54 protein-coding genes (2 of these 54 only partly in view) are annotated in these 55,389 nt (G+C 65.9%); 28 read left to right on the forward strand and 26 right to left on the reverse strand.

Annotated elements, in window-relative coordinates; all coding sequences use genetic code 11:
• A protein-coding gene (locus tag Q9R47_RS04215; protein ID WP_311231957.1) for a gamma-glutamylcyclotransferase crosses the window boundary here: on the reverse strand, positions 1-443 show its 5' portion. The gene continues 205 nt to the left of window position 1, outside the view; only the first 443 of its 648 coding nucleotides appear in the window; the start codon lies at positions 441-443; the stop codon falls past the left edge of the window.
• A gap of 33 nt (positions 444-476) precedes the next feature.
• Here Q9R47_RS04215 and Q9R47_RS04220 point away from each other — a divergent pair, with 33 nt between their 5' ends.
• Positions 477-1,016, forward strand: a complete 540-nt coding sequence (locus tag Q9R47_RS04220) for an OmpA family protein (protein WP_311231958.1) — start codon at positions 477-479, stop codon at positions 1,014-1,016.
• A gap of 52 nt (positions 1,017-1,068) precedes the next feature.
• Here Q9R47_RS04220 and Q9R47_RS04225 read toward each other — a convergent pair whose 3' ends face one another.
• Entirely contained in the window at positions 1,069-2,109 is a 1,041-nt protein-coding gene (locus Q9R47_RS04225; protein WP_311231959.1) for a LacI family DNA-binding transcriptional regulator, read from the reverse strand.
• Between the two features lie 177 nt (positions 2,110-2,286).
• Between Q9R47_RS04225 and Q9R47_RS04230 the strand changes: the two genes are divergently transcribed.
• The 8 genes from Q9R47_RS04230 (at position 2,287) to Q9R47_RS04265 (ending at position 9,423) form a co-directional block, all read left to right on the forward strand.
• A complete protein-coding gene (locus Q9R47_RS04230) occupies positions 2,287-2,916 on the forward strand; it encodes a gluconokinase (protein ID WP_311231960.1) in 630 nt (209 codons plus the stop codon).
• Positions 2,913-3,434 carry a TRAP transporter small permease gene (locus Q9R47_RS04235; protein WP_311231961.1) on the forward strand — a complete coding sequence of 174 codons (522 nt, stop codon included), beginning with the start codon at positions 2,913-2,915 and terminating at the stop codon, positions 3,432-3,434. Before Q9R47_RS04230 ends, Q9R47_RS04235 begins: the two co-directional genes overlap by 4 nt.
• Positions 3,435-3,443: 9 nt before the next feature.
• Positions 3,444-4,724, forward strand: a complete 1,281-nt coding sequence (locus Q9R47_RS04240; protein WP_311231962.1) for a TRAP transporter large permease subunit — start codon at positions 3,444-3,446, stop codon at positions 4,722-4,724.
• Positions 4,725-4,810: 86 nt separating this feature from the next.
• A complete protein-coding gene (locus Q9R47_RS04245) occupies positions 4,811-5,827 on the forward strand; it encodes a TRAP transporter substrate-binding protein (protein ID WP_311231963.1) in 1,017 nt (338 codons plus the stop codon).
• Positions 5,828-6,101: 274 nt separating this feature from the next.
• Complete coding sequence (edd, locus tag Q9R47_RS04250; RefSeq protein WP_311231964.1) at positions 6,102-7,955, forward strand: phosphogluconate dehydratase; 1,854 nt, start codon at positions 6,102-6,104, stop codon at positions 7,953-7,955.
• Positions 7,946-8,599, forward strand: coding sequence for a bifunctional 4-hydroxy-2-oxoglutarate aldolase/2-dehydro-3-deoxy-phosphogluconate aldolase (gene eda, locus Q9R47_RS04255; RefSeq protein WP_311231965.1), 654 nt, complete (start codon positions 7,946-7,948; stop codon positions 8,597-8,599). Before edd ends, eda begins: the two co-directional genes overlap by 10 nt.
• A gap of 51 nt (positions 8,600-8,650) precedes the next feature.
• The gene (locus Q9R47_RS04260) at positions 8,651-8,863 is read left to right on the forward strand and encodes a hypothetical protein (RefSeq protein ID WP_311231966.1); all 213 of its coding nucleotides are present in this window, start codon (positions 8,651-8,653) and stop codon (positions 8,861-8,863) included.
• 50 nt (positions 8,864-8,913) lie between these two features.
• Positions 8,914-9,423, forward strand: a complete 510-nt coding sequence (locus tag Q9R47_RS04265) for a GNAT family N-acetyltransferase (RefSeq protein WP_311231967.1) — start codon at positions 8,914-8,916, stop codon at positions 9,421-9,423.
• 22 nt (positions 9,424-9,445) lie between these two features.
• Here Q9R47_RS04265 and Q9R47_RS04270 read toward each other — a convergent pair whose 3' ends face one another.
• From Q9R47_RS04270 to Q9R47_RS04285, 4 genes are all read right to left on the reverse strand, one after another.
• Positions 9,446-10,993, reverse strand: coding sequence for a Fic family protein (locus Q9R47_RS04270; RefSeq protein WP_311231968.1), 1,548 nt, complete (start codon positions 10,991-10,993; stop codon positions 9,446-9,448).
• Between the two features lie 139 nt (positions 10,994-11,132).
• Positions 11,133-11,549, reverse strand: a complete 417-nt coding sequence (gloA, locus tag Q9R47_RS04275; protein ID WP_311231969.1) for a lactoylglutathione lyase — start codon at positions 11,547-11,549, stop codon at positions 11,133-11,135.
• Positions 11,550-11,619: 70 nt separating this feature from the next.
• Complete coding sequence (locus Q9R47_RS04280) at positions 11,620-12,432, reverse strand: SDR family oxidoreductase (RefSeq protein ID WP_311231970.1); 813 nt, start codon at positions 12,430-12,432, stop codon at positions 11,620-11,622.
• 87 nt (positions 12,433-12,519) lie between these two features.
• The gene (locus Q9R47_RS04285) at positions 12,520-13,425 is read right to left on the reverse strand and encodes a LysR family transcriptional regulator (protein ID WP_311231971.1); all 906 of its coding nucleotides are present in this window, start codon (positions 13,423-13,425) and stop codon (positions 12,520-12,522) included.
• A gap of 112 nt (positions 13,426-13,537) precedes the next feature.
• Between Q9R47_RS04285 and Q9R47_RS04290 the strand changes: the two genes are divergently transcribed.
• Positions 13,538-14,521, forward strand: coding sequence for a DUF1852 domain-containing protein (locus Q9R47_RS04290; protein WP_311231972.1), 984 nt, complete (start codon positions 13,538-13,540; stop codon positions 14,519-14,521).
• A 29-nt stretch (positions 14,522-14,550) separates the two neighbouring features.
• Positions 14,551-15,576: a methionine synthase gene (locus Q9R47_RS04295; RefSeq protein ID WP_311231973.1), complete on the forward strand. Its 1,026-nt coding sequence runs from the start codon at positions 14,551-14,553 to the stop codon at positions 15,574-15,576.
• 147 nt (positions 15,577-15,723) lie between these two features.
• Here the strand turns inward: Q9R47_RS04295 and Q9R47_RS04300 are convergent, their stop codons facing one another.
• Complete coding sequence (locus tag Q9R47_RS04300; RefSeq protein ID WP_311231974.1) at positions 15,724-16,377, reverse strand: phosphohydrolase; 654 nt, start codon at positions 16,375-16,377, stop codon at positions 15,724-15,726.
• Positions 16,378-16,454: 77 nt separating this feature from the next.
• Entirely contained in the window at positions 16,455-17,537 is a 1,083-nt protein-coding gene (locus Q9R47_RS04305; protein WP_311232218.1) for a tyrosine-type recombinase/integrase, read from the reverse strand.
• A gap of 126 nt (positions 17,538-17,663) precedes the next feature.
• Here Q9R47_RS04305 and Q9R47_RS04310 point away from each other — a divergent pair, with 126 nt between their 5' ends.
• A complete protein-coding gene (locus Q9R47_RS04310) occupies positions 17,664-18,662 on the forward strand; it encodes a DNA-binding protein (RefSeq protein ID WP_311231975.1) in 999 nt (332 codons plus the stop codon).
• 247 nt (positions 18,663-18,909) lie between these two features.
• Here Q9R47_RS04310 and Q9R47_RS04315 read toward each other — a convergent pair whose 3' ends face one another.
• On the reverse strand, positions 18,910-19,179 hold the full coding sequence (locus tag Q9R47_RS04315; protein ID WP_171445619.1) for a hypothetical protein: 270 nt from the start codon (positions 19,177-19,179) through the stop codon (positions 18,910-18,912).
• Positions 19,180-19,447: 268 nt separating this feature from the next.
• Positions 19,448-20,368 carry a pseudouridine synthase gene (locus tag Q9R47_RS04320; RefSeq protein ID WP_311231976.1) on the reverse strand — a complete coding sequence of 307 codons (921 nt, stop codon included), beginning with the start codon at positions 20,366-20,368 and terminating at the stop codon, positions 19,448-19,450.
• A 266-nt stretch (positions 20,369-20,634) separates the two neighbouring features.
• Here Q9R47_RS04320 and Q9R47_RS04325 point away from each other — a divergent pair, with 266 nt between their 5' ends.
• A complete protein-coding gene (locus Q9R47_RS04325; protein WP_311231977.1) occupies positions 20,635-22,971 on the forward strand; it encodes an AsmA family protein in 2,337 nt (778 codons plus the stop codon).
• A 92-nt stretch (positions 22,972-23,063) separates the two neighbouring features.
• Here the strand turns inward: Q9R47_RS04325 and Q9R47_RS04330 are convergent, their stop codons facing one another.
• From Q9R47_RS04330 to Q9R47_RS04340, 3 genes are read right to left on the reverse strand one after another with little or no spacing between them, the layout of a single operon-like run.
• Entirely contained in the window at positions 23,064-26,330 is a 3,267-nt protein-coding gene (locus tag Q9R47_RS04330; RefSeq protein WP_404977091.1) for an error-prone DNA polymerase, read from the reverse strand.
• A complete protein-coding gene (locus Q9R47_RS04335) occupies positions 26,327-27,754 on the reverse strand; it encodes a DNA polymerase Y family protein (RefSeq protein WP_311231979.1) in 1,428 nt (475 codons plus the stop codon). The genes Q9R47_RS04330 and Q9R47_RS04335 overlap by 4 nt, the downstream gene beginning before the upstream one ends.
• Positions 27,720-28,139 (reverse strand): hypothetical protein, encoded by a 420-nt coding sequence (locus tag Q9R47_RS04340; protein WP_311231980.1) that lies wholly within the window; start codon positions 28,137-28,139, stop codon positions 27,720-27,722. Before Q9R47_RS04340 ends, Q9R47_RS04335 begins: the two co-directional genes overlap by 35 nt.
• A gap of 111 nt (positions 28,140-28,250) precedes the next feature.
• Between Q9R47_RS04340 and Q9R47_RS04345 the strand changes: the two genes are divergently transcribed.
• Positions 28,251-31,199, forward strand: coding sequence for a Tn3 family transposase (locus Q9R47_RS04345; protein ID WP_311231981.1), 2,949 nt, complete (start codon positions 28,251-28,253; stop codon positions 31,197-31,199).
• Between the two features lie 152 nt (positions 31,200-31,351).
• Here the strand turns inward: Q9R47_RS04345 and Q9R47_RS04350 are convergent, their stop codons facing one another.
• Complete coding sequence (locus Q9R47_RS04350) at positions 31,352-31,804, reverse strand: HAD domain-containing protein (protein WP_311231982.1); 453 nt, start codon at positions 31,802-31,804, stop codon at positions 31,352-31,354.
• 112 nt (positions 31,805-31,916) lie between these two features.
• Here Q9R47_RS04350 and Q9R47_RS04355 point away from each other — a divergent pair, with 112 nt between their 5' ends.
• Positions 31,917-32,219, forward strand: a complete 303-nt coding sequence (locus Q9R47_RS04355) for a helix-turn-helix transcriptional regulator (RefSeq protein ID WP_311231983.1) — start codon at positions 31,917-31,919, stop codon at positions 32,217-32,219.
• On the opposite strand, the gene Q9R47_RS04360 is transcribed toward Q9R47_RS04355, so the two are convergent.
• Positions 32,216-32,653: a hypothetical protein gene (locus tag Q9R47_RS04360; protein ID WP_311231984.1), complete on the reverse strand. Its 438-nt coding sequence runs from the start codon at positions 32,651-32,653 to the stop codon at positions 32,216-32,218. The genes Q9R47_RS04355 and Q9R47_RS04360 overlap by 4 nt on opposite strands.
• 184 nt (positions 32,654-32,837) lie before the next feature.
• On the opposite strand from Q9R47_RS04360, the gene Q9R47_RS04365 reads away from it, so the two are divergent.
• Positions 32,838-33,275, forward strand: coding sequence for a helix-turn-helix domain-containing protein (locus Q9R47_RS04365; RefSeq protein WP_311231985.1), 438 nt, complete (start codon positions 32,838-32,840; stop codon positions 33,273-33,275).
• A gap of 293 nt (positions 33,276-33,568) precedes the next feature.
• On the opposite strand, the gene Q9R47_RS04370 is transcribed toward Q9R47_RS04365, so the two are convergent.
• From Q9R47_RS04370 to Q9R47_RS04395, 6 genes are all read right to left on the reverse strand, one after another.
• A complete protein-coding gene (locus Q9R47_RS04370; RefSeq protein WP_311231986.1) occupies positions 33,569-34,786 on the reverse strand; it encodes an MFS transporter in 1,218 nt (405 codons plus the stop codon).
• Positions 34,787-35,211: 425 nt separating this feature from the next.
• Positions 35,212-36,093, reverse strand: coding sequence for a sterol desaturase family protein (locus tag Q9R47_RS04375; protein ID WP_311231987.1), 882 nt, complete (start codon positions 36,091-36,093; stop codon positions 35,212-35,214).
• 36 nt (positions 36,094-36,129) lie between these two features.
• A complete protein-coding gene (gene arsH / locus Q9R47_RS04380) occupies positions 36,130-36,843 on the reverse strand; it encodes an arsenical resistance protein ArsH (protein ID WP_311231988.1) in 714 nt (237 codons plus the stop codon).
• Positions 36,818-37,849, reverse strand: coding sequence for an ACR3 family arsenite efflux transporter (arsB, locus tag Q9R47_RS04385; protein WP_311231989.1), 1,032 nt, complete (start codon positions 37,847-37,849; stop codon positions 36,818-36,820). Before arsB ends, arsH begins: the two co-directional genes overlap by 26 nt.
• Positions 37,850-37,872: 23 nt before the next feature.
• The gene (locus Q9R47_RS04390; RefSeq protein ID WP_311231990.1) at positions 37,873-38,379 is read right to left on the reverse strand and encodes an arsenate reductase ArsC; all 507 of its coding nucleotides are present in this window, start codon (positions 38,377-38,379) and stop codon (positions 37,873-37,875) included.
• Between the two features lie 91 nt (positions 38,380-38,470).
• A complete protein-coding gene (locus Q9R47_RS04395; protein WP_311231991.1) occupies positions 38,471-38,794 on the reverse strand; it encodes a metalloregulator ArsR/SmtB family transcription factor in 324 nt (107 codons plus the stop codon).
• A 223-nt stretch (positions 38,795-39,017) separates the two neighbouring features.
• Here Q9R47_RS04395 and Q9R47_RS04400 point away from each other — a divergent pair, with 223 nt between their 5' ends.
• The 10 genes from Q9R47_RS04400 to Q9R47_RS04440 all read left to right on the forward strand — a co-directional run bounded on the left by Q9R47_RS04400 (position 39,018) and on the right by Q9R47_RS04440 (position 49,706).
• Positions 39,018-39,383: a hypothetical protein gene (locus tag Q9R47_RS04400; protein ID WP_311231992.1), complete on the forward strand. Its 366-nt coding sequence runs from the start codon at positions 39,018-39,020 to the stop codon at positions 39,381-39,383.
• Positions 39,384-39,476: 93 nt separating this feature from the next.
• The gene (locus Q9R47_RS04405; protein ID WP_311231993.1) at positions 39,477-39,992 is read left to right on the forward strand and encodes a DUF4148 domain-containing protein; all 516 of its coding nucleotides are present in this window, start codon (positions 39,477-39,479) and stop codon (positions 39,990-39,992) included.
• Between the two features lie 128 nt (positions 39,993-40,120).
• Positions 40,121-40,456 carry a hypothetical protein gene (locus Q9R47_RS24280; protein ID WP_404977099.1) on the forward strand — a complete coding sequence of 112 codons (336 nt, stop codon included), beginning with the start codon at positions 40,121-40,123 and terminating at the stop codon, positions 40,454-40,456.
• A 152-nt stretch (positions 40,457-40,608) separates the two neighbouring features.
• Positions 40,609-41,967, forward strand: a complete 1,359-nt coding sequence (locus Q9R47_RS04410; protein ID WP_311231994.1) for a TolC family protein — start codon at positions 40,609-40,611, stop codon at positions 41,965-41,967.
• Positions 41,968-41,974: 7 nt separating this feature from the next.
• Entirely contained in the window at positions 41,975-43,570 is a 1,596-nt protein-coding gene (locus tag Q9R47_RS04415; RefSeq protein ID WP_311231995.1) for an efflux RND transporter periplasmic adaptor subunit, read from the forward strand.
• A gap of 14 nt (positions 43,571-43,584) precedes the next feature.
• Positions 43,585-46,770 carry a CusA/CzcA family heavy metal efflux RND transporter gene (locus Q9R47_RS04420; RefSeq protein ID WP_311231996.1) on the forward strand — a complete coding sequence of 1,062 codons (3,186 nt, stop codon included), beginning with the start codon at positions 43,585-43,587 and terminating at the stop codon, positions 46,768-46,770.
• Positions 46,771-46,843: 73 nt separating this feature from the next.
• Positions 46,844-47,230, forward strand: coding sequence for a hypothetical protein (locus tag Q9R47_RS04425; protein WP_311231997.1), 387 nt, complete (start codon positions 46,844-46,846; stop codon positions 47,228-47,230).
• Positions 47,231-47,334: 104 nt separating this feature from the next.
• On the forward strand, positions 47,335-47,562 hold the full coding sequence (locus Q9R47_RS04430; protein WP_311231998.1) for a hypothetical protein: 228 nt from the start codon (positions 47,335-47,337) through the stop codon (positions 47,560-47,562).
• Positions 47,563-47,670: 108 nt separating this feature from the next.
• Entirely contained in the window at positions 47,671-48,354 is a 684-nt protein-coding gene (locus tag Q9R47_RS04435; RefSeq protein WP_311231999.1) for a heavy metal response regulator transcription factor, read from the forward strand.
• Positions 48,354-49,706 (forward strand): heavy metal sensor histidine kinase, encoded by a 1,353-nt coding sequence (locus tag Q9R47_RS04440; protein WP_311232000.1) that lies wholly within the window; start codon positions 48,354-48,356, stop codon positions 49,704-49,706. The genes Q9R47_RS04435 and Q9R47_RS04440 overlap by 1 nt, the downstream gene beginning before the upstream one ends.
• A 71-nt stretch (positions 49,707-49,777) precedes the next feature.
• Here the strand turns inward: Q9R47_RS04440 and Q9R47_RS04445 are convergent, their stop codons facing one another.
• Both Q9R47_RS04445 and Q9R47_RS04450 read right to left on the reverse strand, forming a co-directional pair.
• Complete coding sequence (locus Q9R47_RS04445) at positions 49,778-50,116, reverse strand: DUF4148 domain-containing protein (protein ID WP_311232001.1); 339 nt, start codon at positions 50,114-50,116, stop codon at positions 49,778-49,780.
• A gap of 124 nt (positions 50,117-50,240) precedes the next feature.
• Complete coding sequence (locus Q9R47_RS04450; RefSeq protein ID WP_311232002.1) at positions 50,241-50,699, reverse strand: Cd(II)/Pb(II)-responsive transcriptional regulator; 459 nt, start codon at positions 50,697-50,699, stop codon at positions 50,241-50,243.
• A gap of 115 nt (positions 50,700-50,814) precedes the next feature.
• Here Q9R47_RS04450 and Q9R47_RS04455 point away from each other — a divergent pair, with 115 nt between their 5' ends.
• Positions 50,815-51,195, forward strand: coding sequence for a DUF3703 domain-containing protein (locus tag Q9R47_RS04455; RefSeq protein WP_311232003.1), 381 nt, complete (start codon positions 50,815-50,817; stop codon positions 51,193-51,195).
• Between the two features lie 131 nt (positions 51,196-51,326).
• On the forward strand, positions 51,327-53,609 hold the full coding sequence (locus Q9R47_RS04460) for a heavy metal translocating P-type ATPase (RefSeq protein ID WP_404977092.1): 2,283 nt from the start codon (positions 51,327-51,329) through the stop codon (positions 53,607-53,609).
• Positions 53,610-53,654: 45 nt separating this feature from the next.
• On the opposite strand, the gene Q9R47_RS04465 is transcribed toward Q9R47_RS04460, so the two are convergent.
• The 3 genes from Q9R47_RS04465 to Q9R47_RS04475 all read right to left on the reverse strand — a co-directional run.
• Positions 53,655-54,320 (reverse strand): hypothetical protein, encoded by a 666-nt coding sequence (locus Q9R47_RS04465; protein WP_311232004.1) that lies wholly within the window; start codon positions 54,318-54,320, stop codon positions 53,655-53,657.
• Positions 54,317-55,180, reverse strand: coding sequence for an MBL fold metallo-hydrolase (locus Q9R47_RS04470; RefSeq protein WP_311232005.1), 864 nt, complete (start codon positions 55,178-55,180; stop codon positions 54,317-54,319). The genes Q9R47_RS04465 and Q9R47_RS04470 overlap by 4 nt, the downstream gene beginning before the upstream one ends.
• A gap of 88 nt (positions 55,181-55,268) precedes the next feature.
• Positions 55,269-55,389 carry the 3' portion of a site-specific integrase gene (locus tag Q9R47_RS04475; RefSeq protein WP_311232006.1) on the reverse strand. The gene runs 1,079 nt beyond the window's last position, so the window shows 121 of its 1,200 coding nt (coding positions 1,080-1,200); its start codon lies off the right edge, out of view; the stop codon is at positions 55,269-55,271.

Consider the following 55,389-nt stretch of genomic DNA (forward strand, 5'->3'; position numbering starts at 1 on the left):
AACGCGAGGGCCCGCACGGTGCCCAGCGGCGTCAGGCACGGCAGCCAGCGCGGGTCGTATACGCCCGTGGGCATCTCGCGCTGCCACAGGTTCACCATCACCTGCCGGGCATGCGCCTGCTCCACGCGGAAGACCATCCCGCGGCAGCTGCCGCCCGGGAACATGCCGAGCACCAGGCCCGGGCAGTCCGGCGTGCCGCGGTTCACCCGGCTCCACATCTTCAGCGCGCGGTGCCAGCCGTGCACGCGCGCCAGCCGCTGTTCGGCGAACGCGAAATCCGGCCGCCAGATCAGCGAGCCGTAGCCGAAGATCCACAGGTCGCTATCGCCCCCCCATTCGGCCAGCGCGCGCTCCAGCATCGGGGCCGGATCGCGCAGCGGAGCGGGCAGGGCCGCCGCGGCTGCCTGCACGGCAGCGCCACTACAATTCGCGGTTTCGTCCATCTTTCCATTATTCATCTACGGAGTTTCCCCATCATGGCCTTCAGCACTTCCGACGACGACAGCCAGCAGCGCTTCGCCCTCGGCTTCCTGTTCGCGATCATCGCGCTCGTGGTGTCCGCCGTGGTGGGTACCGTCGTGGTGCAGCGCGGCATCGCACGCCCGGCGGCCACTCCTGCCTCCGCGCCCGCCGCGGAAGTGGTGGCCCCGGCCGGCACGCTGGACATCGCCGGCAACGAGGTCGCGCGCGTGGTGGTGGACGGCAGCGTGGTGAAGTTCTACTTCACCTCCGGCCGCGCCGACCTGACGGCCGATGCCGCGCCCGCCCTGACCGACGTGGTGCGCGCAATGAAGGACGGCGACCGCCGCGTGGTGGTCTCCGGCTTCCACGACGCCACGGGCGATGCCGCCGTGAACGCGGAACTCGCCAAGCAGCGCGCCCAGGCCGTGCGCGACGCCCTGGTGGCCGCCGGTGCTCCGGAAGACCGCATTGAACTGCGCAAGCCCGAACTCACCCAGGGCGACGGCAATTCCGCCGAAGCGCGCCGCGTGGAAGTGACGCTGGCGGCGCAGTAGCCTTCCTGCCCCGTCCCGCAGCAGAGCCCGGTCCGCCGGGCTTTTTTCATGGTCAGGTGCTGCCGCGCACGACCAGCTCGTAGTCGAGCGCCACGCAGTGGCGCGCCGGCGGCGTGCCGTGCATCAGGCCCAGCAGCATGGCGGCGCCGGCGCGGCCCACCTCGCCGCGCGGGGTGCGCACGGTGGTGAGGGGCGGCACCATCTGGTCGCTGCCGGCCAGGTCGTTGAAGCCGGCCACCGCCACCCGGCCCGGCACCGGCACGCCGCAGCGGCTCGCGGCCAGCAGGCCGCCCTGGGCGATGTCGTCGTTGCAGAAGAAGATCGCATCCACGTCCGGCGCGCGCCGCAGCGTTTCCTCGAAAAGCCGCGCGCCCAGCGCGATCGAGGAGCCTTCCGGGCTCAGGATTTCCAGCTGCGCGTCGTAGAGCCCGGCCTCGCGCAGCGTGCGGCGGTAACCCTCGGCGCGCTGCAGCGTGCGCGGGTCGAGCTGGGCGGCGCAGAAGGCGATGCGCCGCCGGCCGCGCTCCAGGAGATGCCGCGTGATGGCGGCGCCCGCCTCCAGCTGGGAGAAGCCCACGCAATGCACGCCCGGCGCGTCGCTGGTTTCCATGAGGTGCACGCACGGCACGCCGCTGCGTGCGATCAGCTGGCGGGCGGCCTCGCTGCGGTCGAATCCCGTCACGAGCAAGCCCGCGGGCCGGTGGGGCAGGTAGGTGCGCAGCAACAGCTCCTCCTCGGCCGCGTCGTAATGGGTCACGCCGATCAGCGGCAAAAAGCCTTGCGGGAACAGGGTGCGGTGCACGGCTTCGAGCAGGTCCACGAACAGCGTGTTCGACAGCATGGGTACGAGCACCAGCACCTGGGTGCTGCGTTGCGAGGCGAGGGCGCGGGCCGCCGGGTCGGGCACGTAGCCGAGCTCCTGCGCGGCAGCCTGCACGCGCTCGGCCAGGGACGGGTCCACACTGCGCTCGCGGCGCAGCGCGCGCGAGACGGTGATGGGGCTCACGCCCGCGAGCCGCGCCACGTCGTCCAGCGTGACGCGGCCGCTGGCGCGGCGGGTCCGTCGGGGGCGGGGCGGGGCGGAATCGTTCAAGGGTTAATCCGGATCGGTGGGGCCCTCATTGTGGTCTAGGATAGCGCTATCTTGCTCAGGGTTAACGACAGGGCCCGCTCCACGGGCGCGCTGCTGCCGGGGCAGGGAACGACGATCCACCTCATCCATTTGACGGAGACGACGCGGCCGGCTGGGCGAAAAGCCTCCGCGATTTTTATGATTTCAACGGATAGCGCTATCCAAGGCAAACCGCTGCCCGCGTTGGTGGTGATGGGTGTGTCCGGCTGCGGCAAATCGAGCGTCGCGGCCGAGGCCGCTGCGCTGCTCGGCTGGACCCTGCACGAAGGCGATGCCTACCATTCCCCCGAGAGCGTCGCCAAGATGCGCGCGGGCCAGCCGCTCACCGACGGGGACCGGGCCGGCTGGCTGGACCGGCTCGCCGGGCTGCTGGCCCATGCCGTCCACCCCGGCGATGCAGCGGGGCAGGGCGGCATCGTGCTGACCTGCTCGGCCCTGCGCCGCCGCTACCGCGATCACCTGCGCGCCGCCGCGCCCGGGCTGCGCTTCGCCTTCCTGGAGCTGGACTACGACGAGGCGCTCGCGCGCGTCAGCCACCGGCCGGGCCACTTCTTCTCGCCCTCCCTGGTCGCCAACCAGTTCGCCACGCTGGAATCGCCCCGCGGCGAGGACGGCGTGCTGGCGCTGGACGCCACCCGGCCCATCCATGACCTCGGCCGTGCCATCGAGCAGTGGATGCACGGCGGCGCCGTGGCAGAGGCTGCCGCGCCGCGCCCCCACGCTTCCGGCGCCCCGTCCGCGCCGGCCCCTTCCGGAGACACCGCATGAACGACCACCCCGGCGCGGGCACCCCCGCGCGCCGCAAACCCGCGCTCCAGCGCATCGCCGAGCATTTCATGGTGCTGGCCCTGGCCGGCATGGTCGTGGCCGTGTTCGTGAACGTGGTGCTGCGCTATGCCTTCGGCACCAGCATCGTCTCGTACGAGGAAATCTCGCGGCTGCTGTTCGTCTGGCTCGTCGCCGTGGGCACCATCGTGGCCGCGTTCGAGGGCAAGCACCTGGGCTTCGACATGCTCACCGCCCGCCTCTCCGGCGCGCCGCGCAAGGCGCTCTTCTGGGTGAGCCAGGCGCTGGTGGCGCTCTGCATGGTGCTGCTGCTCAAGGGATCGTGGGCGCAGGTGGTGGCCGGCATGGAGAGCTACAGCACCGTGCTGGGCTATCCGCTCGCCCTGGGCGCCGCCGCCACGCTGGTGCTGGCGGTGGGCCTGCTGGTGGCGCTGGTGCTGGACCTGGTGCGTGGCCGGCCTGCGGGCGACGACGCGGCCGGCGACGCCACCATCGAATAAGGAGCCGCCATGGTCGTGACCCTCATCTTCCTCGGCGTGCTCATCGGCGGCATGGCGATCGGCATGCCGATCGCGCAGTCGCTGATACTCACCGGTGTCGCCCTGATGTGGCACCTGGACTTCTTCGATTCGCAATTGCTGGCGCAGAACCTGCAGGCGGGTTTCGACAACTTCCCGCTGCTGGCCGTGCCGTTCTTCATCCTGGCCGGCGAGCTGATGAACGCCGGCGGGCTGTCGCGCCGCATCATCGACCTGGCGCGCGCCTTCGTCGGCCACATCCGTGGCGGCCTCGGCTTCGTGGCCATCGGCGCGGCGGTGCTGCTCGCGTCGATGAGCGGCTCGGCCATCGCCGACACGGCGGCGCTCGCCACCATCCTGCTGCCGATGATGCGCCAGCAGAACTACCCCGCCAGCTACAGCGCCGGCCTGCTGGCCTCGGGCGGCATCATCGCGCCGATCATTCCGCCGTCGATGCCGTTCGTGATCTACGGCGTGACCACCAACACCTCCATCAGCAAGCTGTTCCTGGCGGGCGTGTTCCCGGGCCTGATGATGGGCATCTTCCTCATCTTCGCCTGGTGGTGGATCGCCCGCAAGCACCAGCTCGCGGCGATGGAGCGCGTGGCCTGGAGGGCTCGGATGCGCGCGCTGCTGCACAGCTTCTGGGCCATGATGATGCCGGTCATCATCCTGGGCGGGCTCAAGGGCGGCATCTTCACGCCCACCGAGGCCGCCGTGGTCGCCGCCGTGTACGCGCTCATCGTCTCGATGTTCGTGTACCGCGAGATGACCTGGGGCCGGCTCTACGAAGTGTTCCTGGCGGCGGGCAAGACCACCGCGGTGGTCATGTTCCTCTGCGGGGCCGCCACCGTCACCGCCTACATGATCACCCTGGCCGACCTGCCCAACCTGCTGGCCGACAGCTTCGCCGGCGTGATGGGCAACCCCATGCTGTTCATGGCGCTGATGATGGTGTTCCTGCTGGTGGTGGGCACGGCGATGGACCTCACGCCCACCATCCTGATCTTCGGCCCCGTGTGCGTGCCGCTCGCCATCAAGGCCGGCATCGATCCGGTGTACTTCGGCTTCATGTTCATCTACGTGGGCTGCGTCGGCCTCATCACGCCGCCCGTGGGCACGGTGCAGAACGTGGTGGCCGGCGTGGGCCGGCTGCGGATGGAGACCGTGATCCGCGGCACCACGCCGTTCCTGCTGATGTACGTGCTGCTGCTGGTGCTGTTCGTGGTCTTCCCGCAGTTGATCACCGCGCCGCTGGGCTGGATGCATTGAGCCGGGCCGGGCCTTCCATCCACCGATCGCCACCCGTATTTCCACGCTTTCGCTGCTTTCCCGCTTTTTTCCAGGAGACAAACACCATGCGCATCCGTTTCGCCCTCGCCACCCTCGTGGCCGCCATCGCCGCCAGCGGCGCGTCCGTCGCCCAGGCCCAGGACTTCAAGCCGCGCATCGTGCGCTTCGGCTACGGTCTCGTGGACAACTCCAACCAGGGCCGCGCCGTGCGCTTCTTCGCGCAGGAGGTCGAGAAGGCCACCGGCGGCAAGATGAAGGTGCGCGGCATCGGCAACGCCTCGCTCGGCTCCGACACGCAGATGCAGCAGGCGCTCATCGGCGGCGCGCAGGAGATGATGGTCGGCTCCACCGCCACCCTGGTCGGCATCGTGCCCGAGATGGCGGTGTGGGACACCCCCTTCCTCTTCGCCAACGTGAAGGAAGCCGACACCGTGCTCGACGGCCCCGTCGGCGAGAAGGTGAAGGCGAAGCTCGAACCCAAGGGCATGGTCGGCCTGGTCTACTGGGAGAACGGCTTCCGCAACCTCACCAACAGCAAGCGTCCCGTCACGAAGCTGGAAGACATGGGCGACATCAAGCTGCGCGTGATGCAGAACAACGTGTTCCTCGACAGCTTCAAGGCCCTGGGCGCCAACGCCGTGCCGCTGCCGTTCTCCGAGCTGTTCACCGCGCTCGAAACGCGCGCCGTCGATGGCCAGGAGAACCCGTTCAACACCGTGGTGTCCAGCAAGTTCTACGAAGTGCAGAAGTACCTCACCGTCACCAACCACGTCTACAGCCCGTGGATCGTCACGGTGAGCAAGAAGTGGTGGGACACCCTCAGCCCGGCCGAGAAGAAGGTGCTGCAGGACGCCGCCGTGAAGAGCCGCGACTTCGAGCGCAAGGACACGCGCGAGGAAGCCGCCAAGGCGCTGGCCGACCTGAAGACCAAGGGCATGCAGGTCAACGAACTGCCCGCGGCCGAAGCCAACCGCATGCGCGAGAAGCTCACCTCGGTGAACGCCGGCATCGCCAAGTCCGTGGGCCAGGAGACCTGGGACGCGGTGCAGGCCGCCGTCAAGCAGGCCCGCGGCGGCCAGTAAGGCGCGACAGCACGGGTGCATGCGCCGGCTCGCAGGCAGCGCACGCACCGGCCGCAGGGCACGGCAGGGCCCTGAGGCCGAACCCGACCGTACGCACCGGCGGCCCTCGCCTCGGCCTACACTTGCAGGTCATGAGGAAGGCGTACGATTCCCCCGACAGGCGCGGCGCCGCCGGCCCGCACTGCGGCCGGACCGGGCGGCCATCCCGGGCCCTTCGCGCGCCTTCTCCGTTCCTCCCCACGTCGATCCTGCAAGGCACCGCCCACACACCGCCATGCCACTCCACGATACCGTCCATTCCGTCACCGAACGCATCCGCGAGCGCAGCGCGCCCACGCGCGCGGCCTACCTCGCCCAGCTCGATTTCCACGCGCAGCGCGACCGCGGCGCCGATCGCCTGGGCTGCGCCAACGTCGCCCATGCCTTCGCGGGCATGCCGGGCAACGACAAATTCCGCGTCGTCGCCGAGCGCGCGCGCAACATCGGCATCGTCAATGCCTACAACGACATGCTCTCGGCCCACGCGCCGCTGCGCCACTATCCCGAGCTGATCAAGGAGGTCGCTCGCCAGCACGGCGCCACGGCCCAGGTGGCGGGCGGCGTGCCGGCCATGTGCGACGGCGTCACCCAGGGAACGCCGGGCATGGAGCTGTCGCTCTTCAGCCGCGACGTGATCGCGATGGCCACCGCCGTCTCGCTCTCGCACGACGTGTACGACGCCGCGCTGATGCTCGGCGTGTGCGACAAGATCGTGCCCGGCCTGCTGATCGGCGCGCTGCACTTCGGCCACCTGCCGACGGTGTTCGTGCCGGCCGGGCCGATGACCTCGGGCCTCTCGAACAGCGCCAAGGCCAAGGTGCGCGAACAGGCCGCGCAGGGCCTGGTCGGCCGCGACGAACTGCTGGCCGCCGAATCCGCCGCCTACCACGGCGAAGGCACCTGCACCTTCTACGGCACCGCCAACAGCAACCAGATGCTCATGGAAGCCATGGGCCTGCACGTGCCCGGCACCGCCTTCGTGAACCCCGGTGAAGCGCTGCGCACCGAACTCACGCGCGAGGCCGCCCGCACCGTGCTCGGCCAGCCCGGCGCGCCGTGCCCGCCCATCGGCCGCATCGTGGACGAGCGCTGCATCGTCAACGCGATGGCCGCGCTGCTCGCCACCGGCGGCTCCACCAACCACCTGATCCACTGGGTGGCCGTGGCGCGCGCCGCGGGCATCGCCATCGGCTGGGACGACTTCGCGGCGCTGTCGGCGGTGGTGCCGCTGCTCGCCCGCGTCTATCCCAACGGCAGCGCCGACGTGAACCAGTTCCAGGCGGCCGGGGGCCCCGGCTACGTGGTCCGCGAACTGCTGGACGCCGGCCTGATGCACGAGGACGTGCTCACCGTGCGGCCCGGCGGCCTGCGCGAATACACCCGGCTGCCGGTGGAGGATGCCGCGGCCCCCGGCACCGGCAGGCTGTCCTGGGCGCCCATCGGCGCCAGCGGCGACGACGGCGTGCTGCGCCCCGCGGATGCCCCCTTCAGCCCGATCGGCGGCCTCAAGCTGCTCGAAGGCAACCTGGGCCGCAGCGTGATCAAGATCTCCGCCGTGCCCGAAGACCACCATGTGATCGAGGCGCCCGCGCGCGTCTTCGCCTCGCAGGCCGAGCTGCAGCAGGCCTTCCAGGCCGGCGAGCTGGACCGCGCCTGCGAAGCGCATCCTTCCCACGGGCTGATCTGCGTGGTGCGCTGGCAGGGCCCGCGCGCCAACGGCATGCCCGAGCTGCACAAGCTCACGCCGCCGCTGGCGGTGCTGCAGGGCAAGGGCTACCGCGTGGCACTGGTCACGGACGGCCGCATGAGCGGCGCCTCCGGCAAGGTGCCGGCCGCCATCCACGTCTCGCCCGAGGCACTCGCGGGCGGGCCGCTGGCGCGCGTACAGGATGGCGACATCGTCCGGCTCGACGCCACGGCCGGCACGCTGAACGCGCTGGTCGATCCGGCCGAGTGGGCGGCCCGCGCGCCGGCCACCCAGCCCGAGGAACTGGCCCGTGCCGACGGACACGGCTGGGGCCGCGAACTGTTTGCCGGATTCCGGCGCAACGCGCTCAGCGCGGAAGAGGGGGCCTGCACATGGCTGTGAACGGACAAGGGACTTTGACCGCGCAGGACGTGATGCGCGACGCGCCGGTGATTCCGGTGATCGTGCTGAACGACATGGCGCATGCCGTGCCCATGGCGCGCGCGCTGGTGGCCGGCGGCATCCGGATGCTGGAGGTGACGCTGCGCACCCCCGAGGCCCTGGCCTGCATGGAGGCCATCGCCAAGGACGTACCCGAGGCCGTGGTCGGCGCCGGCACCGTGCGCAGCGCGGCCGATGCCCAGGCCGCCGCCCGCGCGGGCGCGCGCTTCGCCGTGAGCCCGGGCTTCACGCCCGCCGTGGGCCGCGCCTGCCGCGACCTGAACCTGCCGCTGCTGCCCGGCGTGGCCACCGGCAGCGAGATCATGATGGCGCAGGAAGAGGGCTTCAACGCCCTGAAGTTCTTCCCGGCCGTGCAGGCCGGCGGCCTCGCCATGCTCAAGGCCTGGCAGGGGCCGTTCGGCGACGTGGTGTTCTGCCCCACGGGCGGCATCCAGCCGGGCAATGCGGCGGATTTCCTGGCGCTGGGCAACGTCGCCTGCGTGGGCGGCTCCTGGCTGGTGCCCGGCGATGCGCTGGCCGCCGGCGACTGGGCCCGCATCACCGAACTGGCCCGGTCCGCCGCGGCGTTGCGTCCGGCACGCTGACGGCTGCAAGAAGAAGTGCCGCCGGCCCGTGGGGTTGGCGATACTGTGGCCATGAAAACCATCGACGAGATGCTGAACCTGGAACTGCTCACCCCCGAGCAGCACCACGAGATCGACGCCTGGATCGCCCGGGCCGATTCCCCCGACGACATCCTGCGCATGCCGGCGCCGCTCTGGCAGGCCGTGGAGCGCGCCAGCGAAGCCATGGGCGTCAACGCGGACCTGCTGCGCCCGCCGGCCCTGGACGCTGGCACGCTGTCGTGACCCCCGTGCTGTCGCCTTCGCCCCCGCCTTCGCTTCCCCATTCCGTACCCATGACCGTTTCCCCTCAGCCCCTCGCCATCCGCCCCGCCACCCCCGACGACATCGACACCATCCTGCACTTCATCCGCGAACTGGCCATCTATGAGAAGGCCGAGCACGAGATGCAGTCCACGCGCGCCCACATGGAGCGCACCATGTTCTGCGAGAACCCGGCCGTCTTCGGGCTGATCTGCCTGGACGGCGACACGCCGGTGGGCTTCGCGGTGTATTTCTTCAACTACTCCACCTGGCAGGGCCGCCACGGCCTCTACCTCGAGGATCTCTACGTCTCTTCCGAATGCCGCGGCCGTGGCGCGGGCAAGGCGCTGCTGCAGCACCTGGCTGCCATCGCGGTCGAGAAGGACTGCGGCCGCTTCGAGTGGAGCGTGCTGGACTGGAATGCGCCGTCCATCGCGTTCTACGAGAGCCTGGGGGCCCAGCCGCAATCGGAGTGGATCCGCTACCGGCTCACGGGCCGGGCGCTGGAGGCGCTTGCAGCGCGGGCGCCGGCACAACCATAGAAGAAAACCGCCGTTCGACATTTCATGGCGCGCCCTCCGCCGGTGCGGATTGGAAGACGCCCTGCAGTGCATCGGCGAGTTCGGCCGCGGTGGCTTCGTCGGCCAACGCGGGGAACTCCTTCACCAGCTTGCCCGAGACTTGGCCGCCGTTGTCCCGCACCGAGCGGATGATGCGGTCAATGTCGCTGTCTGGCCCTTCGATCACCTGCTTCACACGCTCGCGCGCAAGCCGAAGGCTGCGCAGGTAGCCCGCTTCCTTGCGCATCTCCTGCTCGATGGTCACGCGCACGATATCGGCGATGTATTCGACGTGGTCTGTGAGGTCGGGGTAACGCCACGCGTTCAATGCGTCCGCGTAGCCGTCGAATTGCAGGTTGTAGCGCACCCCGTCCTCGGCCTGGTGCTCCGGCCCGAAACGCCAGGCGTCGGCGTAGCGGCGCATGAGCGGCAGCGAGAAAAGCTCCAGCACCTGGTCGTAGCCGCGGCGCTTGACCACCGAACTGGTGATGGTCGCTGACACGGGCAGAATGAAAGGCTCGGGCACGGCGCCATCCCGCCGCAGCACGTCGTTGACCAGGAAGCGCGAAATGCGGCCGTTGCCGTCCGACATGGGGTGGATGTAGACGAAGCCGAATGACAAGACCGCGGCACGGACCAGAGCGGATCCGCCGACGGTCCGCTCGGCACAGTCGCGCAGACCTGACAGCAACTGCGGCGCATCGTCCCAGTGCGGCGCGATGTAGTGGACGACCTCGTGGAACCCGTCCACCTCGCCGACGAACACCGGTGAGCGCCTCACGCCGTAGCGCGTGGCGCGCGGCCCCAGGATCTCTGCCTGCAATTCGCTCAACGACGCCTCCGACAAGGGGTCCTCGTGCCGGCCGCACCAGCGCTCCATCGCGGCGGCGAAGCGCCGCACGCGGTCGACATGCTGCTCCTCGTGCTCGATTGCAAAGCTGGCGCGGCTTTCCTTGATGGTGAGCCAGACGGCGCTGCGTTGCAGGATGTCTGCACCGAATTCCGTCTCGAGGGCGGCCAGATGTTCTGCGAACGCGTAAAGCTCGGCCTGCCGGACGGCGGGTGTGCGCAACACCATGGGGCAGAAGCTGCGCGAGCCGGGAAGGTTGTCGCGCACCCGCCACCGTTGGTTGTTGGCCGATCGAAAGGAGGTGAGGTAGCGCTCTTCGTCGAGCGCGGTCACATAGTTGCCGGCCGCGACGCCCGGGAAATCGAGCATCCGCCCCGTGAGGTACTCGTAGAAGAAGCCGGCGCGGCGGGCATACTGTCCTGTGGGCTCGGCGCCTACCCAGGCCTCCAGTTCGGCGGCCGGGGCGGCATCGAACAACCGTGCGAGAAATTCCAGGTGAACGCCCTCGTGTTTGAGGGCGAAGGTCAGGTGCCCCGCCAGGGAAGCCGCAGGGCGGGCGGTGGGGGGATATTGTTCATGGACGTAGCCGTTTTCGCGGACGGTCGCACGCGACTTGCCGATGGCACTGTCCGTGCGAAATGCCTGGACGGCGTCGACCCCGTATTGCTCGGCCAGCCAGCGGTAACCGATCCATTCAGGCACTTAAGAAACTGGGGCGGGGCCCAAAAACGATTAAATGGCCTGCATGTTGATTAAATTTGACTGAACCGTCAAGATTTCGATTAAACCAGACATGCGGCTGTCCCTGACCGGGCCCCAGCGACGCGATCCGCACCCACCATCAGCGCAGGCCGGTGCCCGACCCCACGTCGTTCTTGCGTTCGATCAGCTCGATCTTGTAGCCATCCGGGTCCGTCACGAACGCGATCACCGTCGTGCCGCCCTTGACCGGACCAGCCTCGCGCGTCACGTTGCCGCCGGCGGCCTTGATCTTCTCGCAGGCCGCATGGGCGTCCGGCACGCCGAGGGCGATGTGGCCGTAGGCCGTGCCCATGTCGTAGCTCTCGGTGCCCCAGTTGTAGGTGAGTTCGATCTCGGCCTGGCCCGGGTTGCCGCCGTCGAAGCCCAGGAACGCCAGCGAGTACTTGTACTCGGGGTTCTCGGACGTGCGCAGCAGTTGCATGCCGAGCACGTTGGTGTAGAAATCAATCGAGCGCTGGAGGTTGCCGACGCGCAGCATCGTGTGGAGGAATCTCATGGGCTCCGATTGTGCCGGCACATCGAAAACCCGTGTGCAGCAACGACGCCGGAAGGGCGCATGGACGGCCCTAGACGGGCACGGTGTAGTTGAGCGTCATCCGCCCGCCATCCACGACCACGATCTCGCCGGTCACGTAGCTGGCCGCGTCGCTCGCGAGCCAGGCGACCACGTCGGCCACCTCGGCGGGCTCGCCCAAGCGCTTCATGGGCGTGCGGCCCAGGATGCGGGCGCGGGCGTCGTCGCTCGTGAGCACGGCCTTGGCCGCGAGCTCGGTGGCGATGGTGCCCGGCGCGACCGCGTTCACGCGCACGCCGCGGTCCGCCAGCGACAGCGCCATCACGCGCGTGAGCTGGTTGATGCCGCCCTTGCTCACGTTGTAGCTCGCGATGGTGGGAATGGTGAGCACGCCGTTCACCGAGCTCATGTTCACGATCGCGCCCCGGCCCGCCGTGGCCATCGCGCGTGCCGCCGCCTGGCCCATCAGGAACGCGCCCTTGAGGTTCACGCGCAGCACGGCGTCGAAGTCGTCCTCGGTGATGTCGAGGAAATCCGCCGCGCGGAAGATGCCCGCGTTGTTCACCAGCACGTCGATGCGGCCATGCACCTGCAGCACCTGCGCCACCAATGCGTCCACCTGGGCCTTGTCGCCGACGTCGCAGCGCACGTAGAGCGCCTGCGGCAGCTCCGCGGCCAGCGCGTTGCCGCGCGCGTCGTCCACGTCGGCGACCACCACGCGCGCACCCTCGCGGGCGAAGCGGCGGGCGCAGGCCTCGCCGATGCCCTGGGCGCCGCCGGTGACGATGCAGACACGGTCGGCATGGCCGAAATGGACGGAGGTGCCGGACAGGGACGGGGAAGTGGAAGAGGAGGGCAGGGACATGCCCCGATGGTAGCGGCGCCGGCGGCCCGGCATGTACAGGGGGCTCGCATGCCGGGGCGCGATGGTGCCGCGCTTCACCCCGGCGCTTCAATCCGGTGCGTGCGCCGCCATCCCGGTGCCGCGGGCCATGTCCACGAAGGCCCGCAGGTAGTCGATGGCGGCATCCGCCTCGCGCGCCCCCAGGAAGATCTGCTTGGCGATACCGCGCGCGCCCAGCCGGACGGGCACCACGTCCATCCGGGCCGCGTATTCCTCGACCAGCCAGCGGGGCAGGGCGGCCACGCCGCGGCCGCTGGCCACCATCTGCAGCATGATGTCGGTGGTCTCGATGGTCTTGTGGCGCCGCGGTGTGACGCCGGCCGGCAGCAGGAACTGGTTGTAGATGTCCAGGCGCTCGATGTCGACGGGATAGCTGATGAGCACCTCCCGGGTGAGTTGCTGCGGCTTCACGTACGGGACCGATGCGAGGGCGTGCCCCCGGGCCACGACGAGCACCTGCTCGTAGTCGAACACCGGCTCGAACGCCAGGCCCGGCTTGAACAGCGGGTCCGGCGTGACCAGCAGGTCGATCTCGTAGCCGAACAGCGCCCCGATGCCGCCGAACTGGAATTTCTGCTTCACGTCCACATCCACGTCCGGCCAGGCCGCCAGATAGGGCGACACCACCTTCAGCAGCCACTGGTAGCAGGGGTGGCATTCCATCCCGATGCGCAGCGCGCCACGCTCCCCCTGGGCGAACTGGCCCAGGCGCTCTTCGGCGAGATGCAGTTGCGGCAGCACGCGGTTCGCCACCGCGAGCAGGTACTGGCCCGCCTGCGTCAGCCGCAGGCTGCGGCCCTCGCGCAACCACACGTCGGTACCCAGCTGCTGTTCCAGCTTCTTCATGCTGTGGCTCAGGGCCGACTGCGTGAGATGGAGCACGCCCGCGGCGGCGGTCAAAGACCCCTGCTGTTCGACCTGCTGAACGATCTGGAGGTGGATGCGTTCCAGCATTCAATGAATTCCATTCATGAATCGTTGAGATAAAACCATTTTACTTCATCGATTCCGAACCCTAGCATCCGTTCCCATCGACAGCCCGGAAGAATGAAAGAAGGTGAATGGAATGAACGAACCATGGGGTTTCACGGTGAAGACGGTGGGCTTCGACGAAAACTACCGTCCAGCCGAAGGCACACGCATCACCACCAACTTCGCCAACCTCGCGCGGGGCGCGAACCGGCAGCAGAACCTGCGCAACACGCTGCGGATGATCGACCACCGCTTCAACGACCTGGCGCATTGGGACAACCCGTCGGGAGACCGCTATGCGGTCGAACTGGGGATCGTCTCCGTCGAAATGCACCTCGGCGCCGAGGCGGGCAGCCACACGTTCCCGCTCATCGAGATCCTGAAGACCTGCATCCTCGACAAGGCGACGGGGCAACGCATCGAGGGCATCGCGGGCAACAATTTCTCCTCGTACGTCCGCGATTACGACTTCAGCGTGCTGCTGCCCGGCTACAACGCCGGCCGGGCGGAGTTCGGCGTTCCCCAGGATTTCGGCGATTTGCACGGAAAGCTCTTCAAGCAGTTCATCCAGTCCGAGGCCTACCGGCGGCATTTCAGCAAGCCGCCGGTCATCTGCATCAGCGCGGCGACCAGCAAGACCTATCGGCGCACCGGCAACCGGCACCCCGTGCTGGGGGTGGAGTACCAGCAGAACGAGCCGTCCTCGACCGACCAGTATTTCGCCAAGATGGGCATGCAGGTGCGCTTCTTCATGCCGCGGGGCGGCGTGGCCCCGCTGGCCTTCTACTTCCACGGCGACCTGCTGAACGACTACACGAACCTGGAGCTGATCGGCACCGTCAGCACGATGGAGACCTTCCAGAAGATCTACCGCCCCGAGATCTACAACGCCAACTCCGCGGCCGGCCCGCTCTACCGGCCGAGCCTGAAGAACCAGGACTACTCGGTGACGCAGATCGTCTACGACCGGGAAGAGCGCAGCCAGCTGGCCGCAGCGCAGGGCAGATTCGCGGAAGAGCACTTCATCAAGCCCTACGGGCATGTGCTGCAGCGGTGGGCCGCTGGCTGCGCGGCCTGATGCTTCTCACTACAAAAGGAAACCCTCCCATGTTCGAAACCTCCATCGCCGGCAGCCTGCCCAAACCCGCCTGGCTCGCCGAAACCCACAAGCTCTGGCCCCAGTGGCGTGCCGAAGGCGAGGCGCTGCGGCAGGCCCAGGCCGACGCGACCCTGCTGTGGATCAAGGCCCAGGAAGACGCGGGCCTGGACATCGTGTGCGACGGCGAGCAATCGCGCCAGCATTTCGTGCATGGTTTCCTGGAACAGGTCGAGGGCATCGACTTCGAGCACAAGGTGAAGATGGGCATCCGCGACAACCGCTACGACGCGATGGTGCCGCAGGTGGTGTCCGCGCTGCGGTTGAAGGGCCGCGTGCATGCCTTCGAGGCCCAGCTGGCGCGTGCCCATACGAAGAAAAAGCTGAAGTTCACCCTGCCGGGCCCGATGACCATCGTCGACACGGTGGCGGACCGCTTCTACGGTGACAAGGTGAAAATGGCCTTCGCCTTCGCGGAACTGCTCAACCAGGAAGCACTGGCGCTGCAGGCCGACGGCGTGGACATCATCCAGTTCGACGAGCCCGCCTTCAACGTCTACATGAAGGATGCCGCCGACTGGGGCGTGCAGGCACTGGAGCGCGCTGCGCAGGGCCTGACCTGCACGACGGCGGTGCACATCTGCTACGGCTACGGCATCCAGGCGAATACCGACTGGAAGAAAACCCTGGGCGAGGAATGGCGCCAGTACGAGACGGTGTTTCCCGCGCTGGCCAAAAGCCGCATCGACCAGGTGAGCCTGGAATGCATTCACTCGCACGTGCCGCCCGACCTGATGCGGCTGCTGGCCGGCAAGGACGTGATGGTCGGCGTGATCGACGTGGCGAGCGACGTGGTCGAGACGCCGGAGGAGGTGGCCGACACCATTGCGCGGGCCCTCGCGTTCGTGCCGAAGGAGCGGTTGTTCCCATGCACCAACTGCGGCCTGGCGCCGATGGGCCGCGACGTGGCATGGCGCAAGCTGCAGGCGCTGGCGGAAGGCACGCGGCTGGCGAAGGAGCGGCTCGCCGCGGCGTGATGCCAGCGGGCCATCGCTGCATCGGGCTCGAAGGCGGGTGGCGCCCTGCCGTCAAGACAGGGTGCGGGGCAGGGCGGGGGAGCGCCGGGGCAGTGGAAGAGGGCGTGCGGTCCCGCTACCCACAGGCCTCAACGCCGTCGGATTTTCTCAACAGACGCTTGCGCTCTGTGCATCGCGGCGGGCCAGCGCATCCTGCAGCGCTGCATGGAATCGCTCGGCCGCCACGCCGAGAGGCCAGGGTTCCCAGGGTGTGCCGCCGTACCGGGCCGCCAGCGGATCGGAGCCCATCACGGGCGCGTCGATGCGCAGTATGCCGCGCACCTCATCGTGCGTCCAGCCCACGCAGTGCACGGCCTCGCTGGCGGCCGCGGCCAGATCAGCCGCCTTGTGCAGCCGGTGGGCCTCTGGAGTCCAGCCCGGCAATCCGTAGCGCTCTGCGACCGCCTGCATGAGCCGGTCCGCCACCGCGCGGAAGGGCCCGCCCAGCACCGCCTTCAGCGGCGAGATGCAGTCGAACCCGAGAAAGCCTTCTTCCGCGTCGTGCAGGATCTCCTGCAGCTCTTCTTCGGCGCTGAGCGGCGCGGGGGCGGCCGCCCGCCGCAATTCCAGCACCAGCAGCGAGTGCTGGGCGACCGAGAGCGGCAGCGGCCAGGCCGATTCGCCGCCCCAGCGCGCGGTGCGCGACAGCCGCACCGCCAGATCCGTGTCGGTCCACGCTGCGGGGTCCGGATCGATCAGGTCGAGGTGCGCGCCGGAAGGCAGGCGCATCCAGGCGCGGGGGAGCGGGGAGCCTGAAGTCATCCCGGGATTGTGCAGGGACGCGGCACCGTCCGCCGGGCACGGCGGGCAGCGGCAGCGCCGCGTTCTCCCGGCATGCTTCAGGAGCGCGTGGGCGGCGCCTTGGGATCGAGCAGGTTCGCCGCCTGGCTCGCGCCGGTGGACCGGAAGTAACCCATCACGGTCGCCACGCTGCGGTGGCCGGTCATGGCCATCGTGTCGGCCAGCGGCACGTTCTGGGATGCCGCCTCGGTGACGAACCCCGAGCGCAGCGAATGCGCGGAGTAGTCGTCAGGCAGCCCGGCGGCCAGGGCGCGCTCCTTGACGATGTCGCGCACGGCCGCCGGGGACAGCGCGCCGGCCAGCCTGCCGCCTTTCAGCACCCGCCGGAAGACCGGCCCCTCGGTGATGCGCGCGGCCTCGAGCCAGGCATGCAGGGCTTCTCCGGCCAGCCCTTCGATGGGTTTGTAGTTCTCCGGGCGGTCCGCCGCATGCTGGTTGGTCTTGGAATGGGCCAGCATGAAGGTGAACGACGACGGCCCATGGCGCCGCAGGTGCTTCATGTCGGCGCCGGCGACCTCCGAACGCCGCCGGCCGCCGCTGGCGAACGCGAACAGCAGCAGGGCCCGGTCGCGCAGGCCCTTGGGCGTCGCCAGATCGCAGGTTTCCAGCATGGCCATCAGCGGGTCTTTCGTCAGCGCGTCCTTTTTCCTGGGCAGGTCGCCGCGCTTGCCATAGGCCCGGCGGGTCTTGGTCAACAGCTCGCGCACCTTCGCGTCCTGGCAGGGGTTCTCCGCCTCCTTGAGCTGGTGGGTTTTGGAGAGCACCGCGATCCGGTGGACCAGGGTATTGAGGGCCATGGGGCCCGGCTTGCCCTTGAACCCCGCCTTCACCAGCACCTCGTCGATCGCGGGCGGCAGCTCGTGGGCCAGCCCTTCGCCCGTGCTGCGCTGGGCGTGGTCCACGATGAATTGGAGCACCACGGCCGGGGGCACCGGGAGGGCGATCGGCTGCCCGTAGCGCAGATTGAACCAGGCGGCCCAGTACCGCAGGGCGGAGCGGTAGCTCGCGAGCGTATTCGCCGATTCGCCTTCGCGCATCAGCTCCTCGACGGCCTGGGCCGTGGCGTCCGACAGCATTTCCGGCTGCAGCGCGGGAACGTTTCCCGGCGGCGGCAAGCGCATCGGCGGGCGCGCACCGTTCGATTTGAATATTTTCATACATACAATGTATTGTTTTATACATCATATGTCACGTTAGCCTCGATAAGAACCTCTTATCGTGAGTAATTTATGGAAGGGGAGAGGGTGATGCAATCCAGGATGCTGAGAGGGCCGCGCGGCGTGCAGATGGAAGAGGTCTGGGCGGCGGCGGACACGGTGCTCGGGCTCGGCGAGCGGCCGACCATCGAGCGCGTGCGGCAGCAGCTGGGCAGGGGGTCGCCCAACACCGTGGGACCGATGCTGGATGGGTGGTATGCCACGCTGGCCCGGCGACTGCAGGCCCCGGTAGATCCGGCACACCCTGCAGATGACGGTGCCGACGGGCAGCCCGCCGTGCCTGCGCCGGTGCTGCGCGCGGCGAAAACCCTGTGGGGCCGGGCGCTGCAGCATGCCGATGAGGCCGCCACGGCCCGGCTCGCCCGATCCCGGTCCGAACTGGAGGCGCAGGCCGAGGCCCTGCGCCGGGCCCAGGAGGCACTGGCGCAGGAACGGCAGCGGCTCGACGACCGCGGCGAGGCCTACGCGGTCGTCCTCCAGGCCCGCGACGCCCAGATCGCCGAAGCGGCACGCCAGGTCCAGGAACTGCAGCAACAGCTTCTGGCCTGCCAGCAGCAACTGGCCGCGGCCCGCTCCGAGAACGCGCAGCTGCGCAAGGCGGCGGACGCCGATCGCAAACGCCAGGAAGCCCGGGAGGCCGACCACCAGGCCGAACGTACCCGCCTTGAAGAACGCGCCCAGGCCCAGGAGCGGCGCCTCCACGCCGAGGTCGACCGGGCCCGCCAGGAGGCCCGGCGGCTGGCATCGCAGATAGAGAGCGACCAGAGGAAATCCGCCAAGGCGCTCGCCGACGCCCAGGACCGGGCGCGGGATGTCGAGGCGCAGCTCGGCACGCTGCAGGCCGCCCACGCCGGCCTGGCGCAGGAACTGCAATCCGCTCGCGGCGAGGCCGAGCGCCTGCGGTCGAAGCTCGACGACCGCAGCGGCGAGGTGCTGGCCATGCTCAGTGAGTTGCGGGAGCGGCTGCCTGCCGGTCCCAGGAAGAAGCAGCTTGCGGGGCCGGCGAGGGTCAGGAAGCCCAAGGGGTGAGACGGTGCGGTGCTGGCGGGTATGCTGGCTCCGTTCCCAAAGGCCGGCCGGCCTCTGGGCCACCGTGCATCATCTACTAGATACGATGTATATTATGTCAAATTACATCTGAAGCGCTTGACAGGAAGATCCACCAAAAACGGCCGGCATCTGGAATGCCGGCCATCCGGTATGCGCCGGCGTTCATGCGCCGGCGGTGTCGCTGCGGGTTCGGAGGCCCGTCCCTGTCATCGAGGTCTTCAGTGCATCAGCGCTTCCAGTTCTGCAGCTGCAGGAGGTTCTGCGCGGCTTGTGCGGCGCGCGGGTCCTGCTTCTCCGCGGCCTGGTACGCGTTGGACGGCAGGCTGGTGCGCAGCTGCTGCATGCCGGAGGCGCCCGTGGATTCGCGCGTGGGCAGTTCGGTGGTCGACGCGTAGATTTCGTTGAGGTTGCGCGTTTTCGGCGTGGCCGGGGCGTCTTCGGTTTCCTCGCGCCGTGCGGTGGAAACGGTGAGATGGGCATTCACTCGGTTGAGCATTATTGTTGTCCTTGGATACAAAAGTGGAGACCGGGTGATTGGAGTCCCGCTCCGGCCGGACGTGGGCGGCCGGCACGAAGCGAGGCCTGCAGGTGCGAAGGAATGCCGCCGATGCGCCCCCGGCGTGCGTGCTCCCTGCCGCGGCTTCCATTGCCTGGAGCACCGGATGCGCCCCTTCGCCCCGCCCTCTTCCTTCGCATGCGCTCCGGCCCGGCCCCTGGTTCGTCCTACCGAGGCCGCCGTCCGGTTCAGTGAAAGGAGCTGCCGGTCAGCCCTCGCCGACCGGCCACTCCAGGTGCCGCCGGCTTTCGAACCGGCGCTCGCCGCCGGTGACCGGGTCGGTGAACGCGATCGCGCGGGCCAGCAGTTGCAGAGGCCGGGAAAAGTCGCCTTCCGGCGGATCGTTCACTTCGGGATAGAAGGCATCGCCCCGCAGCGGCAGGCCCAGGGCGTCCATGTGCACGCGCAGCTGGTGGCGCTTGCCCGTCACGGGCGAGAGCCGGTAATGCGCCCAGGCGCCTGCCGTCTCCAGCACGTCGATGCGCGTGAGGCTGTTGGGCTCGCCGGGCACCTCGTGCATGCGGAAGAACTGCGGGCTCTCTTCGATGCGGCTGGCGCGCTCCATCGGGAAAGGCAGCTCCGGGCGCCAGGGGGCGACGGCTTCGTAGGTCTTGTCCACCATGCGGTCGCGGAACAGCGCCTGGTAGCGGCCGCGCGTGGCGCGCTGCACAGAGAACAGCACGAGGCCGGCCGTGTCGCGGTCGATGCGGTGCATGGGCGACAGCTCCTCCAGGCCGAGCCGGCGCTTGAGCCGCACGAGCAGCGTGTGCTGCAGGTAGCGCCCGGTGGGCACCACGGGCAGGAAGTGCGGCTTGTCGGCCACCACCAGGTGCTCGTCCTGGTAGAGCACGGATTCCTCGAAGGGGATGCAGGCCTCGTCCTCGATTTCCCGGTAGTAGTAGATGCGCAGGCCCCGCACGAAGGGCCGGTCGGGCGTGACGGGGCGGGCGTGCTCGTCCACCACTTCGCCGCGCTCCATCCGCGCCTGCCACCCGGCCCGGTCCACCACCGGTAGCCGGCCGGCCAGGAAGTCGATGAGCAGGCCGTCTCCCTGGCTGGACGTGACCACGCAACTGGGACTCACGCCCGCGCGGACGGGCAGCACGCGGGGATCGTTGGGGTTGTGCATGGGCGCGCATTCTAGGAGCCGCGCCGCCAGCACCGATCGGGCCCGCACCCGATAACGCAACCGTGGGTGGGTGGCTTGGGCGCATGCAATGGTCGCGTTGTAGGACAAGAGCGCGTGCCGCATGCGCTGCCAGCCGTCGTGGCCGGCGCGGTCCTCGCACTAGCATTGGCCGCACAGCTGCCCGCCGTGCAGACGTACATACCAAGAAACCCTGGGGGCGGCAGGCCGGCATTTTCCTCCAGGGACTCCACTACACGCCCATCGCCATGCGCCCTTCCCTTCCTTCCCATCCTCTCCACCGGCCCCGATCCCCCGCTGCGCGCGGCCAGCGGGGCCGGGCCATGACCTGGGTGCTCGGCGTGTTGGGAACGCTGGTGGCCCTGCTGCTAATCGCCCTCGTCATCCTGCTCACGTTCGACTGGAACCGCGCCAAGCCCTGGATCAACGAGCGCGTGAGCGCCGCCACCGGACGCCACTTCGAGATCGCAGGCGATCTGTCGGCCCGCTGGCACTGGCCGCAGCCGGTGGACATGGAGACCGGCTGGCGCCGCTGGGTGCCCGGGCTGACGGTGCAGGCGGAGCGGCTGGTGCTGGGCAACCGCCCGGACTTCGGCCGCTATGGAGCGGTGGGCATGGAGTCCGCCAACGCCGATGCGCGCGTGGTGGAAAAGCGCGCCGCCGCTTCGGATGCGGCATCCCCGGCCTCGGCCGCATCGTCGCCCGCGTCCGCGCCTGCTTCCTCGCCCGCGTCCGGGCCGGCAGCGGCCGCGTCGTCGGGCGCGAGCGCCCCCGCCGTGGCGGACGGCTCGCAGCCCGCCGGCGCCACGCCTCCGGCCATGGCGTCGGTGGGCCGCGCAAGCGCATCGCTCAAGCTGCTGCCGCTCCTGGTGCGGCACGTGTCCATCGGCACGCTGGCGGTCGAGTCGCCCGACGTGGCCCTGGCCCGCCGCGCGGACGGCAGCAACAACTGGACGTTCGACCGGCCCGCGGCCGACGGCGAGCCGAGCCCGAACCCCTGGACGGTGGACGTGGGCCGCGTGTCCGTGAAGGAAGGCCGCGTGGCGCTGGCCGATGCGATGAAGGATCTGGCCTTCGTGGCGAATCTCTCCACCCAGGAAAGCCCGGGGCCGTACGGCCTGCGCTTCGACGTGCGCGGCCGCTACGCCAAGGCGCGCATCGAGGGCAGCGGGCAGGCGGGCCACGTGCTCTCGCTGCGGCAGAAGGAAGTGCAGTACCCGCTGCAGTTCAAGGCCCGGGCGGGCACGGTGCGCGCCGAGGTGGAGGGCACGCTGTCCAACCCTGCATCGTTCTCGGGCCTGGACATGCAGGTGCTGCTGCAGGCCGAGAGCATGGCCGATCTCTATCCGCTGACGGGCATCGTGCTGCCCAACACGCCACCCTTCCGCACCAAGGGCCACCTGGTGGGCAGCCTGGAGCCGGGCCGTGCCGTGTGGGACTACCGCGACTTCACGGGGAACGTGGGGCAGAGCGACCTGCGTGGCCAGCTCACCTACACCTCCGCCGAACCCCGCCCGCGCCTCACGGGCGAGATGGCATCGAAGCAGCTGCGCCTGGCCGATCTGGGCCCGGTGGTGGGCGCGCCGTCCGGCGAGCGGCCGCAGGAAAAAGGCACGTCGAAGCGCGCCGGCAAGGTGCTGCCCGACGCCGCCTTCGCCACCGACCGCTGGAACGCGATGGACCTGGACCTGAAGTTCAAGGGCGAGCGCATCGTGCGCGACGAAAGCCTGCCGATCGAAAACCTCGACGTGCATGCCCGCATGGAGAACGCCCAGCTCACCCTGTCGCCGCTGCGCTTCGGCGTGGCGCAGGGCAAGATCGATTCCACCGTGGTGCTCGACGGCCGCGAGGGCCCGCTCAAGGCCCAGCTGCGCGGCAGCGTGGACGGGCTGCGCCTGTCGGCCCTCTTCCCCAAGGTCGAGCTGATGGAAAAGAGCTTCGGCCGGCTGGACGGCGCCATGGCCGTGAACGGCACCGGCAATTCGATAGCGAAGATGCTGGGCACGAGCAACGGCGAGGCGCGCGTGTACATCCGCGACGGCCGCTTCAGCAAGCAGATGCTGGACCTGGCGGCGCTCAACGTGGGCAGCGTAGTGGTGGCCAAGCTGTTCGGCGAGAACAAGGAAGTGCAGCTGCGCTGCGCCGTGGCGGATTTCGGCATCAAGGACGGGATCGCGCAGACCCGCTCGGTGAAGCTCAACACCGAAGAGGCCGTGGTGGAGGCCATGGGCACGATCGACCTGGGCCGCGAATACATGGACCTCTACATCAAGCCCGAATCGCTGAAGTGGAAGTTCTTCTCGCTGCGCACGCCGCTCTACGTGAAGGGCAATTTCTCGGACCCGAAGGTCGGCCTGGAAGCGGGCCCGCTGCTGCTGCGCGCGGGCGCCGCCGTGGCGGCTGCCGTCGTGGCGCCGGCGGCGCTGGCGCTGGTACCCGTCACCGTGCCGGCCGCCGAGGACGACGAGAACTGCGCCGCCCTGCTCGCGAATGCGAACCGCGACGTAAAGGCCGGCAAGGCCGGGGCCGCGCCCAAGCCGGCGCCCGCCGAGGAACGGCGCCGCCCGGCCTCGGCCGCGCGCTGAGGGGGGCCGTCCGCCCCGATGAAAGCGGCCCACACGCCCTGGCGAAGCGGTTCTGGCGAGGGACCGCATCAGAAGGGTCGTGTGAGCCGCTCTCAGTGGAAATCCCGGCTGCCCTCCAGCGCCGGGGCCAGCCGGCCCAGCATCGGGGTCAGGTCCCTGCAGCGCTGCAGCACCAGGTGCCGCACCACCGCGGCCCCGGGGCCGGCGCCGTCGGGGCGGTGGCACTGCCAGGTGCCCTCCACGGCCAGCAGGCGCGAACGCAGGAGCGGGTTGCGCCAGGTCTCGACGAGCGAAGGCCAGACGATCACGTTCACGGGCCCGGTCTCGTCCTCCAGCGTGACGAACATCGTGCCCTTGGCCGAGCCCGGCCGCTGGCGCACGGTGACGAGGCCGCAGGCGCGCACGCGCCGGCCGTGCGGCACGGCCTGCAGCGCCTGGGCGCTCAGGATGCGCCAGCGCTCCATGCGTTCGCGCAGCAGCGCCATCGGGTGGCGGCGCAGCGTGAGCCCGGTGGCGGCATAGTCGAAGACGATCTCCTCGCCCTCGGGCGCCTCCGGCAGCGCCAGCGGCGCCTCGTGCACGGGGGCGTCCTGCAGCAGCTCGGGCGCCCGGCGCTGCGCGGCCGCCTCCCACATCTGCTGGCGCCGGTGCCCCGCCAGGGAGCGCAGCGCATCGGCCGCCGCCAGCGCCTGCAGGTCCTGCCGGTCCAGCCGCGCGCGCAGGGCGAGGTCCTGCACGTCGGCGAACGGGCGCGCGGCGCGCGCCTGCGCGAGCCGCTGCGCCGCCGCCTCCCCGAAGCCCGCGACCAGGTGCAGGCCCAGGCGCACGGCGGGTTGCGCCTCCTGCACGCCCGGCAAGGGTTCATCAGGCCCTTCGAGCGTGCTGTCCCAGCCGCTGTGCACGGCGTCGGCCGGCAGCACGCGCAGGCCGTGGCGCCGCGCGTCCTGCACCAGCTGCGAGGGGGTGTAGAAGCCCATGGGCTGCGAATTGAGCAGGGCCACCAGGAAGCAGGCCGGCTCATGGCACTTGAACCAGCTGCTCGCATAGGCCAGCAGCGCGAAGCTGTAGGCATGGCTCTCGGGGAAGCCGTATTCGCCGAAGCCCAGCATCTGCTGGTAGATGCGCTGGGAGAATTCCTCCGAATACCCGTTCTTGCGCATGCCTTCCATCAGTGCCTGCTCGAAGCGGTGCACGCCGCCGCGCCGCTTCCATGCGGCCATGGAGCGGCGCAGGTCGTCGGCCATGCCGGGCGTGAAATCCGCCGCGATCATGGCGATCTGCATGACCTGCTCCTGGAAGATCGGCACCCCCAGCGTGCGTGCGAGCGCGTCGTGCAGGTCGTCGTGCTCCAGCAACAGAGGCTCCTTTCGCAGCTGCCGCTCCCGCGCCTGCAGGTAGGGATGCACCATCCCCCCCTGTATCGGCCCCGGCCGCACGATCGCCACCTCCACCACGAGATCGTAGAGTTCGCGGGGCCGCAGGCGCGGCAGCATGCTCATCTGCGCGCGGCTCTCGATCTGGAACACGCCCACGGTGTCGGCTGCGCAGATCATCTCGTAGGTGGCGGCGTCCTCGCGTGGGATGTCGGCCAGGCCCCACACCTGGCCGCGCAGGGCCGCCCGCAGGTCGAGCGCGCGGCGCAGGGCGCTCAGCATGCCCAAGGCCAGCACGTCCACCTTCATGAGGTGCATGTCGTCCAGATCGTCCTTGTCCCACTGGATGATGGAGCGCCCGTCCATGCTCGCGGGCTCCACGGGCACGATGCGCGTGAGCTTGCCCTCGGTGAGCACGAATCCGCCCACGTGCTGGCTCAGGTGGCGCGGGAAGCCGCGCAGGTCGTCGGCCAGCTCCAGCCAGAGCGCGGCCGTGTGCGGCGCGATCGGCGCGCCCAGCCCGGCGGCAAGTTCCTGCAGGCGCTCGGCGGCGATCTCCTCGTCGAACCAGTGGTGGTCCTTGGCGAAGGCGTCGACGACGGCCGGCGCCACGCCCAGCGCCTTGCCCACGTCGCGCAGCGCGCTGCGCGTGCGGTAGCAGATGACCACGGCGGCGATGGCGGCACGCTCGCGGCCGTATTTCCGGTAGATGTACTGGATGACCTCCTCGCGCCGGTCGTGCTCGAAATCCACGTCGATGTCGGGCGGCTCGTCGCGCTCCCTGCTGATGAAGCGCTCGAACAGCAGTTGCGTCTTGGTCGGATCGACCGCCGTGATGCCCAGGCAGAAGCACACCGCCGAATTGGCGGCCGACCCCCGCCCCTGGCAGAGGATGCCGAGCCGGCGCGCCTCGCGCACGATGTCGTGCACGGTGAGGAAGTACATCTCGTAGCGGCATTCGGCGATGAGGTCGAGCTCCCTGGCGATCTGCGCGCGCACGGCGTCGGGCACGCCCTGCGGATAGCGCTCGCGGGCGCCGGCCTCGGTGTAGGCCGCCAGGGCACCGCCCGGCGTCATGCCGGCCGGAACGGTTTCGAGCGGGTAGCGGTAGCGGATCTCGTCGAGGCTGAAGGTGCAGCGCCCGGCCACCTCCAGCGTGGCGGCGAGCAGGTCGGGCGGATAGAGCGCGGCCAGGTGCATGCGTGCGCGCAGCCGGCGCTCGCCGTGGGCCTGCAGCGCGAAGCCGCATTCGGCCACGGGCCGGCCCCAGCGCACGGCGGTGATGACGTCCTGCAGGCGTTTGCGCTGCAGCACGTGCATGTGTACGTCGCCGGCCGCCACCAGGGGCGCCTGCAGGGCGGCGCCCGCGCGCTCCAGGGCCTGCAGCCAGAGGGCGTCGTCCGGCGCGGTGTGCAGTTCCACGGCCAGCCAGGGGGAGATGCCCTGCGCGCGCAGCCATCGGCACGCCTGCGCCAGGGCGGCCTCGATGCCGTCCGGGTCCAGCGCGGACAGCCGGTCCTTGCGCGGAGCGACCAGCACCTCGCAGCCGCGCAGGCGCGAGAAATCGCTGCCGGCACCGACACGGTATTCCCCCTTGGGCGCGATGCGCCGCGCGTCGCTGATGAATTCGCACAGGTTGCCCCAGCCGGCCTCGTCGCGCGCGAGGGCCACGAGCCGCACGTCGCCGCAGGCGAATTCGCTGCCCACGATGAGGCGCAGGCCGCATTGGCGCGCCGCCGTGTGCGCGCGCACCACGCCGGCCACGGAGCATTCGTCGGTGAGCGCCAGCGCCTCGTAGCCCAGCTCGGCCGCGCGCTCGACCAGTTCGGCCGGATGCGAGGCGCCGCGCTGGAAGCTGAAATTGCTCAGGCAGTGCAGCTCGGCGTACGCGGGCAGCAGGCCCGATGCCGCGCCGTGCCCTGCCCCCGGTCCATGTCCCTGCCCTGGTGGCACGGGGGAGTCCGCTGGCGGCGCGGCCCGGCTCATGCGTACACCCCATGCCAGAACCACCGGAAATGCCCCGTGGCGCGCTCACCCTCCCACTGCCGGTAGACCCAGACCGTGCCCACGGCGGCATTGGAAGCCACGAAGTATTCGCGCCGCTCCGCACGGTTTTCCCACCAGCCGCCTTCGAAGCGGTGCGGCCCGGCCAGCAGGCGCAGCGGCCCGTGCAGGCAGGGCCGGTCGCCCTGCAGGGCCAGGGGCCGGGGTGGCTGCACGAGCCAGGCGGGCCAGAAGGCCGCATCGGCGGCCGTGCCCGCGGCCTCGTTCGGCGCTGGCGCGGAGGCGAGGCCACTGGCGCCGCCCCTGCGCCGCTCCGGCGAGTGCCTCGGGCCCTGCGCAGCGGCCGGCTCCCAGCGCTGCATGCGCTCGGGCCGGTGGTCGGCCTCCAGCACTGGAACGCGCACCTGTTCCGCCCCCCAGCGGGCGGACAGCCGCTCTACCCACTGGTGCCAGCTTTCTCCCTGCGCGCCATCGGTGTTGCCGTCCGGCGGTAGCAGGCTGTCGGTGCCCTGCGGCAGCGGGGCCGTGTCGGTCGCGCGCAGCGTGAGGTGGTTCACGGGGGCCGCCAGCGGCTGGCGTGCCAGGCGCTCGGCCAGCAGCCGGCGCAGGTGGCGCAGGTCCTGCGTGGCCTCGGCCGTGCGCACCGTGAGCTGGCCTTCGGGGGGCAGCTCCACTCCGTCGAGGCGGCGCAGGTCGTGGCGCCACGCGAGCTGCAGCGCGAGCACCCCCTGGTGGCGCGCCTGCAGCCAGCCGTGCAGCGCGCCGAGCAGCCGTCCCGCCGTCCAGAGGAGCTGTTCGGCCGAAGTGGCGACCGCCGGCAGTTCGGCCGGCATCTCGAAGCGTTCGGGCAGTGCCAGCCATGGCAGCGGATGGGGCGCGTCGCCCCAGGCCTGGTCGAGCGCCCGCAGCGGCTCGGCCCCGAACCGCCGGGCGGCCCCGTCGCGCGGCAGCGCGCGCACGGCGGCCCAGGTGCGGCAACCCATGCGCTCCAGGCTGGCGGCATGCGGGCGCAGGGCGGAGAGCGTGGCCAGCGGCAATCCGTGCGGCACGCGGTGCGGCGGCGGGCGGCGGGCCGCCATCAGGCGCAGCAGCGCCAGGGCCTGCAGGGCCGTCGGCGCTTCGGCCATCGGAGCGGGGGCATCGCCGCCTTCGGGCATATCCGGAGCCGAGGCTTCGTCCGCGCCGTGCCGCAGCCCGGCGTGCGATCGGCACTGGTGCTCGCGCAGCAGGGCGCGCAGCGCCGCGCGCCCTCCCCAGAGGCGCTCGGTGCCCGCCACTTCCAGCAGCACGGCCTCGTCCAGCAAGGCTACGCGGGGCGTGAAGCGCAGCGCCCACCAGCCGGCAGCCGCCTCGGGCACGCCCGGCGGCAGCTCAGCCTGCAGCGACGGCAGTGCGACCCAGTGCATGGCCGGGCTCCGGAACGGCATCGCCCGTCGATGGCCTGGACGGCCTGACGGGTGCCTGCGGGGAAAGTGCGGGCGAACGCCGCAGCGCCGCGGCGCGCGATGCCATCCATTGCCGCCATGCGGCGAGCCGCTGCGCCTTCGCGCGGCTCGATGCGGCCAGGGCGGATTCCAGGGCCGGCCCATAGGCCGGCACCATGACCGGGGAGAGCACCGGGGCGCCGCGGCGCTTGATCACATCGACCTGCAGCGCGCCCCCGCCCTCCTCCGCCGCGCCCACCGCGAGGCGCAGCGGCGCGGGCGAGGCCTGCTGGCGCCGCGCCTCGGTGCGGAACACCCAGAGCAGCGCATGGCGCTGCGCCGCGGCCAGCTGCAGCCGCCGCAGCATCTCGGGGTAATCTCGGTTTCCCAGTAGAACCGGAAAGCCAAGGCAAAAAATCACATAGCGACAACAACTTAGCTGCGTTCTATAGTCTCATCAGTCGTGAGGGGGACGCTGATGTCGAGCTACCGGTACAGATTTGTCGGCTACGAGAAACTGCCATCGGCGCTGAACGCCGACGACGTGCAACTGCACTGCCGCCTTCCTGACCGCCTTGTGCAGGAGATCCGCGACAGCAACTACGCCAGGCGCTACCACTTGGCGCTCGCTGTGCAGTTGTCCTTTGTCTCCCTCACCGGCAGGAATCCCGACAGCAAATTGGCCATGCCTCGGGCCATGCTGCATTTGTTGTGCGATCAGCTGGGTCTTCATTCGACCGCGATAGCGTCGCTCAAACCGATCTACTTCAACGCGGAACGTACCCTCGCCAACCACCGTGCCTGGGTTCGAGAACGACTCGATTTCACGGCCTATGGGGAGGACGCCCAAAACCGACTGGAAGCAGCGCTTGCTCAGCAGGCCATCGATGCCACGTCAGTGCAGGAACTATTCAACGCGGCCGAGAGATGGCTCTTTGACAACCGCATTGTCCTGCCGGGTAAGCGTCACTTGGAGGATCTGGCGCGATCAGCGTACCGCGTCGTCGAAGAGTTGGCTCTCGCAACTATCCGCGCGGCAGTGACCCCCGTGCGCCTGCGCGCTCTCCTCAAAGTCATGCTTGAGGAGAGCGTAACACCTGGGATGTCGGTCCTTGAGTGGCTCAAGCAGTCGGCGGGCAAGCACGGCGTGAAGGGCCTCAAGGAGGTCAATTCGCGGATTGACGCTCTCAAGGCGCTTGGCGTGCACTTGTGGGACCTGGACGGCCTCTCCATTGGACGAATCCACGCGTTCGCTCAGGCTGTGGTTAACCGCCCGCCTTCGGAAACTGCACGCCGAGCGGACGACACCCGATCCGTGGAGATCGTGTGTTTCCTCAAGCATCTGCTTGGCGAACTGAGCGATGAAGCGATCTTTCGCAATAACCGGCACACCAGCGATATTGTTCGCTCAGGCACTAAACGCGTCCAGGCAAAACAGGCACAGCGCGCCTACGAATACCGCTGCTCGATTGAGTCGATGAGGGACATTGCGATCGATCAAACCATGGGCGCAGAGGAGCGCCTCGCGGCGATTGCAACACTGGCAGAGGACATGCTCGGTCGCCCGCCGGTTAGTCACGCCGAGGTGGTCCGGGAAACCCTGACCGAGCAGACTTCACGGGTGCGAAATGTTCTCAACGGAATGACCAGTTTGGACTTGCAGGCCGATCCAGCGCATCAAGATAGCAAGCTGCTGGCGGCACTCCAGACACTGCACGCTTGCGGCGCCAAGGAACTACCGGTGGACTTTGACACTTCCCTGGTCGATTCCAAATGGCGTCCCTTGCTGGAAGTCCCTGACCGGGCCGCAGCCCTGCGTGCGTTCGAAGGCTGTGCCTTGCTTCGCATTCGCAAGGGCCTGCTGGGAGGTAGTCTTTACGTGAACCACAGTGCCACTTACAAGAGCAAAGAGAGCCTATTGATCCCACAGGAAGAGTGGGCCCGGGACAAGGAAGCTCTTTGCGAAGCCTATGGTTTGGAGCTCGATCCCAAGAGGGCCCTGGAATTGCAATACGAACTGCTGCGTGCCGGGCTGGCAGATTTGGAGGTCGCCCTGGAGAAAGGCTTGCTCGAAATCGATGATGACGGGTCGGTACGTCTGCCGGCAATCCGTGCCATGGATGAGGAGCCGGAATTACGCCGCACGAACCAGTTCCTGAGCGAGTCCATCGGCACGACACAGTTGCCGGACATCATCCTGGAGATCGACAGCCGCACCCAGATCAGCACCACGCTACTGGGCCGCCAGCCTGAGACTGCGCAGGAGCTCGTCGCCCTGTATGCCGGTTTGCTGGCGCACGGTACCGAGATCGATGCCAAAGCGGCCGCTTCTATGATTCCTGGTGTTCCGGTCAGCCATGTCTCCGCTGCAATGCGAATGCTGGAGGCCCCAGGCCGCCTGCGGGAGGCCAACGACAAAGTGGTTGCTTTTCAGCAGCGCTTCCCCATCGTGAATCTCTGGAGCGACGGCAGCAAAGCCTCGTCGGACATGATGGCTCTGGATGCTACGCGCCACCTGTCCATTGCCCGGACCGATCCGCGCCGCAAGACCGCAGCTGCAGGCATCTATACCCACATTCTGGGGAGCTACCCGGTGATCTTCGACCAGCCCATCGTGTTGATGACGCGTCAGGATGCCCCGGCAGTCCACGGGATAGATGCATACAACTCCAAGGGCGAGGATCGCATCAAGGTTGACCTTCTTGCGGTCGATACCCACGGCTACACATACGCAGGCATGAGCGTGGCCAAGCTGCTGAAGTTTGACTTGTGCCCCCAACTGGCTGGCTTGCCCGACTGCAAGATCTGGACGCCCCGCGCGATCAAAGTGCCTGAGTTGCTGGAAAAGGTGGCCATTCCTTCGATCACGGAAAAGGCCATTCGCGAGGGTTGGGATCAGGCAATGCGCCTCATGGCCTCCATTCGGTCCGGGCGGGTCAGCGTCGCCTGGGCGCTGGCGCGCCACGGAAGCGCCGCTGCAGGGGATGACGTCCGCCGCTGCCTGGACCAGTATGGACGTTTGCTCCGCTCCGTCTTTCTGTGCGACTACTTTACCAACGATGCCTTCAGGCGAGAGATCCATACGCTGCTCAACCGGGGCGAATCCGTACATCAGCTTCAGCGCGCCATCTACTACGGCCGCATCACAGCAGAGCGCGGCCGGCGCCGCGATGAACTCAAATCCATCTCTGGCGCACACGCCTTACTGACGAACATGGTGATCTGCTGGAACACGATGAAGCTCCAAGAGACCGTGGATCGCCTGAAGGCTGGCGGCCAGCGCATCGAGGACGCTGTACTGCGGCGAATTGGACCTGTGCACTTCGGGCACATCAATTTCCGAGGCCTCATGAGCTTCAGCGTGGATCGTTACGCTAGCGTGCTCCTGCGGGCCCCATCGTCGTCAAAACGAGCTCGCACTGGATAACACTCAACAGGTGTTCATTTCCGATTTCTATTTTTTCTCTGCAGAATCGGAAAGTTGCTCCATACAAATCAATAACTTAGCCCACTCGACCATTTCGCGATTTCATTTTTTTCGTGCAAAACCGGAAAGTTGGCTGCGTAAGGTTGCCACTGTCACAGCAGCGATCGAAGGCGCATGGAAATTCCCGGCCCATCTGCGAGCACCAAGCCCGTTCGGCCATTGGTCAGCAACAACGATTTGCAAAATGGCCGAAAAAGCCACGACCTGTCATCCAGCGCTAGCCAGGGCCGGTGCTGCGCCTGGTTGGCCCAAAGCCAGGCGTGGCATTCCGCCTCTCGCTGGTAGGCGACCAGGGTATTGGGCACGTTCTTGAGGTCGCTGTAGTTTGGGGTGGCCCCCAGGATTCGTGCGGCTATGTCCGAGGAGAACCGTCGTTGGAGCGCCTGCACTGGCTCTTGCAGACGCCATGTGCTGGTGATCACCACATCGCAGTCCGGTACGTTTCTCAATGCCGCCTCAAGGACGGGCAGACAGCAGAAATGCTTTGATTCATGGCAGTGCTCCGGATGCAGCACGCCATCGATATCCAAAAACAGGATGGGCATGGTGGTTAGTACGAAACACATTCCCTGCGGGCAGAAATTTCTCTAGAAAATCCGGCGCAATGAGACTAGTTAGTCGTGGTCTTTTTGGTCGCCTTGGGAGGAAATCGGATGAATGTCCTCCCGAAAGCGTGTTCCACCCCAAGCCGACTTTGGTCGGGCGCTGCAGCAATTGCGCGCGGCACGCGGCTTGGTTCAGGAAGACATGTTGCTGGCCACAAGCCGGCGGCACATCAGCCGTATCGAACAGGGCCATCAAGTGCCCAGCGTGCGCACGATCGAAATGTTGGCTGAGCAAATGCAGCTTCATCCGTTGACGCTGGTCGCCGCTGCGTACTGCCCGAACCTCGACGCAGCCTCGGTCAACGAAATCCTCAAGGCCGTCAAAGCTGACTTCAAGAGTATCGCTTCAGACTAGGCATGGCACGCCGAATCGGCATGCTCCCGGGCGTCCTTGACCAGCATTTCAAGGCCTTCCATCACGCCGGATCCAACAGGCGTTGCATCCTGGCGCTCCAGCATCCGGTTGACGATCTCGCGATCAACTGCAGTGCTCAGAAAGCACAGTGCCGCCTGCAGGGTTTCCAGACCAACCTCCAATTGGTCACCTACCCGCTCGGCGCCCGCTTTGGAAAGAAGCAAGAGCGCGATCGGTAAAGCCGCGCGTGCGGTGTCATGACCGCCATTCCATCCAACACCGGCCAGAAGGTCTCTGAACTGGTCTGCCACTAGCAGAAGGTGCTTCTCATCGAGCGCGTCCGGCAAGATTGCTTCCCATCCATGTGTCTGAATCAGACGCACCATGTCTGTTGCGCCAAAGTTTCCGAGTGTCGCTTTTTCCAAACGTAGCATTCTTCGCCATCCAAGTTAATATGAGACTAATTGGTCCCATTTCTGAGACCGTGGGGGCGCGAAGATAGCTGAGCGCGAATGGCGTTTGCGCTTTCGCAGCGGGCATCCCACTCAATGGAAAGCTACCAGTTGTCTGAACCCCAGGGGCAGGCAACCAGCCTGTTGCCGTACCTGTTGGACTCTCTTGAAAAACCGCTTTGATATCGCCCGCCTGGCTGAACTGGACCGACAGTTTTGCGATTTCGCCAAACTGCAGCGCAGCGCCACGCCACGGTGTGGGTGGGCCAAGACGGTTCGGCTAGCGCTCGGCATGAGCTCCAATGCGTTGGGTGAGCGTCTGGGCGTGACCGCCCAAGGGGTCCGCAAGCTTGAGCAGGCCGAAGCAAATGGCACGATCACGTTGAACACACTCGCCCGCCTTGCCCATGGCTTGGACTGCGAGGTGCACTACATGTTCGTTCCACGAACGAGTTTGGTGGAGCAGGTCCTCAGGCGCACACACGAAGTCGCCGGAACGCCCATGCCTTCAACGCCTGTGTTGACCGAGGCCATGACCGAAGCACAAACGCTGGCCGCTCTTTCAACCATGCTCGCCCATGTCAACAAGCGGGGCCTGTGGTAGCCACAACACGACGGGTTGGGCCCGGCTCCTGCTCGAAACGGTGCCGCCTCTGCAATTCGTCATCACTGGTATCATCCCGCGCAAAGCAAGCCCCCGGTGCGACCTCTGCGAAAGCATGCCCCCGGGGGCGACGTTTTTTCGCCGATTCCTCGATCAATGAGCCCACTACCATGCGCGTGAGGTAATTGGCGTGCATGAGTGCATGTGAACGCCAGACGGAATGTTGCGCCTGTTGTGTGTTGCATCCGCACTGTTGCTTGCTCGTACGGCAGGTGCTTTAGAGTACGCCGGATCTACCTCTGTTCTCCCGGCGCTTGCTCACTAGTGGAAAAAGCACTTGGCGCGGCGACTGCCAACAGCGCCAGAAAAGCCGCTACCCCCAATCCCGCTGAAACCCACAGAGCACCGGCTCCCAGTCGATCCAAGCAAAGTCCAAACACCCAGGGCGAAGCCGCTTGTGCAATCCGTGCGGGCACCATGAGCACTCCCTGCCGGTGCCCATACCCCGCTGGCCCAAACAACACCAGGGGCAACGTCCCCTTGGCAATCGTCAGGATGCCATTGCCCGCGCCGTGGAACATCGCAAACAGCGCGGCCGTCGGTGCTCCGGCAATTGCGAGCAGCCCTGCACCCACCGGATGCATCAGCGCCGCGAGACGTGCGGACAGCAGAGGGTGTACATGCCGAAGCAGACCAAACTCCAGCAACCGACCTGCGACCTGCGCCGGCCCGACCAACGCTCCGACGGCCACGGCGGTGGCTAGCGTGGCACCACCCTCGTGCAGCAGGCGCGGGAGATGGGCGGCCATGGCGGTACTCGTGAACCAGGTAGCAGCAAAAACGAAGGCCAGCAGCGCAGTGGTATGGCGCGCAGGGGCTGGTACAGGCTCAGGGGTTGGCAGTGCTGCATCGAGTCCCGTCGATGACTGTGCTGTGCCTTCGGCTAGAGCCCGGCGCGGTATCACCGCGTTCAGCGGTAGGCCCACCACCAAATGCAGTCCAGCCCAGGCCCAGCAGACTCCACGCCATCCCCACTGAGACTCCATCCACATCGACAGCGGCCATCCCACCGTGCTGGCAAAGCCTGCGATCAGCGTGATGCCCGTGATCTGGTTGCGCGCGTTCTTGCCGTGCAGGTGCACCAGCGCTGCAAACGCCGCTTCGTACAAGCCACTGCCCATGCCAACCCCCAGCAGGAGCCACGCAGCAAACAGTGTCCAGGGACCCTGGGCCATGGCAAGAGCTGACAAGCCGAACGCAAACGCGACACTGGTCGCCATCAGCACTGGCCGTCCACCGAGTCCATCAATGGCACGACCGGCATGAGGGCCCAAGAGCGCTGAAACGACCAGCGCGCAAGAGAACGCCGCAAACACCATCGGCGTTGAGACTCCCAAGTCCTTGGCCATGGGTGCCGCCAAGATGGCTGGCAGGTAGTAGGTCGAAGCCCAGGCCAGGGTCTGCGCTGTTCCAAGGCTGGCTACCGTGGTTGCCGATTTGATGGTGCTCAACGCGATTCCTCTTTGGGATGCTGGTGATGATGCTCAGGAGCAGCAGGTCGTGCGACGGGGAGTGGCCGACAGCGCAGGATCCTTGTCCGCTGCGGAGCAGCCGCATTCTGGGTTTCCTGCAGATTTCTCCGCCTCGTCAAGGGCGCAGCACGCCGACGTATCTCTCACCGCAGGACCACCGCAGCAAATGATGCCGGAGCGGATGTTTGCGGGGCAGGAGCGGCAAGGTCCACAGAAAAGATGCCTGCTTGTGGCAGACCGAGCCGCACCTCGTCAGTAACCGTATCTGCAAGTAGGTGCGCCGCAATACTTATCAGTCAGAGCAGCATCGCTGAGGTTCAGGCCTTTTCAAAATCGTGCACCCGGGCGCAGGGCTGCAGACACATTGTGCGGCGGATGCAGAAACGAATTTGCTGAGGCTTCGTTCAGGCGCGGCAGCATTCAGGCAGGAACATTGACTTGAGCTGCGTCCAGTAGCCCGCACGCGCTGGGTATTCCGTGGTGGACGAGAACAACCCGACCTGCGCGGGATCGTTCTTTCCTGGCTGGTAGCGGAAGGTGCCGAAGACCTGGTCCCAGAGGATAAATGCGCTCCCGAAGTTCGCATCGGCCTCGGCGCATTCTGTGGAGTGGTGCCAGCGGTGCAGTTCGTTGGTACTGAAGACGTAGTTGGCCCAGCCGCTGCGCAGGTCCAGGTTTGCATGCTGGAGCATCAACACCGGCTGGGACAACGCCAGATAGGCCAGGATCGCTTCAGAAGAGAACCCGAGCAGCATGGCTGGCAGCATGGACACTGCGAAATTGATCACATGGTTGAGCGGATGGAACCGCAGATTGTTGAGCGCGTATAGGCGCTCGCTGCTGTGGTGCATCGCATGCAGCCACCACAGAGGGCGGAACACGTGGTGCAGCCGGTGGGACCAGTATTTGCCCAGCTCGATCAGGAGCGCCACCATGACGACCTGCAGCACAAACGGCAGGCTCTGCAGCCACTCCGAGCCCTGTGCTCTACTGTGCCCGTACACCGCCACCATGGACAGGGTACCCAGCAGCTTGAGCAGCGGCTCCACCACGCCCACCATGGTGGCGGCACTGGCCCAGTCCGTGGCAGTGTCGCCGCTGGATCGGTTCCAGACGGCGCGGTAGGGAAAGAAGCGCTCCAGTACGCTGGCCAGCAGCAGCGTTGTGGCCGAGAGCGCGAGCACCACGATTTCCAGCGGTCCACCGGCTTGGTGAACAGCGGCAAAGGTACTCACGCTGGCCGCAGCGACCAGTGCGACGAGATTGCGGGAAAGAAAAACGGGCATGTCCGATCCTTCTGTTGACGCTGAAGTGGGACGCGATCAGATACTGCGCTGGTTCACACGCTTGGACAGCGCCTCGGCGCTTTCCCGGCGCTCGCTGTACCGATCCACCAGGTAGTCAGCGCAGTCGCGCGTGAGCAGCGTGAACTTGACCAGCTCTTCCATCACGTCCACCACCCGCTCGTAGTAGCTCGATGGCTTCATGCGGCCGCTCTCGTCGAATTCCAGGAAGGCCTTGGCGACCGATGACTGGTTGGGGATGGTGATCATGCGCATCCACCGGCCCAGCACCCGCATCTGGTTGACGGCGTTGAACGACTGCGAGCCGCCCGACACCTCCATCACCGCGAGCGTCTTGCCCTGCGTTGGCCGCACAGCGCCCACCGACAGAGGTATCCAGTCGATCTGCATCTTCAGGATGCCGGTCATTGCGCCATGGCGTTCCGGTGAGGTCCACACCATGCCCTCGGCCCATTGGGCAAGCTCGCGCAGTTCCACCACCTTGGGATGGCTGTCGGGCTCCGAGTCCGGCAGCGGCAGGCCTCGCGGATCGAAGATGCGGGTTTCTGCCCCCAGGGTGCGCAGCAGCCTGGCGGCTTCCTCCGTCAGCAATCGGCTGTAGGAGCGCTCACGCACCGAGCCATAGAGCAGCAAGATGCGAGGCGCATGGGTGGAGCGCTGTGCAGGCGCCAGCCGCTCCAGATCGACCTGCTCCAGCAGGGCTGCGTCAACGTTGGGGAGATCCGGATTCATACCAGCCCTTGGAAGAGTTCACGACTTTGACGACGAGCAGCATCACCGGTACTTCGATGAGCACGCCCACCACGGTGGCCAGCGCCGCGCCCGAATGAAACCCGAACAGGCTGATGGCGGTAGCCACGGCCAGCTCGAAGAAATTGGAGGCTCCGATCAATGCCGATGGGCAAGCCACGGCGTGCTTCTCTCCCGCAGCGCGGTTGAGCCAGTAGGCCAGCGCAGAGTTGAAAAACACCTGGATCAGGATGGGCACGGCCAGCAATGCGATGACCAGGGGTTGCTCCAGGATGGCCTCCCCCTGGAACGCAAACAGCAGCACCAGCGTGAGCAACAGCGCGCCGATAGACCAAGGCCCGATGCGATGCAGCGCGGCGTCAAACGCTGCCTGCCCCCGCGCCAGAAGGACCCGGCGCAGCCATTGGGCCAACACCACCGGGATCAGTATGTAGAGCACCACGGACGTGAGCAGCGTGTCCCAGGGCACCGCGATCGCCGACAGGCCAAGGAGAAAGGCTACCAGCGGAGCGAACGCCACGATCATGATGCCGTCGTTGAGCGCGACCTGGGACAGCGTGAACAGGGGGTCGCCTCCCGTGAGGCGGCTCCATACGAACACCATGGCGGTGCATGGCGCTGCGGCCAGCAGGATCAGGCCAGCGATGTAGCTGTCGATCTGGTCTGCTGGCAGGTACGGCGCAAACCACTGGCGTATGAAAAGCCAGCCCAGGAAGGCCATGGAGAACGGCTTGACCAACCAGTTCACGAACAAGGTGACCCCGATGCCGCGCATATGGTTGCGCACTTCACCCAAGGCGGCAAAGTCCACCTTGAGCAGCATCGGAATAATCATCACCCAGATGAGCAAACCCACAGGAATGTTCACGCGGGCGACTTCCCATGCACCGATCGCTCGGGCCGCTCCAGGGAATGCTTGTCCCAGTCCAATCCCCACCACGATGCACATCACCACCCATACGGTGAGATAGCGCTCGAACACACTCATGCCGGACTTCTGCATTGCATCCCTCAGTTAGCAATCAACTGGCGGGCAGTAGTTTGCAAAGCGGTCTTGGCGAGCTTCTCTTCAGGCAGGCTGACCAGCAGTTCCAGGCGCCGCTTGATGGCGTGCAGTGTTTGGCGGAAGGCTTCGAGCTTCTGTGCTTCAGGGGCGTCGCCTTCGCTCGGGTCTGCATAACCCCAGTGGGCCGTGGCGGGATGGCCTGGCCAAATTGGGCAGACTTCGCCTGCGGCGTTGTCACAAACCGTGATGATCAGATCCATCTGAGGCGCACCAGGCGCCGCGAACTCATCCCAGCTTTTGCTGCGCAGGCCTTCGGTGGCGATCCCCGCATTTCGCAGCACCTGCAGACCCAGAGGGTTGGGTTGCTGGTTCTCGCGCGGACTACTGCCGGCAGAGTAGGCCCGGAAGCGGCTCGTGCCCATGTCATTGAGCAGGGCTTCGGCCAAGATGCTGCGCGCCGAGTTGTGCGTGCACAGGAAGAGAACGTTCAGGGGTTGTGTGGTTTCGCTCATGGTGAATTCCAGGTTGATGGCGTGACGGGGAGAACAGCGACGCGAGCGCGCGCCCAGGTGTGTGGACATGGTCCGCCTCGCGGCGGGCCGTTCAGCAGTTACAGGAGGTCGCGTCCTCGGTAAGGCAGGCGGCCCCCTGGCAGCAGTTTTCTGTCAAGTAGCCAAGCAGCTCGTTCATGGTCTCGTAGGAAGCGCGGTAGACGAGGTTTCGGCCATGGCGCTCTTGACTTACAAGACCAGCATGTGCCAGCTCTTTAAGGTGGAACGACAAGGTGTTGGCTGCCACTCCCAACTGCTCGGAAATCGCACCGGGAGTGAGGCCCTCCTGACCGGCAACGATCAGTGCCCGAAAGACACGGAGACGTACCTCTTGGGCGAGAGCTGCGAGCGAGCGGACAACGGTTGCTTCATTCATAAATCAATCATACAACGATTGTGGAACTATTGAAGCTTGATGATTTATATAACCAAGCTAGCGACACATTGAGGCCAGTCTCAGCACGATTGAAATCTTTCAAAATCGTAATCGGAGAGCCACGCCCCTGTGGGTACTCCGTTTCTAGACTTCTCTCCATGACGCAGCGATTGCGTCTTCCGGACACCCAGGTCGGGACAACCGGATCAACAGGAGATTTGCTATGAAACCCCATTTCGTTCTTGCCATTGCCGCCCTGGCCGCCACCCCAGTTTTCGCGACATCGGTGTACCACCCGAGCGCAGTCCAGGAAGAAGGCGTCGTGTTTGCGCCTGACCATCTGGGCAACACGGTCAGCCGTGAGGCGGTGCGAAACACAGTCCTGGCCGCCCAGAAAGACGGTTCGCTGCAGTGGATCAGCCGTGGGTATCCGGCCACCTATCCGCTGGTCAAGGGCCCAGCGCTGTCCAAGACACGCGATCAAGTGCAGCAGGAACTGCAGGCGGCCAAGTCCTCACCCGTCACGCGCGACGGCATGCGGGACATGGGCGGCGAGGCTGGCTGGGTCAACGCTACTCAACTGCCCTGATTTGCGGGCGCCTGTCTCCGGCTGGTGCCGTCCCCCGGATGCCGCGTGCTTGCTTGACTCGAACAACCTATCTCAACTTCAGAGGAGCTTTTTATGAAACTCAAGACCGCTTTGATCGTCCTGTCCCTCGCCACTGCGCCGGCCTTTGCTTCGGATCAGCAGTCCGCGCCCAAGACGCGCGAGCAGGTACGCGCCGAACTCATGCAGGCGCAGCGCAACGGGGATATCCTGGCTGCTGGCGAATCGAGCCTCACCCTGCGGCAGGCCTATCCTGGACAGTATCCCGGCGCAGAGCGCGTGCAGGGCAAGACGCGGGAACAGGTGCGCGCTGAGCTTGCCCAAGCCATCCGTACCGGTGATGTGCTGGCAGGCGGAGACCTTGGCGCCAAGCTCAACGAAATCGAGCCGCAGCGCTATCCTGCTCAAGCCACCGTGTCTACTAAAAGCCGCGAGCAGGTCAAGCGCGAGTTGGCACAGGCAATCCACGACGGTGAGATGGTTGCCAATGGCGAAGACGGCCGAAGGCTCAAGGACATCTTCCCTGGCAGCTACGACACCCAGCACGTGCATGCCTCCAACGCTCCCGAAAATGCGGGTTCAGGGAGCTGAAGGGACCTATCGCACAGGTGCCTGTGCTGCTCGTGCCTAGGCTGAGCGCAATGGCTCGACCCACACAGCCTCGCGCCTAAACAGGCACATGCTAGACTTCAAAAATGCGCCGGCTGCTCGCCATCTTGATGCTCACTTTGCTACCGCTCCAGTTCAGCTGGGCTGCGGTGGCAAGCTATTGCATGCATGAGCGCGCGCCGGCCCAATCGCAGCATGTGGGCCATCACGAACACAAGCACGAGGCTTCAAACTTGCCAAGCAAGGCAGATGACGGCCTTCAGGCGTCAGACACTTTCGATGTGGACTGCTGTCTGTGCCACGGCCTGGGCATTGGCGTCACGCACCTGCCCGCAAACCAGGCGGTGACCTCCACACACTCCAGCGTTACAGTCCGTGCCGCGTTCCCCCTGACGGGCGTTGCGCCCGTACCTCCTGAACGCCCTCAGTGGCGCTCCCTCGCCTGATCGGCGGGGGCAATCTCTCTTTTGCTTCAGTCATCTACATCCGCTCGATGAGAGCAGGCGCCATCGCGTGCGCAGGATGCATTTGACCGAGCGTCTGGCAACCAGACGCCGCCCCGCCGATTCCTCTGTGTTTGTCACCACTGGAGAATCGGATGTTCAAGGGTATCTACGTTCAAAAACAGCTCGGCACCAGACGCGGCCGGCAAAAGGTCGTCCAGGCCATCGGCACGTCATTGGTGCTGATGACCTTCTCTGGAGTAGTTTCCGCCCAGGGCGCAGCGCCTCAGATGCTCGCCGCACAGCCTGCAACTATCTCGCCCCCTGCGGCGGCAGACCCGGCCCCGCTGACGCTTTCCCAGGCGATCGCTCAAGCGCTTGAGAGCAACCCGGAGGTCGCGGCGGCCACCCGCCAGGTACAGGCCAGCGAAGGCCAGGTCTTGCAAGGCCAGGCACGCCCCAATCCCGAGTTGGCTTACTCGCTGGAAGACACCCGCTCCCAGACACGCTCGCAGAGCTGGCAGATCAATCTGCCCATCGAGCGGGGCGGCAAGCGGGATGCACGCACCAAAGCTGCCCAGAAAGCGCGAGAACAGGCGCAGGCAGAACTTGAAGAAGTCAAGGCAACCCTGCGCGCCAACGTGGTCGCAGCGTATTTCGAGGCACTTGCGGCCCGGGAGCGCCTCGCTCTTGCACAGGACAGCGTGTCGCTGGCCAAGGCAACGACCGGCAACGTCTCCAATCGGGTTGCTGCTGGCAAGGTCTCGCCCGTGGAGGAGACCAAAGCCAAGGTGGCTGAGGCCGGCGTGCGCGTGGAACTGGCTCAGGCTGTCAGCGAGGAGCGCAATGCCCAGACGCGTCTGGCGGCACTGCTCGGCAAGGCTCCTGCGTCGCCTCTCGTTTTGGACGGCAAGGCCCCGTCCGCGCCAGCAGTCCCCGCCGCACAAGATCTCCAGGCTCTTGTCTCTTCCTCTCCCACCCTCGTTCGTGCCCGTCTGGAGGTGGACCGCCGCCGTGCGCTGACCGCCGTGGAGCAGAGCAAGACCGTGCCCGACGTCACCGTGAGCCTGGGTGTCAAGCGCAGCAACGAGACGCAGCGCAACATGGCTCTGCTCGGGGTATCGGTACCACTGCCGGTGTTCGACCGCAACCAGGGAAATTTGCTGGAAGCCCTGCGGCTGGAAGACAAGGCCCGCGATGAACTTCAGGCCGCCACGCTGCGCGTGCACAGCGAGATCGCCCAGGCCAGGGAAAAAGCTATCTCCGTCGCCGCAGAGATCCAGGCTTTGGAACTGGAGGTCCTTCCCGGTGCCAAGTCGGCCTACGACGCCGCCATCGTGGGCTTCGAAAACGGGAAGTTCAACTTCCTGGAAGTGCTGGATGCCCAGCGCACCTACCTTGCAGCCAAGTCCCAGTACCTCAAGGCCGTCGCCGAAGCCCACCGTGCGGCGGCTGACATGGCGCGCCTTCTGGGCAATTCCTTCCCCACCGGCCAGAGCACGCCTCTGAACTGAGAACATCATGAACAGCAGCACAAACAGCGTCAGCAAGAAGCACATCATTGCCATCGCGGTCGTGGTCGCCCTGGGCATCGGCGCAGGAACGCTCATCCTCCAAAGTGGCAAGTCGGGCGCGTCCGGTAGCGACGGTCACGGACATGGGGCACATACCGAGGCCAAAGCCCACGGTGATGGCGAGCATCACGGAAAAGGCGGTGGCGACGGGCACGACCATGACAAGGGCCACGCGGACGGCGAGCACCACGAGGAGAGCCAGGCCAAGGGACCGAACGGCGGAAGCCTCTTCAAGGAGGGCGATTTCAGCTTGGAGGCGTTGCTCGTGGAGGACGGCGGAGAACCTCGGCTGCGCATCTGGATGGCCGAGAAGGACAAGCCGCTGCCCCCTGGAACTGCGTCGGTCTCGGCAACGGTTACCCGGCTGACCCAGGAAACGCAGAAACTCACTTTCACCCAGGAAAAAGACAGCTGGGTGAGTAGAGAAGTGGTGGCTGAACCCCACGCTTTCGATGTCGAGATCATTGCCCAGACGGCTAAAGAGCCCTTCATGTTCGTCATGAGCAAGGAAGAAGGCAAGGTCGAGCTCTCCGATGCCCAGATCAAGGCGGCCGCGATTGCGGTAGACACCGCATCGGCGGCAACCATCAAGACGGCGCTGTTGCTGCCTGGAGAAATCCGCCTCAACGAGGACCGGACCTCGCACGTGGTTCCTCGCTTGGCAGGCGTGGTGGAAAGCGTCAGCGCCAATCTGGGTCAAATAGTCAAGAAGGGTGAAATCCTGGCAGCGATCGCCAGCCCTACAGCTTCCGAGCAACGCAGCGAGCTACAGACCGCTCAGAAGCGCCTTGCTTTGGCCAAAACAACGTATGACCGCGAGAAGAAGCTCTGGGAGCAGAAAGTCTCTGCAGAACAGGACTACCTGCAGGCCAAGCAGGCCTTGAGCGAAGCCGAGGTCGCCGTGGCCAATGCCCATCAGAAGCTGGGAGCGCTCGGCCTCTCGGGATCCTCCGCATCTGGCCTCAATCGCCTCGAATTGCGTGCTCCTTTCGATGGCGTCGTCATCGAGAAGCACATCAGTCTGGGCGAGGCGGTCAAGGAAGACGCTGCCGTCTTCACGATCTCGGATCTCAGCAAGGTGTGGGCCGAAATCAATGTCCCGGCGAAGGACCTGCCGCAGGTCCGGGTGGGCGAGAAGGTCACCATCAAGGCCACGGCGTTTGACGCGTCCGCCACGGGCACCGTCGCTTTTGTCGGCGCGCTCATCGGCGAGCAGACCCGAACCGCCAAGGCGCGCGTGGTGCTGGACAACCCCAAGGGTGCCTGGCGTCCCGGACTGTTCGTCAATGTAGAGGTCGTCTCCGATGAGGCTTCCATCCCGGTAACGATCTCTGCGGACGCCGTCCAAAGTGTGGGCGAGAAGCCCGTGGTGTTCCTCAAGGTCAATGGCGGCTTCATCGCGCAGCAGGTCCAACTTGGACGCAGCGACGGCAAGCGTGTCGAAGTCATCCAGGGCCTGAAATCTGGCATGCCCTATGCGGCTGCAGGCAGCTTTGTCGTGAAGTCCGAACTCGGCAAGGGATCAGCCGAACACACACACTGATCCGGAGTTCCTCCATGTTTGAAAAACTGATTCGATTCTCGATCGAGCAGCGCTGGCTGGTGCTGCTCGCTGTACTGGCCATGGCGGCGCTGGGCGTCTTCAACTATCAGAAGCTGCCCATCGACGCGGTCCCGGACATCACGAACGTCCAGGTCCAAATCAACACGCAGGCACCGGGCTACTCGCCGCTGGAGACCGAGCAGCGCGTGACCTACCCCATCGAGACGGTGATGGCGGGACTGCCTAACTTGGAGCAAACACGATCCTTGTCGCGCTACGGCTTGTCGCAGGTGACGGTGATCTTCAAGGACGGCACCGACATCTACTTCGCGCGCCAGCTGGTCAACGAACGCATTCAGGAGGCGCGTGACCGGCTTCCGGCGGGCATTACGCCAGCGATGGGACCGATATCGACCGGATTGGGGGAAATCTACCTCTGGACCGTGGAGACCAGGGATGGCGCGAAGAAGCCGGATGGCAACCCCTATACCGCCACGGACCTGCGCGAGATCCAGGACTGGATCATCAAGCCTCAGTTGCGCAACGTGCCGGGGGTCACGGAAATCAACTCCATCGGCGGGTTTGCCAAGGAATACCAGATTGCGCCGTCGCCCGAGCGCCTCGCATCCCTAGGAGTCACGCTGCAGGACATCTTCACGGCGATCGACCGCAACAACGGCAACGTCGGCGCGGGCTACATCGAAAAGCGTGGCGAGCAGTACCTCATCCGTGCACCTGGCCAGGTCCGTACCCTGGAGGACATCGGAAACGTCATTCTGAGCAGCGCCAATGGAGTACCGGTGCGCATTCGCGACGTGGCCGACGTGGGCCTCGGGCGCGAGCTTCGCACGGGCGCTGCGACCGACAACGGCCGAGAGGTCGTGCTGGGCACCGTGTTCATGCTGATCGGCGAGAACAGCCGCACCGTGTCCCAGGCCGTGGACAAGAAAATGATCGAGGTCAACCGCAGCCTGCCCGAGGGCGTGCACGCGGTGACGGTCTACGACCGCACCGTCCTGGTGGACAAGGCGATCAGCACCGTCAAGAAGAACCTCTTGGAAGGCGCGATCCTCGTGATCGTCATCCTGTTTCTTTTCCTGGGCAACATCCGGGCGGCCATCATCACGGCGACCGTCATCCCGCTGTCCATGCTCTTTACCTTCACCGGGATGGTTTCGTACAAGGTCAGTGCGAACCTCATGAGCCTGGGCGCGCTGGACTTCGGCATCATCATCGACGGAGCCGTGGTGATCGTGGAAAACTGCGTGCGTCGCCTCGCTCATGCACAGGCGCACTATGGCCGACCGCTCACGCGAGCCGAGCGCTTCCATGAGGTTTTCCTGGCCTCCAAGGAATCGCGCCGTGCCTTGTTGTTCGGCCAGCTCATCATCATGGTGGTGTATCTGCCGATCTTTGCGCTCACCGGAGTGGAGGGCAAGATGTTCCATCCGATGGCGTTCACCGTGGTGGCGGCCCTCGTGGGCGCGATGATTCTCTCGGTGACGTTCATTCCTGCGGCCGTCGCCCTGTTCATCGGCAACAAGGTCAGCGAGAAGGAAAATTTCCTGCTGAGCGGTGCCAAGCGCCTGTACGCGCCCTTGCTCGACCGGGTGATGGGAGCCAAGGCGGTGGTCTTGAGCGTTGCTGCGGTGGCTGTGGTCCTGTGCGGGCTCATTGCAACGCGCATGGGCAGCGAATTTGTGCCCAACCTCAACGAGGGCGACTTCGCCATACAGGCGCTGCGAATTCCGGGCACCAGCCTCTCGCAGTCGGTAGCCATGCAGCAGCAGATCGAGAAAACGCTCAAGGCTAAGTTCCCAGAGATCGAAAGGATCTTTGCGCGCACGGGTACGGCAGAGATCGCATCGGACCCCATGCCGCCCAACATCTCGGACGGCTACATCATGCTCAAGCCGATGAGCGAGTGGCCCGAACCCCGCAAAACCCGCGACGAGCTGCTCGCGGCCATCCAGGCGGTGATCGGGAAGATCCCCGGCAACAACTACGAGTTCTCGCAGCCCATCCAGCTTCGCTTCAACGAACTGATCTCAGGCGTGCGCAGCGATGTGGCGGTCAAGATCTTCGGCGACGACATGGACGTTCTGAACAAGACGGCCGAGGAAGTCTCCGCGATGCTGCAAAAAATCCAGGGCGCCTCGGAAGTGAAAGTCGAGCAGACGACGGGCCTGCCCATGCTCACCGTCAACATCGACCGGCAAAAGGCGGCCCGCTACGGCTTGAATGTGGCCGACATCCAGGAGACCGTCGCGACGGCCATTGGTGGCCGAGAGGCGGGAACGCTGTTCGAGGGTGATCGGCGCTTTGACATTCTGGTGCGCCTGCCGGAGACGCTACGCAATGACCTGGAGGGCATGAAACGCCTGCCCATCCCGCTTCCCCGCTCTGCGTCGGGTACAGAGGCGCGCACGAACTTCATTCCGCTGGGCGAAGTCGCCAGCTTCGAGCTGGCACCTGGGCCCAACCAGGTGAGCCGGGAGAATGGCAAGCGGCGGATCGTGGTCAGCGCCAATGTGCGAGGCCGGGATGTCGGATCATTCGTCTCCGACGCGGAGCAAGGGCTCGCGCAGATCAAGATTCCCACCGGCTACTGGACAAGTTGGGGCGGCACTTTCGAGAACCTGCAATCTGCCACTCAGCGTCTGCAGATCGTCGTGCCGGCATCGCTGCTGCTGGTTTTCGTACTGCTGTTCGCCATGTTCGGCAACGTCAAGGACGGTCTTCTCGTGTTCACCGGCATCCCCTTCGCGCTGACGGGCGGCATCCTGGCGCTCTGGCTGCGGGACATCCCGATGTCGATTTCTGCCGCCGTGGGATTCATTGCGCTGTCGGGGGTTGCTGTGCTGAACGGTCTGGTGATGATCTCGTACATCCGCAGCCTGAGGGAGGAAGGCATCCCCCTGGACACTGCCATCCGTGAGGGGGCCTTGACCCGCCTTCGCCCAGTGCTCATGACCGCACTGGTCGCCTCGCTGGGCTTCATACCCATGGCGATCGCAACTGGCACGGGCGCCGAGGTCCAGCGGCCACTGGCAACAGTGGTGATCGGCGGGATCCTCTCTTCGACCCTGCTGACCTTGCTGGTGCTGCCCATCCTCTACCGGCTGGCACACCGGCCCGATGAGCAAGACGAGGACGTTTCCGCTGAGCCAACCCACCCGAACGCGCCGTCAACGGTGTGACAGCGGCCGGTTCATCTCGTGAATGAACCGGCCATCTCTTCTCTCCCTCCCTCAACTCACCCAAGGAAGATTCATGAAGATATCTCGACTGCTCCCAGTGCTGGCTCTGGCATTCGCCGGCGCCTCCTTCGCGGCCGACAAGCACGCCGACGGCCACGAGGTCAAGCCGATGCATGGCGGCGCCGTGGCCGAAGCCAAGGACATCGACTATGAGTTGGTGGCCAAGGCCGACAAGCTGCAGCTTTATATGCGCGACCACGGCAAGCCCTTGGATCCCTCGGGCATGACCGCCAAGGTGACGCTGCTGTCCGGCAGTGACAAACAGGAAGCCCAGCTTCAGCCGGTGGACGGAAAGTTGGAAGCTGCGGGCAGCTTCAAGGTCGCCGCAGGTACCAAAGCAGTGGTGGCCGTGACCAAGGCTGGAAAAGCCGTGGCCTCTGTGCGTTTCGTTCTCAAGTAACTACCAGTTCATGAAGTCGCGCCACCGCAGTGGTGGCGCATCCGCCCCATGCTGGAGGCTCAGGCTGAGCCTCCAGCATGACCTGGCGGCGATGAGATCAATCCATGCTGCAGCGTGTCCCCCCGGGCAATCTGTCACTCAAGCTGACCTGGATCTGGCTCGGCCTGGTGGCATGCGCGCTCGTGTTCTGGCAACTGCGAAAACGTTGGCTCAAGCACTTTGATCCGATCGACCGCCGCGCGAAGTACACAGTGAGGCTGGCAAGACGCCTGCGGCAGCGGCGCCTGGTCCGCTTGAAGGCGCGTGCCGCGCGTCGTTCAAGAAACCGCTGACCAGCGCCAGTCGCCCAGGGGTCGCACTGCACGACGCCGACCTCACCCTGACCGCCCGATGACGAATTTGTAATCGTCACACGGCCTACCGGCTCGGAAAATACATCCATGAAAATCCTGCTCATTGAGGACGAGGTCAAGCTATCCGCGTACCTGCACAAGGGCCTGGGCGAGGCAGGCTACAACGTCGATGTGGTTCACAACGGGGTGGACGGCCTCCACATGGCCCTGGAGGGCTCACACGACCTGCTGATTCTCGACGCGATGCTTCCGGGCATTGACGGATTCACCGTCTTGACCGCGCTGCGCAAAACAAAGCAAACGCCCGTGCTTATGCTGACCGCCCGAGTTAGTGTGGAGGACCGCGTGCTCGGCCTGCAGACGGGCGCCGACGACTACCTCGTCAAGCCGTTCGCATTCTCCGAACTCGCTGCGCGCATCCAGGTGTTGCTCAGGCGCAGCCATGGAGCCCGGGATGCAGGTGAGCCGACGCTGCTCGGACTTGCGGACCTCGAACTTGATCTGGTGCGGCGCAAGGCGAGTCGGGCCGGACAGCGGGTCGATCTCACGGCCAAGGAGTTTCAGCTGCTGACGCTTTTCCTGCGCCGGAAGGGGGAGGTGCTCTCGCGCACCGAGATCGCCGAGCAGGTCTGGGACATGAACTTTGACAGCGACACCAATGTCGTGGAGGTGGCTATCCGCCGACTGCGCAGCAAGATGGATTCCCCCTTCGAAAAGCCATTGCTGCACACCATACGCGGCATGGGATATGTTTTGGAAGAGCGAAGCTGATGGAGCGGGCCCTTTCGCACTCTCTGCGCCAGCGCCTGTCCTGGTGGCTCGCTGCGCAAAGCCTTGCAGGCCTTGGAGGTGTCTGCCTGGTGGTCTACCTTGTTACTGCGATGAATATGTCTGAGCGGCAAGCCGAGACCTTGGCACAAAAGGAGACCATCGTTCGCCACCTTCTGGGCACGGGGGAGCACGCTGCGCGAGAAACGCCACAGGCTCATCCGCTGAGCGACTTCCTGATCGGCCACGAGGACTTCCGGCTTACTGTGCGCACGAGCGAAGGCAAGCTGCTGTTTCCTCTGGTCGAGCCCGAGGTACGAGGCACGAACGTGGCCTCCAAGATCTTCGACGTCGCGGGGCGTTCTCCCGGCGATCCTGCGCTGCGGGTCACACTGTCGATGGACGTAGCGGACGACCAAAAGCACCTGCAGCGTCTGGCCGTGACGCTGACGGTGGCAGCAGTCGTCGGCACCCTGGTGGTCTCCCTCGGCGGCTTGTCCATCGTTCACCTTGGGCTGGCACCGGTGCGCAGGCTCGCGGCCCAGGTCCAGGCGCTTTCGGTCGAGAACCTGCACCAGCGCTTAGACGCCTCGGGACAGCCCTCAGAACTGGTGCCGCTGGTGCAGCAATTCAACGACTTGCTGGGCCGACTCGATCAAGCCTATACCCAGTTGGAGGGCTTCAACGCGGATGTCGCCCACGAACTGTGTACTCCGTTGGCCACCTTGCTAGCCAGCAACGAACTGGCGCTTCGCCGTCCGGCCAGCTTCGACCTGCCGGAGGTACTTTCTTCCAATCTGGAAGAGCTCCACAGGTTGACCGGCATCGTGAACGACATGCTCTTCCTGTCACAGGCGGATCGGGGCGCTGCCGCTCGCCGCACGCACACGCCCAGTCTTGCGGCAGTTGTCCAGCAGGTGGCGGAGTATCACGACGCAGCGCTGTCGGAGGCTGAGTTGGAACTGCGTGTCTCGGGAGATGCGGCCGGGGACTTTGACGAGCCGCTTCTCAGGCGTGCGCTGTCCAACCTGATTGGCAACGCCACTCGCTATGCTGCTCGCGGTACTGAGATCGTCGTCAGCATCGAACCGGTCGCCAGTGGGCGGGTGCGTGTATTGGTGCGCAACACGGGCCAGACGGTGCCTGCGGAGGTCCTGGAGCGGATCTTCGACAGGTTCTTTCGAGCGTCGGCATCCCGCACACACAGCCAGAAGAACCATGGACTGGGACTGGCCATCACGGCCGCGATTGCGCGCATGCACGGCGGCGGTCCGATCGCCAGCAGCAGCCAAGGGATCACAAGCATCGGGCTGGAGATGAGCAGCTCGGCACACGCAGCGGGGACGAGTTCATGAGCGCAGCGAGCTTGGCCGGAAGTGCCCAGAGCCGACCGATTGCGAGCCGCCCGCTGCTGCTATCCCAACAGCTATTGTGCGGGCAGCGCGGGTACGGGCGCGCCCACGCGTCGCTGTGCCCAACTCGGATGCTTCTGGGCCCGATCCAGGTCCGCCAGGACTTCATCGCGTGTCATGGAGGTGCCTTTGACCGGAACGGGCGCGCCGAACCGGTGGTATTGCCACAGGCCGTCTTTTTTCGCCTGCTCCATATCCGCAACAACCTGGTCGCGCGACTTCCCTTGCGTGGCATGGTCGGGGTGCGTCGTGTAACCCATCTCGGTGTTGGCAGGGTGGATCACGCCGGCCGCCAGCGCTGGGCTGGCAATGGCCGCGAAGGCCACGGTGGTCAAAAGAGTGCGAATCGTCATTTGGTATCTCCTCGGGTTGATGTGCCTCCTGCGCCGAGCCACCGACTGGTTCAGCGGCAGAGCCACGCATGGCAGTCTGATGACCGGATACCAACAGCTTTCGCACTCACGGATTACAAGTTCGTCATGTCCGCAGCGTTGGCGACGAAGAGGCGGGTCTGTCTGCATGGCACAGGCACGCCTCGCCATGGGCAGCGGAGACAAGTTCCTTCAAGATGCCGCAGCTTTGATGGGGACGCTCCCCTGCGCAGGCGGAACGCAACTGCAGGAGCTGTTTTTCGAGGGCCTTCATGCTTTTAAGGCGCGCACGCAGACGGCTGAGTTTGCCGTCGATCAGTTCGTTGACGTCACCGCACGCGTCCTGCGGTGCGTCCAGCGCACCGAGGAGACTTTTTACATCGGCCAAAGGAATATCCAGGGCCCTGCAGTGCCGCACAAAGGCGAGGCGTTCGAGATGGGCATCGGCATAGTCGCGGTAGCCGTTGGGAAGTCGTGCAGGCTTGGGAAGAAGGCCTTCTTTTTCATAGAAACGGATGGTTTCGGCATCAACGCCCGTGGCACTGGCCAGATTCTTGATCTGCATGGTTCCTTCCATTTTTCTGATTCTTGACACTGTAGCCACTCCAAGGTTTCCAATAGGCGCCAGCGGACATTTCGTCCTGCGCTTCTTCTGCACAAGGCCGTCATAACGCAAAACCATGAACAAGCTATCTGATCCGCGATCTGCCACGACCTTCGATCCCGTCGTGTTCGAGCGCCTGCTGGCCAGGTATGAGGCGCTCCCTGAAACCGATGCAGAAGCGAAATGGCTGACCCTCGAAGCCGCGCATGTCGTTGGGCAAAGCCGCTTCACGCCTCACTGGAGAACCCACGTTGCGATGCTGCAGCTTGCCCTGGCGACCAAGAATGGTCCAGAGTTCGCTGGACAGCTCCTGCGGTTGGCCCTGGTGCCCTTGGGTCATTTGCTCAAGCGTCTTCCTCTGGGCAATCCGGGGCGCGCGAACGTGAGCGCTTTCGAACCCATGCCCGTGCGCGCGGATATCGCCGAGTTGATCGCCGCCACCCGGCTCGCGAGCTAGCCGCCTGTGCAAATGCGGTTGCTCCTACACAAAACCTGCGCGTGCAGCGGCGTGCTGAACCCATTCCACCCTGAACTTGACATTGAAGCCACTTCAAGGTTTCCAATGGACGCCAAGAAGGAACCATTCCCATGAAAACCAGCTGTGACGACTCCCGTAACAACGCCCCGGACGCTTGCTGCACACCGGCAAATGCTTCTGCAGCTCAGACCGATTGCTGCGGACCTGGCGCGTCCACCAGTCCTGCCGATGCGTGCTGTGGCGACCGTGCTGCCCCCCTCACGCCCGGCAAACCAATAACCAAAGGCGCAGTGTTCCGCATCACCGCGATGGATTGCGCCTCGGAAGAAAGCGAGATCCGAAGGGCCCTGGAGCCGGTGAGTGGCATTCGAACACTCGGGTTTCAGTTGGGTGCTCGCACCCTGGCCATTGATGCGCCCGACGAGGTGATTCCCCAAGCTCTCGCAGCCATACGCAAGGCAGGCTTCAATCCTGAACCGGTGGGCACCGGATCTACCGGCGAAGACCACGAGCACGATGCGCCCAGGGAAGGTTTCGGGCGCATGGGCGCCGCGCTGGCACTTGCGGTGATCGCCGAAGCCATCGCGTTTTTCTCCCCCGATACGATGGTCTTCAAAGGCATCGGGATGGCCGTGGCGGCTGCCGCTATCTGGCTGGCAGGATTTTCGACCTACAGAAAAGGCTTTGCAGCCCTGCTGCAGGGGCGGCTGAACATCAACGCACTGATGACGGTCGCCGTCACTGGTGCTTTCCTGATTGGCCAGTGGCCCGAGGCCGCCATGGTGATGGCCTTGTATGCCATCGCCGAGATGATCGAAGGCCGCGCCGTGGACCGCGCGCGCAACGCCATCAAGAGCCTGCTGGACCTCACGCCCGACTCGGCCGAAGTGCGTCAGGCTGATGGCACCTGGCAGACCCTTCCATCGGCCGCAGTCGCTATCGGCGCCACCGTGCGCGTGAAACCAGGTGCACGGATCCCCTTGGACGGAACGGTTGCTAGCGGCACGAGTGCCGTCAATCAGGCGCCCGTCACCGGCGAGAGCATCCCGGTGGACAAGGCTGCTGGGGACCCGGTGTTCGCCGGCACCATCAACGAAACGGGCACGCTCGAAGTGACCGTTACTGCAGAGGCCAGCAACACCACGCTGGCCCGCATCATCCATTCGGTCGAGCAGGCCCAGGGGTCCCGCGCGCCGACACAGCAGTTCGTGGACCGGTTCGCGGCCATCTATACGCCTGCGGTGTTTGCCATCGCAGTGCTGGTCGCGGTCCTCACGCCGCTGTTCATGAACCTGACGTGGTTGGAGGCCCTGTACAAAGCACTCGTTCTGCTGGTCATCGCATGCCCGTGCGCACTGGTCATCGCAACACCGGTCACGGTGGTCAGCGGCTTGGCATCGGCGGCGCGGCGCGGCATTCTCATCAAGGGGGGGGTTTACCTGGAAGAAGCCCACAAGCTCAAGGCGATCGCACTGGACAAGACCGGCACGATCACGGAAGGCAAACCCAAGCTGGTGGCTCGCCAGATCCTCTCGAAGCACGCTTCGGAAGCCCAAATCCTCGGCTGGGCGGCAGACCTTGCGTCAGAGTCGGACCACCCAGTCTCCAAAGCAATCGCACAGGGTCTGGAATCAGGGCCGGGGGGCGTCAGCGGATTTACGGCACTTCCCGGCCGTGGAGTGGAGGCGCAAATCGGAGGCCAGTCGTTGATTCTTGGGAACCATCGTCTGGTTGAAGAGCGGCAACTGTGCAATGACGAGATAGAAGCGCTGCTGGCCGAGCAGGAAGCCCAGGGCCGTACGGTCACATTGCTTGCCAGTAAAACGGAAGTGCTGGCCATCTTCGCCGTGGCGGACACGATCAAGGAGAGTTCGCGAGAAGCGATCGCTCAACTGCACAAGCTGGGCGTCTCCTCCGTGATGCTCACCGGAGACAATACCGCCACCGCGAGCACCATCGCCAAACAGGCCGGGATCGACAAGGCGCAGGGCAACCTGCTGCCCGAGGACAAGCTGTCCGCCATCGAGCAGATGCAGAGTCAGTACGGCCCGACCGCAATGACCGGTGACGGTATCAATGACGCACCGGCGCTGGCGCGCGCCAATATCGGCATCGCCATGGGGGCCGCTGGCACCGACACGGCCATGGAGGCGGCCGACGTCGTCATCATGAACGATGACCTGCGTCGCATCCCCGAAGTCATTGAACTGTCCAAGCGCACCCGAGGTGTCCTGCTCCAAAACATCGTGCTCGCCTTGGGCATCAAGGCGGTGTTTCTGGTGCTTGCAGTGATGGGCAGTGCGTCCATGTGGATGGCGGTGTTTGCGGACATGGGTGCCAGCCTGTTGGTGGTGGCCAATGGCCTCAGGCTGCTGCGCGGAGTCCGCCAATAGACACAAGGAGGCATCTGGCGGCGCGGGAAGTCCGGATCTGCTCAGTCACGGCGCGACGGCTGCCTTCGACGCGGTAACCTTCTTCACCGAATGCACGGCCAGTACGCTGCACACAAAGCGAACACCGCTCCATCGCGCACTAACTGCCGTGGCCAGGTATTGGACGAGAAACAGCGCCGCAGTCCCCGCCACTGCTGCAGCCGATGTGCCGGCATACAAAAGCGCCAAAGGCACAGTCATGCCAAGAAGAAGCGATACCGCTGCCATGTCGCGGTACAGGAGAAACAGCCGGTGTGCCTCCATGACCTCGGTCTCGCTGGACACTTGTCGGTATAGCTTGTACCACTTGGCATTTTGCTCATTGGGATCCTTGGGCAGGACGCCCACGTTCCTCTTGAGCGCGCCCATGTCGATCCGGGGATCGCTCGGGCCATGCTTTGTGAATGCCTGAGAGCCCGGCAGGTTGCCGAGCGGCTTCCAATACACCAGCATTGCCTTGACATCATGCGGGAGCAGATTGGCCACGAGAAGGACCAGTGCCGGCATCGCGATCGAAGCCGCAAGGCGAGCCATGCCTGATCGTGTCCATGATTCAGTTTGAAGCCACTCAGGAGCCACCAGAGCAACCACGACGAGCATGTCAACGAGCGCTATGGATACCAGCCACACCATATTGAGAGATTTGAGGCTCCGGAGCGCAGCCGCTTTCATCCTGCGTACTCCGTGTCGATGAAATAGCTTCCGTCAGAAACAGTGAACTGGATCCATCCGTCACGCCGGGTCGTGAGGACACGCCTGTCTCTGCCAGTGCTTCGCACGCGCACGCCCCTGTCGCGCACAACCCGGCGGTAGTCCGGCCCCATTTTCTGGGTCTCGTGCTCGATGGGCTTGTCCGAGACCACAACGGCATCCGGAGTGAAGTAGTCAAAGATCTCCGGACAGAAGCCACTCTCGCGCCCGTGGTGAGATGCCATGAGGATGTTGGTGTCGCGCAGCTTCGTGCAGAAGTCCGGTCGCTGCAGCAAGGCCCGCCAACCTGGCTTCTCCAGGTCGCCAGGAAAGAGTATCTTGAAGTCGTCGAACTCGACAAAAACTGCCAAGCTGAGATCGTTGGTGTTGGTGAACTGCGGATATGGGTTGTAGAACGTGGTACACGTGATGCCTCCCATGTTCAGGTTGAAGGGCTCTGCAGGCGGCCCTCGGAACTCATCGCAGTTCGCGATAAAACGCCTTGCGTCATCGGTGAGCGGCCCCCCTGTGAGTTTCATGTCCCGCCAGTTGTCTGCACTTGGACTCGGATTGCGATGCCACACCGGAACATGAATGCCTTCATCCCAAAGACCCTGCAGGTCGCTCATGTGATCCTGGTCGGCATTGGTGATAAAAAGGTAGTCGAGCCGTTGCCTCCCGAGCCCGTGCTTGATAAAGGTGCTCGGGCGCCACGTCGCAGTGCATCCCGAATCGATCATGGCAAGTCGCCCAGCAGAACCATTGATTTGGTGATGAAGCATCGCGCACGCGCCATGCTGCACATCCCACACGCGCAGCAGCATCTGCCCAGGTTGAGCCATGTTTCCCTCTTTATGAAGTCGTCGCAGCCATTTTCCGGCACGAAGGCCTCATCCCCAAATACTGAATGTCAAGGCGCCGTGATCGCTTTCAAAGACTCGACCATCCAATCCGATGAGCGCTCGATGTTTGGTCATGACGGGCATCGTCTTCCGTGTGCAGGTAGATACTGGTCGTGGCAATGTTGGAGTGCCCCAGGTTGTCGCGCACG

The sequence above is a fragment of the Acidovorax sp. PRC11 genome, from assembly GCF_031844105.1.
Lineage (GTDB): Bacteria > Pseudomonadota > Gammaproteobacteria > Burkholderiales > Burkholderiaceae_C > Paracidovorax.

What these genes read in the sequence shown, in the direction of transcription:
- Q9R47_RS04420 (WP_311231996.1), top strand. Translation starts at nt 43,585, where the DNA reads ATGTTTGAAAAACTGATTCGATTCTCGATCGAGCAGCGCTGGCTGGTG.
- Q9R47_RS24280 (WP_404977099.1), top strand. Translation starts at nt 40,121, where the DNA reads ATGCTCACTTTGCTACCGCTCCAGTTCAGCTGGGCTGCGGTGGCAAGC.
- Q9R47_RS04435 (WP_311231999.1), top strand. Translation starts at nt 47,671, where the DNA reads ATGAAAATCCTGCTCATTGAGGACGAGGTCAAGCTATCCGCGTACCTG.
- Q9R47_RS04470 (WP_311232005.1), bottom strand. Translation starts at nt 55,180, where the DNA reads ATGGCTCAACCTGGGCAGATGCTGCTGCGCGTGTGGGATGTGCAGCAT.
- Q9R47_RS04395 (WP_311231991.1), bottom strand. Translation starts at nt 38,794, where the DNA reads ATGAATGAAGCAACCGTTGTCCGCTCGCTCGCAGCTCTCGCCCAAGAG.
- Q9R47_RS04390 (WP_311231990.1), bottom strand. Translation starts at nt 38,379, where the DNA reads ATGAGCGAAACCACACAACCCCTGAACGTTCTCTTCCTGTGCACGCAC.
- Q9R47_RS04230 (WP_311231960.1), top strand. Translation starts at nt 2,287, where the DNA reads ATGATTTCAACGGATAGCGCTATCCAAGGCAAACCGCTGCCCGCGTTG.
- Q9R47_RS04445 (WP_311232001.1), bottom strand. Translation starts at nt 50,116, where the DNA reads ATGACGATTCGCACTCTTTTGACCACCGTGGCCTTCGCGGCCATTGCC.
- Q9R47_RS04330 (WP_404977091.1), bottom strand. Translation starts at nt 26,330, where the DNA reads ATGAGCCGGGCCGCGCCGCCAGCGGACTCCCCCGTGCCACCAGGGCAG.
- Q9R47_RS04290 (WP_311231972.1), top strand. Translation starts at nt 13,538, where the DNA reads ATGAACGAACCATGGGGTTTCACGGTGAAGACGGTGGGCTTCGACGAA.
- Q9R47_RS04340 (WP_311231980.1), bottom strand. Translation starts at nt 28,139, where the DNA reads ATGCTGCGGCGGCTGCAGCTGGCCGCGGCGCAGCGCCATGCGCTGCTC.
- arsH (WP_311231988.1), bottom strand. Translation starts at nt 36,843, where the DNA reads ATGAATCCGGATCTCCCCAACGTTGACGCAGCCCTGCTGGAGCAGGTC.
- Q9R47_RS04310 (WP_311231975.1), top strand. Translation starts at nt 17,664, where the DNA reads ATGCAATCCAGGATGCTGAGAGGGCCGCGCGGCGTGCAGATGGAAGAG.
- Q9R47_RS04375 (WP_311231987.1), bottom strand. Translation starts at nt 36,093, where the DNA reads ATGCCCGTTTTTCTTTCCCGCAATCTCGTCGCACTGGTCGCTGCGGCC.
- Q9R47_RS04350 (WP_311231982.1), bottom strand. Translation starts at nt 31,804, where the DNA reads ATGCCCATCCTGTTTTTGGATATCGATGGCGTGCTGCATCCGGAGCAC.
- Q9R47_RS04300 (WP_311231974.1), bottom strand. Translation starts at nt 16,377, where the DNA reads ATGACTTCAGGCTCCCCGCTCCCCCGCGCCTGGATGCGCCTGCCTTCC.
- edd (WP_311231964.1), top strand. Translation starts at nt 6,102, where the DNA reads ATGCCACTCCACGATACCGTCCATTCCGTCACCGAACGCATCCGCGAG.
- gloA (WP_311231969.1), bottom strand. Translation starts at nt 11,549, where the DNA reads ATGAGATTCCTCCACACGATGCTGCGCGTCGGCAACCTCCAGCGCTCG.
- Q9R47_RS04280 (WP_311231970.1), bottom strand. Translation starts at nt 12,432, where the DNA reads ATGTCCCTGCCCTCCTCTTCCACTTCCCCGTCCCTGTCCGGCACCTCC.
- Q9R47_RS04410 (WP_311231994.1), top strand. Translation starts at nt 40,609, where the DNA reads ATGTTCAAGGGTATCTACGTTCAAAAACAGCTCGGCACCAGACGCGGC.
- Q9R47_RS04425 (WP_311231997.1), top strand. Translation starts at nt 46,844, where the DNA reads ATGAAGATATCTCGACTGCTCCCAGTGCTGGCTCTGGCATTCGCCGGC.
- Q9R47_RS04440 (WP_311232000.1), top strand. Translation starts at nt 48,354, where the DNA reads ATGGAGCGGGCCCTTTCGCACTCTCTGCGCCAGCGCCTGTCCTGGTGG.
- Q9R47_RS04465 (WP_311232004.1), bottom strand. Translation starts at nt 54,320, where the DNA reads ATGAAAGCGGCTGCGCTCCGGAGCCTCAAATCTCTCAATATGGTGTGG.
- Q9R47_RS04345 (WP_311231981.1), top strand. Translation starts at nt 28,251, where the DNA reads ATGTCGAGCTACCGGTACAGATTTGTCGGCTACGAGAAACTGCCATCG.
- Q9R47_RS04455 (WP_311232003.1), top strand. Translation starts at nt 50,815, where the DNA reads ATGAACAAGCTATCTGATCCGCGATCTGCCACGACCTTCGATCCCGTC.
- Q9R47_RS04245 (WP_311231963.1), top strand. Translation starts at nt 4,811, where the DNA reads ATGCGCATCCGTTTCGCCCTCGCCACCCTCGTGGCCGCCATCGCCGCC.
- Q9R47_RS04295 (WP_311231973.1), top strand. Translation starts at nt 14,551, where the DNA reads ATGTTCGAAACCTCCATCGCCGGCAGCCTGCCCAAACCCGCCTGGCTC.
- Q9R47_RS04240 (WP_311231962.1), top strand. Translation starts at nt 3,444, where the DNA reads ATGGTCGTGACCCTCATCTTCCTCGGCGTGCTCATCGGCGGCATGGCG.
- Q9R47_RS04265 (WP_311231967.1), top strand. Translation starts at nt 8,914, where the DNA reads ATGACCGTTTCCCCTCAGCCCCTCGCCATCCGCCCCGCCACCCCCGAC.
- Q9R47_RS04360 (WP_311231984.1), bottom strand. Translation starts at nt 32,653, where the DNA reads ATGCTACGTTTGGAAAAAGCGACACTCGGAAACTTTGGCGCAACAGAC.
- eda (WP_311231965.1), top strand. Translation starts at nt 7,946, where the DNA reads ATGGCTGTGAACGGACAAGGGACTTTGACCGCGCAGGACGTGATGCGC.
- Q9R47_RS04305 (WP_311232218.1), bottom strand. Translation starts at nt 17,537, where the DNA reads ATGCGCTTGCCGCCGCCGGGAAACGTTCCCGCGCTGCAGCCGGAAATG.
- Q9R47_RS04450 (WP_311232002.1), bottom strand. Translation starts at nt 50,699, where the DNA reads ATGCAGATCAAGAATCTGGCCAGTGCCACGGGCGTTGATGCCGAAACC.
- Q9R47_RS04235 (WP_311231961.1), top strand. Translation starts at nt 2,913, where the DNA reads ATGAACGACCACCCCGGCGCGGGCACCCCCGCGCGCCGCAAACCCGCG.
- Q9R47_RS04415 (WP_311231995.1), top strand. Translation starts at nt 41,975, where the DNA reads ATGAACAGCAGCACAAACAGCGTCAGCAAGAAGCACATCATTGCCATC.
- Q9R47_RS04430 (WP_311231998.1), top strand. Translation starts at nt 47,335, where the DNA reads ATGCTGCAGCGTGTCCCCCCGGGCAATCTGTCACTCAAGCTGACCTGG.
- Q9R47_RS04335 (WP_311231979.1), bottom strand. Translation starts at nt 27,754, where the DNA reads ATGCACTGGGTCGCACTGCCGTCGCTGCAGGCTGAGCTGCCGCCGGGC.
- Q9R47_RS04260 (WP_311231966.1), top strand. Translation starts at nt 8,651, where the DNA reads ATGAAAACCATCGACGAGATGCTGAACCTGGAACTGCTCACCCCCGAG.
- Q9R47_RS04400 (WP_311231992.1), top strand. Translation starts at nt 39,018, where the DNA reads ATGAAACCCCATTTCGTTCTTGCCATTGCCGCCCTGGCCGCCACCCCA.
- Q9R47_RS04325 (WP_311231977.1), top strand. Translation starts at nt 20,635, where the DNA reads ATGCGCCCTTCCCTTCCTTCCCATCCTCTCCACCGGCCCCGATCCCCC.
- Q9R47_RS04320 (WP_311231976.1), bottom strand. Translation starts at nt 20,368, where the DNA reads ATGCACAACCCCAACGATCCCCGCGTGCTGCCCGTCCGCGCGGGCGTG.
- Q9R47_RS04355 (WP_311231983.1), top strand. Translation starts at nt 31,917, where the DNA reads ATGTCCTCCCGAAAGCGTGTTCCACCCCAAGCCGACTTTGGTCGGGCG.
- Q9R47_RS04460 (WP_404977092.1), top strand. Translation starts at nt 51,327, where the DNA reads ATGAAAACCAGCTGTGACGACTCCCGTAACAACGCCCCGGACGCTTGC.
- Q9R47_RS04405 (WP_311231993.1), top strand. Translation starts at nt 39,477, where the DNA reads ATGAAACTCAAGACCGCTTTGATCGTCCTGTCCCTCGCCACTGCGCCG.
- arsB (WP_311231989.1), bottom strand. Translation starts at nt 37,849, where the DNA reads ATGAGTGTGTTCGAGCGCTATCTCACCGTATGGGTGGTGATGTGCATC.
- Q9R47_RS04285 (WP_311231971.1), bottom strand. Translation starts at nt 13,425, where the DNA reads ATGCTGGAACGCATCCACCTCCAGATCGTTCAGCAGGTCGAACAGCAG.
- Q9R47_RS04220 (WP_311231958.1), top strand. Translation starts at nt 477, where the DNA reads ATGGCCTTCAGCACTTCCGACGACGACAGCCAGCAGCGCTTCGCCCTC.
- Q9R47_RS04315 (WP_171445619.1), bottom strand. Translation starts at nt 19,179, where the DNA reads ATGCTCAACCGAGTGAATGCCCATCTCACCGTTTCCACCGCACGGCGC.